The sequence below is a fragment of the Bradyrhizobium sp. Ken51 genome (assembly GCF_055807435.1).
In genome coordinates, this window is sequence record NZ_JBVVPB010000043.1 from 1 (window position 1) to 46,190 (window position 46,190).

General features: G+C 63.2%; 33 protein-coding genes and 7 pseudogenes. 33 read left to right on the forward strand and 7 right to left on the reverse strand.

What is annotated here, in order from left to right; all coding sequences use genetic code 11:
- Positions 1-205: 205 nt before the first annotated feature.
- Positions 206-464 (reverse strand): annotated as a pseudogene (locus AC0L27_RS36905) (IS110 family transposase); the annotation flags it as partial.
- 897 nt (positions 465-1,361) lie between these two features.
- Here AC0L27_RS36905 and AC0L27_RS36910 point away from each other — a divergent pair.
- The 24 genes and pseudogenes from AC0L27_RS36910 to AC0L27_RS37025 all read left to right on the forward strand — a co-directional run.
- Complete coding sequence (locus tag AC0L27_RS36910; RefSeq protein ID WP_473322642.1) at positions 1,362-2,027, forward strand: response regulator transcription factor; 666 nt, start codon at positions 1,362-1,364, stop codon at positions 2,025-2,027.
- Between the two features lie 182 nt (positions 2,028-2,209).
- The gene (locus AC0L27_RS36915; protein ID WP_473322644.1) at positions 2,210-4,726 is read left to right on the forward strand and encodes an ATP-binding protein; all 2,517 of its coding nucleotides are present in this window, start codon (positions 2,210-2,212) and stop codon (positions 4,724-4,726) included.
- Complete coding sequence (locus AC0L27_RS36920; RefSeq protein ID WP_473322646.1) at positions 4,723-5,301, forward strand: Pvc16 family protein; 579 nt, start codon at positions 4,723-4,725, stop codon at positions 5,299-5,301. Before AC0L27_RS36915 ends, AC0L27_RS36920 begins: the two co-directional genes overlap by 4 nt.
- Positions 5,298-5,996 (forward strand): hypothetical protein, encoded by a 699-nt coding sequence (locus tag AC0L27_RS36925; protein ID WP_473322648.1) that lies wholly within the window; start codon positions 5,298-5,300, stop codon positions 5,994-5,996. The genes AC0L27_RS36920 and AC0L27_RS36925 overlap by 4 nt, the downstream gene beginning before the upstream one ends.
- Positions 5,997-6,023: 27 nt before the next feature.
- Positions 6,024-7,430, forward strand: a complete 1,407-nt coding sequence (locus AC0L27_RS36930; RefSeq protein ID WP_473322649.1) for a hypothetical protein — start codon at positions 6,024-6,026, stop codon at positions 7,428-7,430.
- A 21-nt stretch (positions 7,431-7,451) separates the two neighbouring features.
- Positions 7,452-9,002: a phage tail sheath family protein gene (locus tag AC0L27_RS36935; RefSeq protein WP_473322650.1), complete on the forward strand. Its 1,551-nt coding sequence runs from the start codon at positions 7,452-7,454 to the stop codon at positions 9,000-9,002.
- A gap of 11 nt (positions 9,003-9,013) precedes the next feature.
- Complete coding sequence (locus AC0L27_RS36940; protein WP_473322654.1) at positions 9,014-9,457, forward strand: phage tail protein; 444 nt, start codon at positions 9,014-9,016, stop codon at positions 9,455-9,457.
- Between the two features lie 28 nt (positions 9,458-9,485).
- Positions 9,486-9,878 carry a hypothetical protein gene (locus tag AC0L27_RS36945; RefSeq protein WP_473322658.1) on the forward strand — a complete coding sequence of 131 codons (393 nt, stop codon included), beginning with the start codon at positions 9,486-9,488 and terminating at the stop codon, positions 9,876-9,878.
- Positions 9,875-10,054, forward strand: coding sequence for a DUF6760 family protein (locus AC0L27_RS36950; protein WP_473322660.1), 180 nt, complete (start codon positions 9,875-9,877; stop codon positions 10,052-10,054). Before AC0L27_RS36945 ends, AC0L27_RS36950 begins: the two co-directional genes overlap by 4 nt.
- 12 nt (positions 10,055-10,066) lie before the next feature.
- Positions 10,067-10,492: a phage tail protein gene (locus tag AC0L27_RS36955; RefSeq protein ID WP_473322662.1), complete on the forward strand. Its 426-nt coding sequence runs from the start codon at positions 10,067-10,069 to the stop codon at positions 10,490-10,492.
- Between the two features lie 1,215 nt (positions 10,493-11,707).
- Positions 11,708-12,406: a CIS tube protein gene (locus AC0L27_RS36960; RefSeq protein ID WP_473322664.1), complete on the forward strand. Its 699-nt coding sequence runs from the start codon at positions 11,708-11,710 to the stop codon at positions 12,404-12,406.
- Complete coding sequence (locus AC0L27_RS36965) at positions 12,384-13,523, forward strand: phage late control D family protein (RefSeq protein ID WP_473322668.1); 1,140 nt, start codon at positions 12,384-12,386, stop codon at positions 13,521-13,523. The genes AC0L27_RS36960 and AC0L27_RS36965 overlap by 23 nt, the downstream gene beginning before the upstream one ends.
- Positions 13,520-14,155 (forward strand): phage baseplate assembly protein V, encoded by a 636-nt coding sequence (locus AC0L27_RS36970; RefSeq protein WP_473322669.1) that lies wholly within the window; start codon positions 13,520-13,522, stop codon positions 14,153-14,155. The genes AC0L27_RS36965 and AC0L27_RS36970 overlap by 4 nt, the downstream gene beginning before the upstream one ends.
- Before the next feature lie 9 nt (positions 14,156-14,164).
- Positions 14,165-14,461, forward strand: a complete 297-nt coding sequence (locus tag AC0L27_RS36975; RefSeq protein WP_473322671.1) for a PAAR domain-containing protein — start codon at positions 14,165-14,167, stop codon at positions 14,459-14,461.
- Positions 14,458-14,886 carry a GPW/gp25 family protein gene (locus AC0L27_RS36980; RefSeq protein WP_473322672.1) on the forward strand — a complete coding sequence of 143 codons (429 nt, stop codon included), beginning with the start codon at positions 14,458-14,460 and terminating at the stop codon, positions 14,884-14,886. Before AC0L27_RS36975 ends, AC0L27_RS36980 begins: the two co-directional genes overlap by 4 nt.
- Positions 14,883-19,982 carry a baseplate J/gp47 family protein gene (locus AC0L27_RS36985; RefSeq protein WP_473322674.1) on the forward strand — a complete coding sequence of 1,700 codons (5,100 nt, stop codon included), beginning with the start codon at positions 14,883-14,885 and terminating at the stop codon, positions 19,980-19,982. The genes AC0L27_RS36980 and AC0L27_RS36985 overlap by 4 nt, the downstream gene beginning before the upstream one ends.
- Positions 19,979-21,928 carry a putative baseplate assembly protein gene (locus AC0L27_RS36990; protein WP_473322677.1) on the forward strand — a complete coding sequence of 650 codons (1,950 nt, stop codon included), beginning with the start codon at positions 19,979-19,981 and terminating at the stop codon, positions 21,926-21,928. The genes AC0L27_RS36985 and AC0L27_RS36990 overlap by 4 nt, the downstream gene beginning before the upstream one ends.
- A complete protein-coding gene (locus tag AC0L27_RS36995; RefSeq protein ID WP_473322680.1) occupies positions 21,925-24,081 on the forward strand; it encodes a phage tail protein in 2,157 nt (718 codons plus the stop codon). The genes AC0L27_RS36990 and AC0L27_RS36995 overlap by 4 nt, the downstream gene beginning before the upstream one ends.
- A gap of 17 nt (positions 24,082-24,098) precedes the next feature.
- The gene (locus AC0L27_RS37000) at positions 24,099-25,721 is read left to right on the forward strand and encodes a hypothetical protein (protein WP_473322683.1); all 1,623 of its coding nucleotides are present in this window, start codon (positions 24,099-24,101) and stop codon (positions 25,719-25,721) included.
- Between the two features lie 3 nt (positions 25,722-25,724).
- On the forward strand, positions 25,725-26,669 hold the full coding sequence (locus AC0L27_RS37005; protein ID WP_473322686.1) for a hypothetical protein: 945 nt from the start codon (positions 25,725-25,727) through the stop codon (positions 26,667-26,669).
- 30 nt (positions 26,670-26,699) lie between these two features.
- Positions 26,700-30,842 (forward strand): eCIS core domain-containing protein, encoded by a 4,143-nt coding sequence (locus AC0L27_RS37010; RefSeq protein ID WP_473322688.1) that lies wholly within the window; start codon positions 26,700-26,702, stop codon positions 30,840-30,842.
- Between the two features lie 117 nt (positions 30,843-30,959).
- Positions 30,960-31,229: a hypothetical protein gene (locus tag AC0L27_RS37015; RefSeq protein ID WP_473322691.1), complete on the forward strand. Its 270-nt coding sequence runs from the start codon at positions 30,960-30,962 to the stop codon at positions 31,227-31,229.
- A gap of 312 nt (positions 31,230-31,541) precedes the next feature.
- Positions 31,542-33,272: an eCIS core domain-containing protein gene (locus tag AC0L27_RS37020; protein ID WP_473322694.1), complete on the forward strand. Its 1,731-nt coding sequence runs from the start codon at positions 31,542-31,544 to the stop codon at positions 33,270-33,272.
- 127 nt (positions 33,273-33,399) lie between these two features.
- Positions 33,400-33,723, forward strand: a pseudogene (locus AC0L27_RS37025) (helix-turn-helix domain-containing protein); the annotation flags it as partial.
- A 37-nt stretch (positions 33,724-33,760) separates the two neighbouring features.
- Here the strand turns inward: AC0L27_RS37025 and AC0L27_RS37030 are convergent.
- Both AC0L27_RS37030 and AC0L27_RS37035 read right to left on the reverse strand, forming a co-directional pair.
- On the reverse strand, positions 33,761-34,150 hold the full coding sequence (locus AC0L27_RS37030; RefSeq protein ID WP_473322697.1) for an ATP-binding cassette domain-containing protein: 390 nt from the start codon (positions 34,148-34,150) through the stop codon (positions 33,761-33,763).
- Positions 34,083-35,084 (reverse strand): annotated as a pseudogene (locus tag AC0L27_RS37035) (virulence-associated E family protein). Before AC0L27_RS37035 ends, AC0L27_RS37030 begins: the two are co-directional and overlap by 68 nt.
- Positions 35,085-35,268: 184 nt before the next feature.
- Between AC0L27_RS37035 and AC0L27_RS37040 the strand changes: the two are divergent.
- From AC0L27_RS37040 to AC0L27_RS37050, 3 genes are all read left to right on the forward strand, one after another.
- A complete protein-coding gene (locus AC0L27_RS37040) occupies positions 35,269-35,478 on the forward strand; it encodes a hypothetical protein (RefSeq protein WP_473322699.1) in 210 nt (69 codons plus the stop codon).
- A gap of 40 nt (positions 35,479-35,518) precedes the next feature.
- Positions 35,519-35,782, forward strand: a complete 264-nt coding sequence (locus AC0L27_RS37045) for a recombinase family protein (protein ID WP_473322701.1) — start codon at positions 35,519-35,521, stop codon at positions 35,780-35,782.
- A gap of 519 nt (positions 35,783-36,301) precedes the next feature.
- A complete protein-coding gene (locus AC0L27_RS37050; RefSeq protein ID WP_473322703.1) occupies positions 36,302-37,783 on the forward strand; it encodes a hypothetical protein in 1,482 nt (493 codons plus the stop codon).
- Between the two features lie 456 nt (positions 37,784-38,239).
- On the opposite strand, the pseudogene AC0L27_RS37055 reads toward AC0L27_RS37050, so the two are convergent.
- A pseudogene (locus tag AC0L27_RS37055) lies at positions 38,240-38,489 on the reverse strand (DUF2958 domain-containing protein).
- A 198-nt stretch (positions 38,490-38,687) separates the two neighbouring features.
- Between AC0L27_RS37055 and AC0L27_RS37060 the strand changes: the two are divergent.
- A pseudogene (locus tag AC0L27_RS37060) lies at positions 38,688-39,323 on the forward strand (IS701 family transposase); the annotation flags it as partial.
- A gap of 307 nt (positions 39,324-39,630) precedes the next feature.
- Here the strand turns inward: AC0L27_RS37060 and AC0L27_RS37065 are convergent.
- Positions 39,631-39,990, reverse strand: a pseudogene (locus AC0L27_RS37065) (transposase); the annotation flags it as partial.
- A 382-nt stretch (positions 39,991-40,372) separates the two neighbouring features.
- Between AC0L27_RS37065 and AC0L27_RS37070 the strand changes: the two are divergent.
- From AC0L27_RS37070 to AC0L27_RS37080, 3 genes are read left to right on the forward strand one after another with little or no spacing between them, the layout of a single operon-like run.
- Positions 40,373-41,602, forward strand: coding sequence for a tyrosinase family protein (locus tag AC0L27_RS37070; protein WP_473322705.1), 1,230 nt, complete (start codon positions 40,373-40,375; stop codon positions 41,600-41,602).
- Between the two features lie 17 nt (positions 41,603-41,619).
- Entirely contained in the window at positions 41,620-42,513 is an 894-nt protein-coding gene (locus AC0L27_RS37075; RefSeq protein WP_473322707.1) for a hypothetical protein, read from the forward strand.
- A gap of 11 nt (positions 42,514-42,524) precedes the next feature.
- The gene (locus tag AC0L27_RS37080; protein WP_473322709.1) at positions 42,525-43,694 is read left to right on the forward strand and encodes an SCO family protein; all 1,170 of its coding nucleotides are present in this window, start codon (positions 42,525-42,527) and stop codon (positions 43,692-43,694) included.
- A gap of 13 nt (positions 43,695-43,707) precedes the next feature.
- Here the strand turns inward: AC0L27_RS37080 and AC0L27_RS37085 are convergent.
- Positions 43,708-43,845 (reverse strand): annotated as a pseudogene (locus AC0L27_RS37085) (MBL fold metallo-hydrolase); the annotation flags it as partial.
- A 188-nt stretch (positions 43,846-44,033) separates the two neighbouring features.
- Here AC0L27_RS37085 and AC0L27_RS37090 point away from each other — a divergent pair.
- Complete coding sequence (locus AC0L27_RS37090) at positions 44,034-44,249, forward strand: hypothetical protein (RefSeq protein ID WP_473322711.1); 216 nt, start codon at positions 44,034-44,036, stop codon at positions 44,247-44,249.
- A gap of 451 nt (positions 44,250-44,700) precedes the next feature.
- On the opposite strand, the gene AC0L27_RS37095 is transcribed toward AC0L27_RS37090, so the two are convergent.
- Positions 44,701-44,925 (reverse strand): hypothetical protein, encoded by a 225-nt coding sequence (locus AC0L27_RS37095; protein WP_473322713.1) that lies wholly within the window; start codon positions 44,923-44,925, stop codon positions 44,701-44,703.
- A 191-nt stretch (positions 44,926-45,116) separates the two neighbouring features.
- On the opposite strand from AC0L27_RS37095, the gene AC0L27_RS37100 reads away from it, so the two are divergent.
- A complete protein-coding gene (locus AC0L27_RS37100) occupies positions 45,117-45,539 on the forward strand; it encodes a hypothetical protein (RefSeq protein WP_473322714.1) in 423 nt (140 codons plus the stop codon).
- Positions 45,540-46,190 lie beyond the last annotated feature (651 nt).

Genomic DNA, 46,190 nt, shown 5'->3' on the forward strand with positions numbered 1-46,190 from the left:
TCGCTCCCACCGCCCAAGAGGGCAAATCCAACCGCCGGGGCGAACTCAGAACTGGATAAAACTTGGGGGCAAGGTCAGCGATGATGAACTCGCGGCGATGTGGATGTCTTGCCCGGACCGAGGCGATCGATAGGGGCATCAAGGCCTTCTTGGCGATAGCGGCGAGCACTTCCATTGGAAGTTGGATTGTTTTCAAAGACTAGCGGCGGACATATTTGGCCGGCATCAACCTGGCATCGTGACCAAGCGACGCGAGTTTGCGGCTCAGGTGATGTGCGCCGACGCAGGCCTCCATGCCGATCCGACACGGCGGCAGATTGGCGAGCCGCGCTTCCACTTGGCCACGCGACCACTTTTGCCGCAGCACGAATGGCGCCGCGCGCATCGTGGCCCACGACGTGGAACGAGTTCTTGCCGATATCGATGCCGATCACGGCGATCGCGGTATTGGATGTCTGAGACATGGCGTGCTCCTTGTCTTTGGCGCCCCTTGCCAGGTTCGCTTGCTGGCGGGGCAGGAGCACGGCCGGACCATCCCATTAGCGGAAGTGGCGCGTCGTTGGTTTGCTGAGCAAACTTCTTCCTAGGCTGGTCTAAATGACCGGTTTGCCGACGTCTCCCCCAAATCAATCTTTTGTCGGACGCGTTTATCGCCGCCGACTTTTCCGCCAGCGTAATAGCGCCGGCAGCCACCAGGACAATGACGATGACAGTGGCAAGCGCCTCCACCGAGGCCAGGGTGTCGTACCAGTTGTTCCAAAGCTCAAGCATGCAGTGGCCTCTATCGAGCGCGCGCCCACCAGCGATAAATACACTCTGTCGAAAGGACGTGCCTTCGCGCACAAGAACACAATGCTACGTTTCGTCGCGTGCGTTTTGATCGCGCGGCAACATGACCTGTGCCGGACGCCCGCATATCGAGCGAACGTAGATTACGGTCGCCGCGCAGTGAGATCGCCCGCGGCTATGTCGAAGATGTTGGCTAACTGTGAAGTAGTTTACATCCCTGTGTTCTAGGCCCGGGCTAATGTGGCGAAGGCTTCTTACTTTGAAGGAGGCATCCAATGCTCGCGGCAATCAAATGGAACTCCCGATATAACGCTCGCAAATGGGTGGTGATGGCTGGGCGCTAATTAAGCGCTCCGCGTGGCTCGCGCTGCTCAGTTTCCACCACTCCAAGGGACACAAGCCATCACTCACACACCCCACTTGCTCCCACTTGCGGCGCGCTGGCGGTTCGCATACTCTATCTTCGGATGTACTGGCTGATCTCGACCAGGGGTAACCGCGTCACATAGACCTTCTCGCGCCGAGCGCGTCGCGATTCTGGCTTGAGCCCCCGAGCCTTTCGGATGGGAGCCATGAACGTCATTCTGTCGACGCCGATCCGGATATTGGGCGAGGGGCTAGAGGCTTGCTTGAGTCGGCACCCGGAAATCTGCTTGCTTGCGACTGTACCTAATCTGCTCGCGCTGCGCGAAGTGATCGATGGTACTTGTACTGATCTGGTTTTGATAGATGTCACGCAAGGTGTCGACCTGGAAGAGGTTCGGTCGATTGCCGAAACGTGGCCCGATCTCGCTCTGATGGCGCTCGGCCTTCGCGAGCAGCGCCAGGAGGTCATTCGCTGTGGTCGCGCCGGCTTTGTCGGCTATGTCGCGCGCGAGGCAACCATCGATGCGCTCTGCCAGGCAATGCTGGATGTTGTCACCGGGCGCTTGCAATGCAGTGCCGAGATCTCAGGAGGGTTGCTGCGCGCGCTGTTTCGCATGGAGCAGCGTTCTCAGGCGACGCCCCACGACACGGTGCTGACCAGGCGAGAAGGCGAGGTGCTGAGGCTCATTGGGAGAGGCCTCTCCAACAAAGAGATTGCTCGGGAGCTCAACCTGAGCACGGCGACAGTCAAGCATCACGTCCACGGCGTGCTAGGTAAGCTGAAAGTGACACGACGAACTCAGGCAATGCGACAAATGCGCGAAGCCCCGGCGCCCTTCTTGTCTGCTGCCGACGAAGTCGGCGGCCATTGACAGCGATCATTGGATCCAGGTCGCGGTCCATCTTTAGGATCACTAGACCTGGACCATCAGAAGGATCGGGTCGCTCCGATGATCTGAGTCCTCATTGATCCGCTGAGGAGAATTTCCAGCGCATCCGACACCTGCGATAACCCCGCTGTCGCAAGAAGTAGGGGGGCCCGTCGGTGTCGCCAGTGAAGGTCGTGGTTGCAGCCACTGCGCCGGATATCCAGGCCGAGGGGATCGCACGCGCAGTAGCGGAACGCGAGGACATGACGCTCGTCGCGGGACGTGCTTTGGCGGTGTCAGACACCGATGCGCTGCTTGAATCGCGGTCATTGACGGGCCAATGCGGCATCATTCTCGTTGGCCCCGACGCAGACACTCACGAGCCGGCGGAGCGCTACCTTGCGCGGTTCCCCGACTGCGTCGTGATGCGCGTCACCGCACCCCTCGGGGATGTCGTTCGAGTTGCGACCCATCAGCTCGGCCTTCAGGAGTTGCTCCGCGAGTTGCGGGCACTCGTCGACCAGACCGGCATCGGCCTGCGCGGACGGATCGCGCATCACCGCTCCGACTCGGTTGAAACTAGGCGGGCGGACACCACGGTGCGCCACGGCGCACTGCTGAATGCAGCCATCCAGTGGATTCACGAGACCCTACGCAATGCCGTACTAGGTCTTGCCGGGGGAAACGGTGACCTGCCAGGCCTGACTGTCACCGCTTCGACACTCGTCGAGCTGCTCGACGCAACGCGTGAGCAAGCCACCGCGAATGCACCGAATTCTCTGCAGGCTGCAGACCAAGCGCTGATCCGTGCGATCGCTGGGGTCGAACGCAGCGGCGAGCCGCTCGCATCGATGGTCCGAGACCTCAGACAGAGTGACTACGAGTTCCGGCTGCTGTTGCTAGCCCTAGCCCCCGAACTCGACCCGAGATATCAGCGTTGCATGGGGGTGCTGTTGGATGACCTCGGGCGTCGAGTGGGCACGCTTGGACTCTACGCTGCCCTACTAGGCGAACCAGTGGATGTGCGAGTTGCCCTGAGTTCAACTGGCAACCTCGTACGCTGGCGTGTCTTCGACACGCAAACCGGAGTCTTGCCTCCGGCGGACGAACCGCTGCGTCTCGATCCCGTTCTAGTGGCATGGATCCTCGGGGAGCGTGATGCGCCTGCGCGCGATGTCCGTGCGCGTCGAGTGACAAGGCAAACCGCATGGCCCGGAGCGATGCTTATCGATGTTGAGACAGAACGCGTTCGCGCCGGTAGTTTCATCGAGATGCTGCGAGCAGAGCACGACGGCCAACTGGTGCTGTTCGCGGGCAATGATGCTTCGAGTTGGCGGTCACTGCTCGAGCTCGGCGCAGCGGTTCGTAGAGCGTCGCCCATCCGAATCGAAGACGCGCGCATCGTGAACTTGGATGCTACGGAAATCGAGGAGTGCGGCATACGCCTGGGGCGGACGGCACGCCTCACCGGGGCTCCGTTGATCATCGACGCGACAAGCTCGGCAGCAACGGTCGAAGGCGACCACGCATTGCGATCGCTGTTCGCTGCTATAGCAGGCACAGGGTGTCGGGCGGCCGTGATCTGCATCGACCCGGCGCGAATTGTTCGGGTGGCGGGATCGATGCCGTTCTTGCTGATGGAAGGGCCACCGCTTTCACACGCGGCGTGGACCGACGCCTTTGTCGTAGCTGCCGAGCTCTCTGGCGCGAGACTCGGCGCCGATCAAGCTCGAGGACTCCTATCTCTGCACCCTTTGCAAATCGACGGCATCCAACAAGCCGTGATGCTGGCGCGCAGCGTGCAATCACCGGACCCAAATGCGGAGCGACGCTTCGAGACCTTCATGTCGGCGTGCAAGCAAGTTGGCGCGGAGGGCCTGTCGCACCTGGCCGAACGTCTGGAGCCGATGTTCTCACTTGACGACGTCGTGCTGCCAGCTGATCGCAAGCAGCAGCTTGGCGAGATCGTTGACAACGTCCGTCTCGCAGATCGGGTTCTGCACGAGTGGAAGTTTGGCGAGCAACTTCCCTACGGACGCGGCGTGACGGTGCTGCTGCATGGGCCGAGCGGTACCGGAAAGACCATGTCCGCACTCGCCGTGGCGAAGCAGCTGGGAGTGCAGATTCTCCGGATCGACCTCTCTCGCGTTGTCAGCAAGTACATCGGCGATACAGAGAAAAACATAGATCGTGTGTTCAACGACGCCAGCGCCTCTGGGGCAGCGCTCTTAATCGACGAAGCCGACGCATTGTTCGGCAAGAGAAGTGAAGTGAAGGACGCGCACGATCGGTACGCGAACATTGAAGTGGCGTACCTGCTTCAGCGCATGGAAAGTTACGAGGGCCTCGCGATCCTCACAACCAATCTGCGCCAGAACCTTGATGCCGCATTCCTTCGCCGTTTGCGGTTCATCATCGACTTCCCGCGTCCGGATGTCGAGGCCCGAGAAGAGATCTGGCGGCGTTGCCTACCGGAGAAATCGCACACGCTCGATTCGACGGCGTTTCGGCAGCTCGGCCGGAAGGTTGAACTAACCGGAGGCCACATTCGACAGATCGCGCTGCGGGCGGCTTTCGTGGCGGCGGCCGCCAACGAGTTAATCGGGCTTCCGCACATCACCTACGCGACGAACGCGGAGCTCGCGAAACTAGGCAGGCCGGCGGTAATGCTTGAGCTAGCGGAGGTTCGGAAGGCGGCATGAACGCTGACGCTCTCCTCAGGGTCACCAAGGCACTGCGCGAACGCCTGGAGCAGGCGGCAGGCGCGGGAAAGGTATTCGTCGGACCCCTCGACGACACGGATGCGGCGGGCGCTTCGCTCATTCTCTTTCTCTATCGAATCATGCCGAACGCGAGCCTGCGCAATCGAGAGCACCTTGTGCCATCCGACGTTCCGCCTCCGCCGGTCATCGTCTTCGGCAATTCGCTGCCTCTCGATCTGTACTACCTCGTCACTGTCGGGACTACTCCCGACGACAACGAAGAGGCGCTGCTTGAAATCCTCGGAACTGCAATGCAAGCGCTGCAACTCGATCCCGAGCTCACCGGCCCGGCCGTGGGATACGAAACCGTGCATGTGTCGCTCGACCCACTGTCGACGGAAGAGACGAGCCGGATCTGGACACTGTTCCCGACCGCGAACTATCGCACGTCGATTGCCTACGTCGCGAGCCCGGTGTGGATCGACCCTCGGTTGCCTGCGGCCGTCGGCCCACCCGTCGTGATCGACACGTTGAAGGTTGGCGTCCGCATCGACCATCCTGCGGAGACGCCATGACACGCCGATTTCTCGTTAGCGAGCCGCCCGAGATCGCGTACACGCGCGAGGGAATGCTGGCCGTCGAAGTGCTCGATGCCGTGACGCTCAAGCGTATCACGCAAGGCCTCGACGTCGTAGCGAAGGGAATTGCCGAGAAGCCCGTCGTGAATCACGGTGGGCTCTTCGTCTGGGTCAAGCAGGATGCGACGAAGTTCGCCGGGCTCACCATCGATCCGTTCTCGGCTCCGTTCGAACGGGTCGAGCTGACGGCCGCGCAGGTCAATCGGCCGATCCACAGCGTGCAGCTCAATCCGCTGCCGAGCTACCCCTTCGCGCCGGGCATCACCGCGGTTCGCGGCAGGCTGGTAGAAAGCGACAGCATGCCGCCTCAAATGCCGCGGGTTGCGATTCCGGGCGCGACGATGCGGTTGGAGTGGCTCGACGACGACGGCACGACGTGGCACCCGTGGCAGGCGCCGCGAGTCACGTCGCGGACCGGAGATTTCACGGCGATGGTGCGATTCGCGCGCGGGAGAGTCCACGAGGGCTCGCCACCTCCACCGCCCAAACCCGACGAGCCCCGCATCGACGCCGCGGGAAACCTCAGCGTCCGCGTCACTGCCCGGCGCGCCAACGGCACGCAGAAACAAAAGATCCATCCCCTCCCGCAGGGTCGCGTCACGGACAAGACCTTTGCCTGGGACGCCCTGTAACGAATCGGCCATCAGGAGAACGACGCCATGACCGACTACACGCAACCCCAGCCGGAAACTCCCACGCAAGACAATCCGTGCCGGGACCTGCCGAAGCCTCCCGAGAAGCCGCCGTGTATTCCCACCCGCGACCCGTGCACGCCGCATTGCAAGTGTCCGCCCGACCCGAGCGGCCCGCCCGCGAGCTGTTTCGACGATGTCATCCGCGATCAGAACAGCATCGTCAAGAAAGCCGAGCGGGCGAAGGTGCTGGTGGAAGAGCTCACTGCGATCCAGGCGAAGGTGACGAGCGCGCAGGCTGACTACACGCAGGACCGCTACGACGATCTGAAGGATCTCTGGGAGAAGCAGGACGAATCCCTCGCGGAGCTGATCCGGAAAGTCGTCTGCGCCGTGTGCTGCTGGGAGTGCCTGCTCGAGTGCCGTCTGTGCAATCAGCTCACGAAGATCCGCACGCTCGAGGAGCGCCTCAAGGGGCCGGGCGATCTCGTCGAGGGACTGGGGCTGCCGGAGAACGTCAGCTCGCTGTACGACCTGAAGTTCTGGCACGAGCGCAGTGTGGCCGCTCTGCAGGCCCGCGTCGATCGCATCAAGGGCGTCCTCGCGGCATGGGAGAAGCCGTCGGACACGCTTGGCGACGTGCTCGAGAAGAACGGCAAGCTGATCGACGACACGCAGAAGATCATCGCGACCGATCCGCTGAAGGCGGTGTTCGATCTCTTCATGGCGCTCCTGCCGCGGCACTGGGCCATCCGGCCGCGCGATGTGGATTCGAAGATCGACCCGAAATACATAAAGATCTGCGAATGCCGCGAGGAGCGTCCGCCGGAGAAGCCGCAGGAGGAGAAGCCCACGACCCAGGCGTACGGGAAGGACGACCGCACGCCGCGGAAGGGCGACGAGAAAGCCTACGGCAAGGACGAAGGGTCGAACTCCGACTCCAATTCCGACTCGACCGATGACTCGAAGACGAAGCCGGAAGAGAAAAAATGCAAGTGCGATGAGGGCACGCCCGATGACTGCTGCGGCCCCGACGCCGGCATCCTCAACATGCGCCAGCGCCTCATCGGCCCGCTACCGTATCTCGTCGACCCGAAGAAGTTTCCCGAGATCGTCTGCTGCCTGACGAAATACCGCCTGACGCCGGCCAGCGACCTGCTTGCGGGTGCTGAGGCGGAGCTCGCCGCGGTAACTACCGAGATCGATCAAGCGAAGAAGACCCTTGACGAGAGCACGACGGGCGCCATCGAAGCCGCGTTCCGCGCGGGGCTGCCCACTCCCTTCGACTGCAAGCCGTACAAGGAGAAGTGCGAGGAGAAGCCGACTGAGGCGACGCCTCCTCCGGAGGGCGAGGTCTATTTGCCTGGCACGAGGCAGCCCGACCCGAAACAGCCCGACCCCAAGCAGTACGACGCGAAGGCACAGGCCTGCTGATCCGAATCTGGAGATATCGCCATGCCCGAATATCTGCACCCCGGCGTCTACATCGAAGAGATCGAGCGGGGACCCAAGCCCATCGAAGGCGTGCCGACCAGCACGGCGGCGTTCATCGGCGAGCCCGAACGCGGACCGACGAAGCCGCGCCTCGTCACGAGCTACAAGGATTATCAGCGCTGGTTCGGCGGCGTGTTCGGCGACACCAAGTTCATGCCTTACGCCGTGACGGGATTCTTCGAGAACGGCGGCAAGCGCCTGTACGTGTGCCGCGTCACGGACGATGCGGCGACGCCTGCCGAAGCGGTGATCGGCAACTTTACCGTCCGCGCCGTGGGTCCCGGTTCGTGGGGCAAGCGGGTGTTCTTCCGGATTATGGATGGCTCCACGAAGAAAGCGGGTGCCAATGGCCAGCCGGTCGCCGTGGGGTTTCGCCTGCTGCTCGCCTACTTCTCCGCGCAACCCACGCCGAAAGACCTCGAGTGGTTCAACACACCGAACAGCTCGCCGCCGCCGCCGTACTTCGAGATCTTCGACGACCTGGAAACGGACGCGACCTCGCCGAACTATTGGGACAAGCGGCTGCGTGACAACTCGGCACTGGCCGAATTGATACTCAAGGACACCGCCCCGGCGACCGACCGCCCGGCGAACGGAGCCGCGACCCAGCTTGCCGCCAACGGCATCGATGGTGCGGCCAATCTGGATGTGGCCGACTTCGAAGGCAAGGACATTCCGCCGCGCGCCAAGCCGCAGGGTCTCGCCGCACTCGAGCTCGATCCTTACCGCGACGTGGCGCTGGTCTACGCGCCCGGTGCTTCCGTCGAGGTGAACAAGAAAGTCATCGAGCACTGCGAGCGGCTGCGGTTTCGCTTCGCGGTCGTGGACCCGGACAGGAACGTGAATATCACGGACTTCTTGCCGCGCGGGTCGATCACCGACACGAAGTACGCCGCGCTCTACTACCCGTGGATCCACATTTCAGATCCGAAGACGGGCGCGCGCAAGATCGTGCCGCCCGGCGGGCACGTGCTCGGCGTGTACGCACGCTCCGACTCGGAGCGCGGCGTGTTCAAGGCCCCCGCTAACGAAATTCTGCGTGGCGTCCTGGAGCTCACCGCGGACATCGACGACAACAAGCAAGACACGCTGAATCCCCGCGGGGTGAACGCCATCCGCCAGTTCCCCGAGCGCGGCATCCGCGTCTGGGGTGCGCGCACGCTGACGTCGGACGCGCTGTGGAAGTACGTGAGCGTGCGGCGCCTCTTCATCTTCCTCGAGCGCTCGATCTACGAGGGCACGCAGTGGGTGGTGTTCGAGCCGAACGACGATCGACTGTGGGCGCGCGTCATCGACACGATCCGACTGTTCCTGCGCACGCAGTGGCGTCTCGGCGCTCTGTTCGGACGCACTGAGGAAGAGGCGTTCTTCATCACCTGCGACCGCACGACGATGACCCAGGACGATATCCTGAACGGCCGCCTCATCTGCGAGATCGGCATCGCGCCGGTGCGCCCCGCGGAGTTCGTCATCTTCCGCATCTTCCAGCACACGGCTGAAGCTCAGAACTAGGAGAGAGGGCCATGGCACGCATCGATCCCCTACGCAATTTCCGCTATCGGCTCGAGATCGACTCCATTACGCAAGCCGCCTTCAGCGAAGTGATGATTGGCGAGACGACCATCGATGCCGTCGACTACCGCGACGGCAACGATCCGCCGCATGTGAGGAAACTCTCAGGCCTTACCAAGTACGGCAACATCACGTTGAAGTGGGGCCTCTACGTCGGCGCGAACGCGCTCGACCTCTACAAGTGGCACAAGGATGTGTCCACGGGCCAGGTGAAGTCGAAGCGCAAGAAGGTCGTCATCGTCGTGCAGGAGGAGGCCGGCGTCGATGCCGCGCGCTTCGTCGTGAGCGAGGCGTGGCCCATCAAGTACGACCCCAGCGATCTTAATGCCAAGGGCAACGAAGTGTTCATCGAGCTGCTCGAGCTCGTGAACGAAGGCATTGAGCGAGTGAGCTAGGCGACTAACGACGCAGGCGGGCGCATTCATGAACAGCAAGTCACCACTGGGATTTCGCACCGAAGTCGAGTTCGAGCTGCCAAAAGGCTATGTCGATGACTCGGGCGCATTGCATCGGCGCGGCGTCATGCGCCTCGCCACGGCGGCCGATGAAATTCTGCCGCTGCGTGATCCGCGCGTTCAGCAGAACGAGGCGTATCTCGCGGTCATCGTTCTGGCACGCGTCATCGTGCGGCTCGGGCAGCTGCCCGAAGTTCACACCGGCGTCATCGAAGGGCTGTTTGCATCCGACCTCGCGTATCTGCAGCGGCTTTATGAAGAGCTGAATTCGGCCGAGGAGGTCGACACGCTTCCGGCGGCGGCCGGCAAGAGCGCCGCCGGCAACTCGCTGCGCAGGGCGGCCGCGCTGGGGGAATCATGAGGGCCTATCCCGTGAAGTCGCTGTACGAGGAGATGGCCTTCATCGCATACCATTTTCACTGGTCACACGGCGACCTCATGCAGCTCGAGCACCGCGGGCGGCGGCGCTGGTGCCGGGAGATCTCGGCGATCAATCGCGCGCTCGATGGCGCTCCGCCCAATCCGTTCGAGCTCTGAGGAGGAGCGACGATGGCACGCCAAGACCCGCTGCGCGGCTTCCGGTATCTGGTCGAGATCGACGGGATCGTGAGCGGCGCGTTCCTGCGCGTGAAGGGGTTGTCTCGCGAAGTGCGGCACGAATCGTATCGCGAGGGCGGGGTGAACGAGTACGAGCACAAGCTGCTCACGCAGGTGACGTATCCCGTCGTGATCTTCGAGCGCGGCCTTGTGCTCGAAGATTTGTGGAAGTGGGCGCTGGCGGCTGCGGACGGTGATGTGACGCGACGGACGATTCGAGTGCGCCTGCAGGACGAAGGCGACAACCGGGCATGGGGGTGGCAGATCGAGCACGCGTTGCCGGTGAAGTGGTCGTCGTCGGACCTCGACGCGAACTCGTCGCAGGTCGTGATGGAGACCCTGGAAGTCGCGCATCACGGATTGAGGAAGGCGTCGTGAGGCTCGCAACACACAAGGTTCGCTCGCGCTGCAGCGTCATCCTGGCCGCTCGTGCGGCGGCGGGTGAGATGTGTCGTCGTTGTCTGAAGCCAATCCTAATCCGCACGGCGTCGGGCTCTTGCCGCTCGCGACTCGGTGCTCGGGCGTTGGCGTGGGCGCCGGCGTTGTTGCGCTGGGCGCGTGTGACTCGTGGGGCCGGCCCTATGGTTGTGTCGCGCGCGCCTGCGCCTGCCGGGTCATGGACTTCCTACTTTCACCTGCATCTCAATTTCAGCGCGGCGCTTCGCGAAACGGCTTCCGGACACGGGCGTGAGTCTGCGAGCGGAACGCACATGCCTCACCCGTGGCCATTACTTTCCGACCGAAGCGGGTTCCCGGCGATGCGCCACGCACGCGCTGATGGAGCGCGCGCTGGTCGAGCTCAGGTCTCGACCACGGCGATCCGCGCGCTGCTCAGCAAGTGGGATGGCGCGCTCCCCAATTCTTCTCGCGTGCCCTACGGCGGCCGAAACCGGAGCGAGTCAGTGCAGCCACGCGATCTGGCGCGCTGGCTGTCTTCCCGGGCCCGAGGTGCTCTAGCGCTCGGCGAATTGCCGCGAGAGACGCGCGGGCGAGAAACCTTCAGGCTCGCTTCGCAAGTCGGTCGCTTCTCGCACGCATTGCCCATCTCGCAGCCGATCGTTGAGGATCGTATTCGGCGCGAGGTCCGCGTCGCGCTATCGAGTCGCCGGAGCGTTCGCACACGGACTGATCTTTCTTCGCGCTCGGCGGTCTCGACCACGCACTCGTTGCTGCGGGTAGGTCTCGCCGTCCCGCGAACGCGCATGCACGAAGCGCTACGCGAGATATCGCGCATACCCAGCCCCGTCCAGCGCATCTGGCGTGCGCGGGACGCAGAGATTGCACCCTCGCACGCTTCGATGCGCCTGCAGGCTCTGGCGATGAAGCGACCCGTTGATCTCGTGTGGCGCACCAACACGAATACCACGATGACGGCGGATGCCTCTCCGCGAAGTGCGACGACGTCTGCATCCTCAGTGCGATCTGCAGGTGCCGCCGTGCCCTCGTCCCCGGCCAGCAGACCCGATACGAAAGTCGTGTGTGCAACGGCACTCGACCCCGCACTGGCGGACCGCTTTGCCGACGACGTGATCCGCCGCATCGATCGCCGCGCACGCATCGAGCGCGAACGCCGAGGGCTGTAGAGGAAACCCAATGACTCAGCCACCGCTCAAGAAGGCAAACATCACCGTTCTGGCCGGCGAGAACCAGAACAAGGTGATCACCGTGCTGTTCAACCCCACGGAATACAGCTTCGACCGCTCAAACTCGTACAAGGCGATCCCCGTGCCCGGCCTGGGTTCGCCGCTGCTCCAGTTCGTGAATGGCGAATCCGACCAGCTGAGCATGGATCTCTTCCTCGACGACTACACCGACCCGCGCGGCCCGACGTCGTTGCAGCAGAAGGAGACCGACCCGCTTGGCAAGCGCCTGAGCGACCTCACCGACCTGCTCGAGATCGACAGCAAGCTGCACGCGCCGCCGCCGGTGCGCTTCAACTGGGGCCCGATGGAGTTCACTGCGGTCATCGAGAAGATCGGCCGCAAGGTCACGATGTTTCACCCCGACGGCTCGCCGGCGCGCGTGACGCTATCGGTGTCGTTCAAGGAGTACCGCACGCTGCGGCAGCTGATCGAAGACCCGCGCCGCCAATCCGCCGACAAGACCAAGCGTCGCGTCGTCGTCGGCCGCGAGAGTCTCTGGCTGATCGCCTCGCGCGAGTACAACGACGCGAACGAATGGGTGCGTGTCGCCGAGAAGAACGATCTCGACGACCCGCGCGAGATCTCCGCCGGCGACTGGCTCGAGCTGCCACCGATCGAGGACCCGAATGGAACTGGTCGACCTTTCTAGGGACTACGGCAACTTCTATGCGCCGGCGTTCAGAGTGCGCCTCTCCGGCGCTGACGTGGTGCGCGACAAGCTGGTGGCCGTGAGCCAGGTCGAAGCCGACCTCGCGCTGAATGCTCCCTCGCGTTTCTCGTTCACGCTCGCCAGCTGCTACGACCTCGGATCAGGCCGCTTCAAGACCGGCCATGGAGAGGACCTGCTTGAGCTCCTCGCCTTCGGCGCCGAAGTCGAGGTGTACATGGGCTATGGGGATGCCTCCACGACGCCCCTCGCGATTCTCGGACTCGTCACCGAGATCTCGACGAGCTTTCCGGAAACCGGCTCGCCCGAGCTCATCGTCTCCGGTTACGACCACGGCTTTCCGCTACGGCAGGGCCAGAACTCGGACAGCTGGAAAGACCGCTCCGCGAGCGAAGTCGTGCAGCTCATCGCGAGCTTCCACAACCTGAACGCCGTCATCGACGATTCGGAGAAGCAGCCGCAGATCGAGCAGAACCAGCAGTCCGACTGGGATTTCATGGTCAAGCTCGCCGGGCGCAACAGCGATGACGCCAAGAGCCTGCGCTTCGAGGTTTACGTCGAGCCCGACGGCGCCGTGAGACGGCCCGTGCTGCATTTCGGCAAGCCGCGCGTGCGCTCGGCACCCGTCACGCGCCTCAAGTGGGGCGCGGGGCTCCTGAGCTTTCGCCCCGAGGCCAACCTCGCCGGCCAGGTCGCGAAGGTCGAAGTCTACGGATGGGACGTGAAGCGCAAGGAGCCGATCGTCGGTCGCGCGACTGCGGACGAAGTGGTGAGCCCGCAGGCGAAGAGCATTGCGCAGAACGTCACCTCGCTGGTGCGTGCGCCCGGAAAGGAGCCGACGCTGCGCCTGCGACAGCCGGTGTTCACGCAGTCCGAAGCCGACAAGCGTGCGAAGGCCGCGCTCAGCGACATGACGAAGAAATTCTTGACCGGCGACGGCGAATGCATCGGCCTGCCGGAGCTGCGGCCCGATCGAACGGTGTTTCTCGACAATCTCGGCAAGGCCTTCTCGAGGCCCTACTACATCGAGCAGGCGACACACCGCATCGACAGCGGCGGCTATCGCACGAAGTTCAAAGTGAGGGACGCAAACTCATGAATACCGCGCTCGACCATGGCAGCGAAGCGACGCATGAAACCGGCGGGCACGCGAAGGGTGTGGCCGTGGCGCTCGTGACTCAGAACCACGATGAGGACGGGCTCGCCCGCGTCAAGGTGAGTTACCCGTGGCATCACAACCCGCGCGAGAGTTATTGGGCGCGCCTCGCCGTGCCGATGGCGGGCAACGATCGCGGCACGACCTTCATCCCGGAAGTGGGCGATGAAGTGCTGGTCGGGTTCGAGCGCGAAGACCTGCGCTTCCCGTACGTGCTCGGCGCCCTATGGAACGGGAAGGACAAGCCGCCGTTCGCCAACGACGACGGTAACAACGACCAACGTGTCGTGCGCTCGCGCAAGCATCACTATCTGCTGTTCGATGACGGCGCGCAGGGCGTGGTCGAGCTCGCGCACGAGAACGGAGCTATCGTCCGATTCACCGACAACGAGATCGAGCTCAAGGACAGCCAGGGGAACCAGCTCAAGATCGAGAAGAGCGGCGTCATCACGCTACAGGCGAATACGCAGCTCAACATCAAGGCCGCCACCATTTCGATCGAAGCAACCGGCACTCTCGAGCTCAAAGCCAACGCGACGCTGACCGTGCGCGGCGCGCTCGTGAACATCAACTAGAGGCAACGCATGGGTCAACCTGCCGCACGACTCGGAGATCTGACCAGTCACGGTACGCCGCTCGGGCCGGGACCGGGCTGCCCGACGGTGCTGATCGCAGGACAGCCGGCGTGGCGTGCGGGCTCGGACACACACGCGTGTCCGCTCGTCGACGGGGTGAAGCCCCATGTCGGCGGTGTTGTCGCCGTGGGCAGCGTCACCGTCATGATCGGTGGGCTGCCGGCCGTCCGGCGGGGTGACATGGTCGTCGAAGCCGGCGCGCCGAATTCGATCGCGCTCGGCGCCTTCACGGTGATGATCGGATGAGCATCGACCTCCCAGCGGACGATCGCAAGGCTATCCTCGGCCGCGGCTGGGCGATGCCGGTGATGCTCGACCCACGCACGGGCCTCGTTGCGAGCGCCGCGTACGAGCAGGACATCCGGCAGTCCATCCTGATCATTCTCGAGACGGCGCCGGGTGAGCGTGTGATGCGGCCGAACTTCGGCTGCGGAATTCATGAGCTCGTCTTCGCCGCGGTGGACAGCACCACGCTGCAGCGGGTGCGTTCGACGGTGGAGGAGGCCTTGCGCCGCTGCGAAGCGCGCATCGACGTGCTAGCGGTGAACGTCCGCGAAGCAGCGACGACGCAGGGCGAGCTGCTTGTCGAGATCGAGTACCGAGTGAGGAAGACGAATCAGCTCGGCAATCTCGTCTTTCCATTCTATTTCCGCGAGGGGGGGCGCCCATGAAGCCCTCGCGTCCTCCGACCTTCGAGACACGTCGGGCAAGCGAGCTCGAAGCCGAGCTGTTCGCACGCGCGCGAGCGTGGATTCCCTCCTGGAGCATCGACAACGACGAGCGGGATTTCGGGCGCGCGCTGCTCAAGATCGCAGCACGCTTCGGCTCCGAAGTCACCGAACGACTCGATCGCGCGGGCGAGAAATTGCGGCTCGGTTTTCTGGACTGGCTCGCGGTCCCCAGCGAGGCGGCGCGACCCGCACGGCTGCCGGTGGTGTTCAAACTCACGGACAAGGCGCGCGAACCGAAGCCCGCCACGGCGCTGACCCGCCTGCAAGCGCCGGCCTCCGGTGCATCGGTTGTGCTCGAAACCGAGACGGATGTGCTGGTGCTTCCCCGGCAGCTGCAGGTGCTCGTCGGCGTCGATACCGCAGCTGACGCGTTCTTTCTGCCGCCTCCGGGGCTCACGAGTCTTGCGCCGCTCGAACCGCTGCCGACGCAATGGCTGCTCAAGGGTTTCGCATCCGCCGGCGCAACGAAGCTGCAGCTCGATCCGGAACAGGGGCTCGTCGACGACGTGCTCATCGAGGTCGGTGGCCTGCAATACCGGATCACGCAAGTGAAGGGGAACATCGTCACCGTTGATCCGCCGCTGACCGACGACCAGATCGAGCAGTCGGTCGTGAAGAAGGTGGCGGCGTTCATGCCGTTCGATGGCGCCGCTCGCAATCGCCAGATGCATGCGCTCTACATCGGGCACCAGGATCTGTTCAACATCGAGGCGGCAGTCACCATCGAAATCGTCGGAGCCAAACCGCTGGCCGACCGCAAGTGGGACTATTGGAGCAAGGGCGATCCGCTGTACGAGGACGGTTGGCAGCCTCTGCAGCTCGCGAGCCCTGAGGAACAGGCGAAAGCCGACGGACTCGTCCTCGCCAAGCGGAAGGGCCCCATGGAGATGCGCCCGCTGGTAAAGGGCGATAGCGAGAGTCGGTGGATTCGCGCCTCCGCTGCGACCATCAAGCCCGGCGATCCGCCGCAGCTCGTCGACGCGTTCGAGATTCGCATCAATTGTCGACACGGCGCGGCAGCTCCGCCGAGTGCCGATCCTTCGTCCGCCCCATTGGCGGAGGCCATGGCGAACACGACGCCGCTCGTGCTCGACAGCGTGTTCTTCCCGTTCGGGAAGGAGCCGCGTCAGTTCGATACCTTCTATCTCGGCAGCAAGGAAGCGTTCTCGAAGAAAGGCGCCGAGGTCGTGCTGGACTTCGAGCTGGCGGATACCACATTCACGGCGCTCTCGCTGGTGCGGGGCGGCTCCGTGGATCCAGTGCTCGCAGGTGTCGCGCAGGACGGCGCGCTGCATCTCCTGCAAGTGGACGCGAGCACGGGGATCATCAGCAAGTTTCGCGAACGCGAGCCGTTGCGCCCGCCTCCTGGCGACGGCGACACCGCAGCCACGCTCGGCGTTCAGCTCGATCGCCGCCCGCGCGGACGCGCACCCGTTTGGCAGGACGCACAGGGCTTCCTGGTTGCAGCGGCGGCAGCGGATGCCGTCTGGGTCTGGCGAGAGAATTCGACCAAGCAAAACGACAGCCGATGGTTGCCGTTCGGCTCCGTGCCATCTTCAGCCGCCGACCCGACGGCAACGATCGACGATCTCGTCTATCTCACCGATACGTCGATGCTGTTCGCCCTGCGCGGAGGTCAATTATCCGTGCGAAAATGGCCCGATGGGCCGCAATGGACTTCGCTCGAGACGAAGGATGGCGCTCAAGCGGTCGTGCTGAAGGCCATCGTGCCGGTGCTCGCCGTATCCGGAGACTCGCTTTCGACCTCCGCTGCCGCCGGCATGGTCGGTGTTGCCGATGACAAGAGTCTCTACGAGGTCAAACCGACTGGAATCTGCTCGAAGCTTTCGCCGGCCGACGTGAGCGCCGAAGTGCGGCCGCTTGCGGTCCAGAGGGCAGCAGATCTCATCGTCGTGCTTGCTCATTCCGCGTCGACCGACCTCAGCGTATTCCATTCAGTCCATGGCGAGAAGGCGATACCACTGCCGGAACCGCAAGCCGCGACCAAGGGGTTCGACGCGGTGGTGAAGAACGGCGTGTTGAACTACCTCGCATCGGTGCAGGTGCCTTCCGGAAGTTACCTCGCTTCATGGACGCCGCACGGTGCGCCGGGGGATCACATCAATCTGCTGCGTGCGCCGATACCTGCAGACTTGGGGCAGCCCGACGGCGCGCCCACCGCGATCGGCGGCCACGTAGTGGTCCCGGGCCGCGGCGGTGATTTGCTCGTTGCGGATCTGGATCTGACACAGAGACTGGAGCTCCAGGCAGACGTGGGCGAGGGCGTTTTTACGGCGGATCCGGCTCCACAGTTTGCGCCGAACGATCTCGTGGCGCGCGAGATCGGGGCGTCCGCGTTCGATGCGCAGCTCATCACCCGGACAGGCGTGACTCCGGAGAAACAGGCCTTCTACCTTCTCTCCGCGCCTTTTGCCACGGCGGCGAGCGGGCCACTCCACGGCTTTCATTTGATCGACGCGCCCCGGTGCGGCGATCTCAAGAAGGTCGGGACGCTGCAACTCGAAACGGACGACCGGACGACTCTCGTAAACGGACTGGTCAGGGTTGGCACAGCCCTTTACCGCGTGACGGGTATCAGCGCCAGCAACCTCGCGACACTGACTCCAAATCCTCCAGCGAACGCGTCATCGCAGCCGTACTGGAGCTCTGCGCCGATCACGGGTCGGGTTGCACCGTTCATTCGCCCGACGAACAACAACTGGGACGCGGCGTTGCTCGATCGCGCCGTGCTGCTGTTCAAGAATTCTTCGCCGACGCAGCGAGGGAAGGCTTTCAGTATCGGTGCGGGCAATAGCCCGTTACTCATCGAGCTGAGCACACCCTGGACCACGGCGCCCGCGGTCGTCATTGCTGCTCCTTTCGTATTGGACGCTGCCGTAGGCGCCTGGAGTCGCTCGCTCGGCGACACCTCCACGAATCCGGAACTGTCGTGGGAGTATTGGAATGGCGCCGGTTGGTGGAAACTCGTCGTAACGCGCGACGACACGCTGCGCCTCAAGAAGAGCGGGCAGCTGCACTTCACGGTGCCGCCAGACCTGTCACCGACGGATTGGTCGGGACGAACGAACTACTGGATTCGTGCACGCCTCATCGGCGGCGACTATGGTCGCGAGCGCGTTTCGGTCGCGAACTCGCCGCGGGACGCCAAAGGCTTCACGCACCAGACGGTCGAGCGCTCGACGGAGAATATCCATCCGCCGTCGGTGGTGAGGCTCAGCATCTCGTATGAGATCTGCGAGAGCGTGCTGCCCGACTTCGTGATGACACGCGACAGCGGCTCGTTGCGCGATCAGAGCGATGCGAATCGCACGAGCGGCGCGACGGTGGAGACTTTCGTGCCGCTCGCCATGCAGCTCGCGCGGCTCTCCGGGCCGTCAGCTGCTGACGCAGCGGCGGCTGACAGTTGCAAGCCCGACTGCCACTGCCCGCCAACAACCACGGCGGGCGCAATTTCGGCAGCGCCGGTCTCCAGCGCCCTCGCGCCCGCAACGCGGTCAGCTTCGACGACAGCGACGGCGGGAGGTCGTGCTCTGTATCTCGGGTTCGATGCTCCGCTGCTTGGCGAGCCGGTCAACGTGCTGCTGCTGGTCGAAGAACGTCTGCGCGATGACTTCGCGCCGATGACTGTCGAGGTGCTGATCGCCAACCGGTTTGTGCCGGTCACCGTCGACGACGCGACTCGGGCGCTCGGCGAGAGCGGCGTGCTGTCGATGACCTTCGCTATCCAGGCGACACCGCGCGACCTGCTCGGACAAACGCTCGCTTGGCTGCGTCTGACACCGAAGGCCACGGTGTCTTCCACCAACTGGAAGCCGAAAGTTTTCGGGGCCTATCTCAACGGCGTGTGGGCGAGCGCTGCCGAGACGCTCACACGCGAGCTCATCGGCTCATCGCAAGGTGAGCCAAACCTCACCCTCTTTCTCGCGCGTCCTCCCGTTCTTCGGAACACACTGGAGCTCCGTGTTCGGGAGCTGCTCGGCGAGGAAGAGCGCAACGCACTGAACGATGAGCGCGCAGGTCAGGTGCTGAGTGCGGTCGAGAATCTGCCCGGCGACTGGGTGCTATGGAAGCGCGTCATTGACCCAGCCGATGAAGACCCGACAGCGCGCGTATACGCGCTTGATGAAGCCACTGGAGAGATCCGTTTCGGCGATGGTCGGCACGGCCGCATTCCGCCCGTGGGTCGTGAAGCGATCGTCGCCTTCATGTATCGCCGCACCAATCCGGGCGTTCCGGACACCGCCGCATCGGAGAACGCCGCCTCACCGCGTGTCATCGCCGTACCGGGTAATACCATCGGGGCGCGCTCTCCGCTCAATCTCGTTTCCCCCATCGAGGGCGTCGAGGCAGTGTTCGCCGCCGACCAGGGCGCGGGCGGCGCGCCTCCGGAAGAGGTCGACCGCGTACTGCGCTATGGCGTTGCCGGCCTGCGCCACCGTGAGCGGGCCCTCACCGCCCGCGACATCGAAGATCTCGTGCTAGAGAGCTCTCCCGACATCGCGCAGGCACGCTGTTTCGTTCGCAATGGCTTCGTACAGCTCATCGTGGTGATGCGCGGCGTGAATCCCCTAGCCAGCGCGGCCCAGATGCGCGAGCTGCACCGGATGCTGGTGGCCGAAGCACCGCCCGCACTCAGTGCGCGGCACGCTCTTCGCATCGGTGGACCTGCGCTCCGGCGCCTGCGCGTCGACCTCAAGCTTCGCGTCGCGGGTCTGGAAGTCGCTGGTGCCGTCGCGCGCGAGGCTCGCAAGCAGATCAGCGCGCTTTTCGACACCGCGACCGGTGCCGCCGACAAAGAGGGTTGGGCGCTCGGCGAGAACCCAAGCGGGGCGGATGTCGCCGCCGCGCTTGCAAACGTGGCGCATCTGGAAAGCATCGCCACCGTCGACCTGCGCGAGATCGTGCCAGACGGCAGCGATCGGCCCTGGCCGCAGACGCTGAAGCGCAACGAGCTCGCGAGGCTCGAGAAGGACGGCGTGCGCACCGAGTTCGAGACGATCGAGGTGCTGTCATGAAGCGCCTCGCTCCCGATCTCTTCGATCGACGCTTTGCCGGCCTGGTCGAGATGGGCCGCGCGCGGCTGCCCGGCCTCGCGCCGGACTGGACCGACTACAACGCGCACGACCCCGGCATCACGCTCATGGAGCTGCTGGCGTGGGTCACCGAGGCACAGCTCTACTCACTCGGGCGCATGCGTCGCGACGAGCGCGCCGCCTATGCCGCGCTGTTCGGCCTTGCGCCAGGCGGAACACGGCCCGCTAGCGGCCTGATCTGGCCTGATCGGCTCGATTCCCGATCGCCGGCAGCGATGTACACGCAGAGCAGAGTGATTGCCGCCGACGCCGTGGTGGACCGCGTCGACGCCGACGAACCCACCTTCCGGCCCGACGGCAAGCTGTTGTGGGTGGCTGCGCGCATACGCCGGCTCGAGGCGCGGCTCGCCGATGGCCGGAAGATCGACTACACCGTCATCAACGAGCGCGGTGGGCCGGCATTCCAGCCGTTTGGTGCGGTCGCCGGCAAGAACGACGTGCTCCTGATGGACCTCGAATGCCGCGGCGATGACGGACTCTTCCCGCCGAAGCGCGCGGACGCAGAGGGCGCCCTCTGGCCCATTGGCGTGCGCGCCGACAAGCCACTCACCCGCGCGCTCGCGGAGCCGACCTCGCGATTCGAGCGGCTCAGCGCCACACGGCGCGTGGCATCGCTCAGGGCCACACTAGTCATTGGTACAGAGCGCGTGCCAGTGCCCATCGCCTCCGATTCGAGCGACGGACTGCTGCGAACCGGGACGCTGCTGCTCGACCTCTCCGCGGTGAAGGATTCACCGAAGCAGTTTGCGCTCGAACTGCGCGCGGCACGGGGCTTCGAGCGACCACCGCGACTCTTGCGCATCGAGCCGAATGTGGTGCCGATCGTGCAGGGGTACTCGGTGGCCAATGAGTCGCACACGTCCACCGGAGTTCCGAACTGGAGTTTTCAACTCGACATTCCGGGCCTACGGTTCGCTCCGTTCGAATCACCGGTGAAGATCGAGCTGCGTGACGCTGGCACCGGTCGGCGCACCGAGTGGCAGAGCGCGCGCCTTTCGGAGAGCGGGCCGGACGATGCGGTCTTCGAGTTTGACGTGGTTACCGAGCGTGTCACCTTCGGCAACCGCGTGAACGGGCGCATTCCGCCGCAGGGCGTGGAGGTGCTCGCGACCTACGCGGTGTCGGCCGGCGAAGAGGGCAGCGTCGCAGCCAATCGCAGGTGGGGAGTGCTCGGCTTCGCCGAGGCGTTTGGGGTGAACGTCGACGCTGTGACCGGTGGAGCGGCTGCTACCGACGGTATGGATGAGCGCCGCGAGGCCCGCCGACGCTCGCGGGAGGATCACGCGCTCGTGAGTGGCTCGGACATCGAGCAAGCTGCACTCGCACTGCCGTTGCTCGAGGTCGCGCGTGCCTGGGTGTTGCCGCCTGACGAGCAAGCGCCGCGAACGGGCGCCGTCACGCTGGTGGCCATGCGCGCTCGCCTTTCAGAGGAGGAAGCGGGCAGCACACCCGAGACGCCGCGTTGGCTCGAAGCGATTCGGCGCAGGCTGGTAGCGAAGATGCCGCTGGCAACGCGGCTCGGGGTGGTTGGACCTCGATATGTCGAGTTCTCGATCCGCGCGAAGATCGAAGTGGCGCCCGGACGCAATCCGGCAGACATCAAGGCCGTGATCGAACGCGGGCTCAGATCGTTACTCGCACTCGTTGGAACGTCCGCCCGTCGTCCCGGGGTGCCGGTCACGCCGCGCGATCTCATCGCGTCGATTCGGGCGGTGGAGGGAGTGCGCCGCGTGGCTGCACTGCGCCTCGTGCTCGAATCTGGCAAGGAGTCCGACGAGATCAAGGTGCCGCGAAATGGATTGCCGAGAGTCGATCTCGTGGGCAGCCAGTTCGAGATGACGCGCGCCGGAGCCGGAGGTATGCCATGAGCGGACCGGTGCGACGGGGCTATCGCTTCAGCACGCCCGCGCAATGGGGCACGTGTCTGTTCGACCGGGTCGATCGCGAGTTCTTTGCCGCCGATGGCGGCGTGCAGCCAATCGCCCCTTACGAGCCGAGCGGACACCTCTATGAAAGCCAGGGCGCGCATGCACCGGCAGTCACGCGCGCTGGCGAGATTCTCTGGCACGACGATGCGGGCTGCCTACATCGGCTCACGGATTGCAGCGATGTTCCTGAGGTTCACGCGGCTCCGTACGCGCTCGCCCGAGCCTCCCGAATCGTGCCGACATCGAACGGGTTGTGGGTCGTCGGGGAGGTGGGAACCACGCTGGAGCGATACGAGGAAGAGACGCTCTCACGCTTGGCCGTCGTGAGCATTGCCCAGGCTCGCGTGATCGATCTCGCGAGCGATAGATACGACCAGTTGTTCGCACTCGTGGAGCGTGACGGCGCAGTGCAGGCACTGTGTATCGACTGCGTCGGCCGCGTCGTCGGAATGGTGACCTTCGAAGGCCTCTCCGAGGCGAAGGCCTTCGTCTACTTACGGCGCTCAGAGCGCTTCGCCGTGCTAACCGACGCATGTCCGCGGCTCGATTGGTTCCCTGCTGAAGGGGGGAAGGCGCTGACGAATCTCGTCGTCGGGGCGCTGCATCCGTGCTTTGGCGCCTCAGCGCTCGGCTGCGATGCGCGCGGCCGCGTGTTCCTGGCCGGCGCTGACGACGCCACGCTGGGCGGCAAGCCGTTCGTGCTCATCTTCGATGCCGATGGGGCGGCGCTCGGCGAGATTCCCCTCGACGAGCGTGATGCGCCTGCGACTGGTGTGGCGGGAGTGCGCAACAGCCTGCTCGTAACCGGGCCGCGCGGTCTGCTCCGGCACTCGATTGCGACGCTCGTTCCGGATGGCACCGCCGAGGTCCGGTGCTCCCTGATCACGCCGCTGCTGCACTCGCCCGATCACGAAGACGCGCGCCGATGGCTGCGCATCGAAGCCACGGCGAAGCTCCCCGACGGTGCGTCGCTGGAGATCTCTTACGCTGTGACGGCCGATGCGGCGGTTCGCGATCGCCTCATCGCGATGGCCGAAGACCAAACGACAATGGCCGGCTACCGTGTGACGAAGCTGCTGCGCGAGCCTGGTATCTGGCACGCCCCGATCGTATTTCACGGTAGCAAGGCCTCGGGGGACGCTCGACCCGCAACATCGGCTGCACTGTTCTCCGCACCGCTGTTCGACGTGCACGAGCCGTACGTTTGGGTCTGCGTCACGCTCATCGCGACTGCCGGCGGATCGCTGCCGTCACTCAGCGAGCTCGCTGTGCTCTATCCGGGGAACAGCCTCATGGAGAGTCTGCCGGCGATCTATCGCCGTGCGGAGGCACAGCCGGGCAGTTTCCTGCGCTCGCTCGTCGGCGTGCTCGAGTCCACCACGCAAGGGCTCGATGCGCGGATCGCCTCGCTCGCGAGTCACGTGCATCCCGCCAGCGCGAAGGGGCCGTGGCTCGATTTCATCGGGCGCTGGCTCGGATTGCCGTGGGACGATGCCCTCACAGAAGAACAGAAGCGGCGCATCGTCACCCGTGCATCGGACATCGCACGAGATCGTGGTACGCGAGCAGGGCTCGAAACGCTACTTGCGTGCCTGCTGCCTGATAAGCCGCCGGGATTCAGGATCATCGACTCGACCGCGGACGTCGGGTTTGCGACCGTGGGCGGAGGGGCGTGCCTCGGCAGCGCGCTGCCCGCAATACTCGGCGGGAGCACGCAATGGAGCCCTGAGTTGGACGCTACCGCAGTGCTGGGCCACATTCGGCTGCCGTGCCCCGGACAAGCCGACGACGGTGTGCGGCAGATCGCCGGCTTCGTACGCGTCGACATCGCTGCGGCGGGCGAAGAGCGGCGCGCATGGCAGCCCTGGCTGCCGGCGCTGCTCAACGACATGGTTCCGCTCACCGCGCGCCTGCAGGTGCGCTGGGTGAGCCCACAGGCGCTGCGCGGAACGCCAGTGCTTGGCTCGCTCGTACTAACGGCCGCGCCGACAACTCATTTGGGTAGCGACGCCGTCACGGGCGTTGCGCGATTGCCGGAGCGTGGCAGCCGCATCACCGCTACGGGAGCGGATATCGGTACGCGTTTGCAATGACGACAGGAGATTCATCCATGTACAAGACAGACACGTCACGGAAATCGTCGTTTCGCGGCGCGAGCCACGAGTGCTGCACTGATGGGCCGTGCGACTCGGGGCTGCGCAACCAGTATTTCGAAGGTAAGCGCCTGACCGCGGACTCGTTTCGCGTCGAGCAGAGCTACTTGCTCGAGCGGCGCCGGCTGCTGAATCGAGCGATTCACGGCTGGGGCGTTGTGTATGGTTACGCCATGAAGCCAATGAGGGCGGAGAACTGTCGCACCGAGGACGAGTCGGGTTGGCTCGAGATCGGGCCTGGACTCGCGCTCGACGAATGCGGCCGTGAGCTGCTGCTCGCCCGACCTACCTCACTCAGCAAGAAGAACGTCATTCTTCTCGACGGGGAAGGCGCGCGCATGGAGCGGCCGCCTGAGGGGAGTTACGAGCCTTGCGGCAAGCAGCAGCATGGGGAAGAGCGCCCTCGAGCGTGCTGGCGGCTGAGCGCGCACTACGCCGAGCAGTCTGTAGGGCCGATCAAGATCAACGATCCGTGCAGTTGCGTACACAACGAGTGGGATCACGTCTGCGAAACCGTGCGCTTCTCGTTGCAGCTTGTGGACTGGGCGAAGTGCTGCAACCCCTTCGACTGCGAGCTGACCTGTGGCTGCGGGACTGGTCCCTGCTGCGGTGAGCATTCAAAGGAGCCGTCGAAAGACGACGCGAGGCAGAGCAGCGCGCGTTACGAGCCCAAACAGCCTGATGCGCAGAAGAACCCCGTGCATCGCGGCGGCTGCCAGTGTCTGTGCGATTACCTGACAGGTCTGTCAGACACGGAGTGCGGCGGCCTCCGCGAGATCGAGGACCCCTGCGCGCACATTCGCGCGGATCTGTGCCACGGCGTTCCGCTCGCCTGTGTGAGTCTGCGCGAAGGGGATTGTGAGGGCGAGTGGCTGTTCGACCGCTGGATCGAAGCGTGCGGCCCGCGGCGCCTGGTGAAGAGCAACGACGTGCTGTTCGATCTCATCCGCGGATGCGATCTCACGCGCATCAGCGCTATCGGCTGGGCCGGCTGGCACCGTTCGCCGAAGTTGGTCGACTGGGACGATTTCGAGGCCTCATTCGGCGCTCTGAGCGAAAGTGAACTCAATCGCTTGCGCAAGAGCAGGGATCGGGGCGAGAAGTTTACCGTCGTCACTTTGAAATACTGGGTGGAATTCTCGCGGCCGGTGCGGGAGGACACAGTGCGTGCAGACTGTTTCTCCATGACGGTGCTAGGGGAAGAGGACGAGGGCGGTTGGGCCGGAGCGCACCGCGTACCAATACTGAAGGCAGAGACCTGGGCTCCCTCTGGCACTCCGCCGGGGCTCGTGACTCGTGCCACCTTCGTCGTTGATGGACGCTGGCTGTACGATGCGGTCAATGGATCCAAGACGATCTTCGATGAGGATCCGACCACCGTCGAGATCGAGATTCGCGGCGACCTCATCGTGGACTGCAACGGCCAAACGATCGACGCCAACGCCATCGGACTGTCACCTGCCCCGACGGGCAACGGCACGCCGGGCGGCACCTTTTTTTCGACCTTTCTCGTGCAGGCACGCGATTCCCAGTCCCCGCCGGCCGGCTATGACACTTCGCATCGTTCCCAAGGAGTTTGAGCCATGACCACCAACAACCAGCCACTCGCCCGGGCGAAGGGCACCTCCACGCTCGCACGCGCGAAGTTCGGGCCGGGCATGCTGTTGCAGCACGAAGACCTGGAGCAACTGAACGTCTACACGCGCGAGCTCAATCGCTTGATGTTCCGCTCGCTATTCGGCTGCGGCGTCGTGTGCGGCCTCGTCGTCGGCACGGACGTGAAGTGCGGCAAGGTGAACGTGACGGTGGGTAGCGGGCTGGCTCTCGATTGCCAGAGCGATCCCATCTACGTGCCGAAGCCGCAGAGCATCCTGCTCGAAGAGGACTGCGACCCCAACATCGACAGCCCGCTCTGGGTCGTGCTGTGCGGAACCGAGAAGTGCTGCGCGCCGCGCACCTCGATGTGCTCGTCGGATGACGATGATGCGGCCTCCGTCTGCACGCGGGAGCGCGATGGGTTCGAGATTCGCATCATGCGCTCGCGCCCACAGTGTACTTGCAGTTGCCCCGACTCCGGTTCGGATGCCGCGGCGTACGAGGTGCAGCGTCGCGAGCACAAGAGCGAATGCTGGTGTGTGGATCCGAATGATCCGTGCTACCGCGACCACTACGCCGGCAAGTGCGGCTGCGACTGCGAGGATTGCGAGGCCTGCGATTGCGTGCTGCTCGCTCGCCTCGATCGCGACGACAGCAAGCAGGACTATTACCCCGTGTGGAAGCCGGATCATCGCGTGCGTCGCTTCATCCGCCCGATGCTGATGCGCGATCCGCAAGTGCAGATCGACGAGAAGAAGCGGAAGCGTCCCGACGCGAAGGGGTACGAGCAGGAGCAGGAGGAGAAGCGACAGTTAGAAGAGGGACAGCAGGACCAGAGGCAGCACGAGCCGGCGCAGGCGGCGCGGGAGGCCGCCCCCTCAAGCACGAAGCCTTCGCGCAGGTCTTCGACCAAGCGCAACTCGCTCGTGTAGTCGTCCGCTGTGGGAGATCGGCCTCCACCGGTGCGGGCACCCGCCATCGCGGAACGGCGGCCGGCTGCGGTTGCGGGCGCCGAGCCGGTTGCCGTCGCTGCGCGCACGCCCGCGTCAGCCACGCGCTCCTTGCAGAAGCGGTTCGGGAATCGCGGCACGCAGGCGCTGGCGGCTCGAGTCGTCGCGCGTGCGACTGCGCACGGCGGCCCGTCGCAGGGCATTGGCGGCTCGGGCCAGCTCACCCTAAGCCAACCCCTCGATGCTCACGAGCGCGAAGCCGACCGGATGGCGAATATGGTCATGCGCACGGCGTCAACGCCATCGAACGGTGCTCGTCTCACTAGCGCTTCGGCCGGCTTGGTGGAGCAACGACGCTGCGCTGACTGCGAGGGGGAATCCAAGCAGCTCGAGGTTCAAAGAAAGGAAACCGCCGCCGACACGCCGCAACTCACGCCTGCGGTTTCAGCCAGCATCAACGCGCTGCAGGGTGGTGGCAGGCCGCTGCTTGCGTCCACGCGCGAATTCTTCGAGCCACGCTTTGGGGCCGATTTCAGTCAGGTGCGGTTGCATACCAACGCGCAGGCTGCTGACACAGCAAGGTCGATCAACGCAAAGGCCTTTACCGTCGGGCGGGACATCGCTTTCAGCGCAGGTCAGTACGCGCCTGAATCGCGTGAAGGGCAGCTTTTGTTGGCGCATGAGTTAACACATGTGGTGCAGCAGGAAGGCGCGCAGTTGCTGCAGGCACAAACGCAGGCGAAGGAAGGGGCGGCCACCGGTGGGGCCTCGTCGGAGCGGGGAAAAGGGTCTTTGAATTTCCTATCCACGCTGGACTCGCCCGCAGCGGTGCTCGAGATGCAGACCCTCGTCGGCAACCGGGTCGTGGCCCGGCTGATTGAGAACCGCATGCCGCAGCCTGGGGGCGGTCTTGCGGGAGGCGGTGCGCCCGCGGCCGGCTCGCCCGGCCGGAGGGAGGCACCTCCGCCCTCGCGCTCCCCCTCACCTGCGGGTGCGCGTGGCGGGACGGCCGCCGAGCCGCGGCCTACTCCGGGAGCGGCCGGAGGAACGACCGCTTCAGTGGCAGGCGGGGCGGCTTCTGGCGCCGGCTCGGTACCCGCCGTTACGGCGGTCGACGCCGTCTCGGGTGCTGGCGGCACCACCCCGGCCGCGGGCGCCGCCGCGAGCGAGGCTGGAGCCGCGCCGGCGACCCCGCTGCCCGCCCCCATCGCGGCCCTGCAGAACCTGACTGCATCGACGGCGCCGGGGATGACGAGCGTGGCTGGGGTCGCCGTCAGCACGCTCGGAAACCAGCTCTCGGTCAAGGCCTACGACAAGGCTCCGAAGGGCCCGATGCCCACGGGCCTGCCGACCGGCCCCGAACCGGTGCTCCCGCAGGGGCCGACCATCCCCGAAGCGCGCGACGTCACGCCCGCCGGCGATCCCGAGTCGCCCGGGGCGATCGAGGCGGCCGCTCAGGGAGGCGCGACTCAGCTCGAGGGCGGACGGCGCGCCGCCGAGCAGGCCGCCGCCGGCGACATGGGCGTCGGCGCGCTCGCCCCGACGGAGCAGCCGGACGAAATCCCGGAGCTCGGCCTGAAGTTCGTCCTCCCCACCGGAGGTCCGCAGCCGATCGACGCCATGGCGGACCCCGAGGTCGCGGACCTGCTAGAGCGCGTCCACGGCAAGGAGGGGCGCGAGACGGCAGCGCGAGAGCTCAGCCCCGCCCAGTCGATGCTGGCCGACGGCGAGCAGACGATCGACAGTCAGCAAACCGAGGCGGCGGAGCTCCTTCGCACCGAGAACGAGCGGGGCACGCTCGAGCAGGTGGCCGTTCGCGAGGAGGCGCGGATGGCCGTCGAGCAGGACAAGGCCAAACTGCGCGAGGAGAACACCAAGGCGATCGAAGAGTACGAGCGCGAGGTGTCCTCCGAGAAGACGACGGCGGAGGCGGAGGTGCGCAAGGCCAAGGAGGATGCCCGCAAGGCCGAGGAGCAGGCCCGCAATCAGCCCGAGGAGGACGACGAAGCCTGGTACGAGTGGGCGTGGAGCAAGGTCAAGAGCGGCGCCAAGGTCGTGGCAGGTGCGGTCAAGGACGCGGTGGTCGCGGCGTACCGGTTCGTCAAGGACTGCGTGAAGCGCTTCTTCTCCAAGGTCCGCGAGCTCGTGAACCGCGGCATCTCGAAGATCCGCGAGATCGGCGGTCGGATCTACCGCGCAATCCGCGCCAAGGTCAAAAGCGCGCTCAACAAGATTAAGGACATAGCCCGCCGCATCGGATCCTTCGTCAAGGACCTCGTCAAGCGGGTGGGCTCCTTCATCAGCGACATCGTGGGCCGCATCGTCGGCTTCTTCAAGGACATGATCGGCCGGATCGCCGACTTCTGGCGCAAGGTCTGGGCGTTCGCCGTCAAGGTCAAGGAGCTCATCAAGCTCATCGCGAACGGCGTCATCCAGGTCTTCGTTGACCTGATCGAGAACACGAGGGCGGTCATCGCCAAGGTGAAGGGCTCGATCCAGGAGTTCATCAACAACACGCCCGCGAAGATCCAGGAGGTCTACGACAAGCACATCGCCCCGCTGCTCAATGACAAGCGCGGGCCGGGCGGCCATGAGCCAGAGGAAAGGAGCGCATCGGCCGACTCCGGACTAGGGGGCGTCGTCGCCAGAGCCTTCATTCAGCGGCAGGAGGCCGAGCAGGAAGAGGAAGTCAAGGAGACGCACTCCGAGGGCGTCTGGCGCCACCTCAAGGTCCGCGGCAACTACTTCGTCGACAACTGGTGGGGCGTGGTGCAGGACGCCCTCTTCGAGATCCTGGTGCCGGGCGTCGCGATCTATCGCCACGCCCCTGCCATGTGGAAAAAAGTGGTGGAAGCCTGGGACGCCTTTCGAGCCGGCAAGCCGTCCCAGGGTTGGGACGCCGTGCTGGACGCGGCACGCGAGCTGTGGGCCATGGTGGGCGTCTTCATCGCACAGGTGTCGATCGCGGCGTTCATCATCGGGTCGGTCCTGGGCACTCCGATCGTCGGCGTCGCGGCGCTCACTGCGATCGGCTTGGGCGTCATCGCCATCGACATCGCGCTGCAGGCTGCGACGATCGCGAAGGCGGTCTCCAACTTCGACGACGCCGACGAGGACGAGAAGCGGCTCGAAGCCGACTACGGCCGCGTCGCGGACTCCTCTATCGCGATCGCGATCATGATCGTCCTCGTCGCGCTCGGGGCGGTCGCCAAGGTCACAGCGACCGCGCTCCTCCGCCGCTTCCCGGCCCTCGGGCGGATCGCCGAAGGACTCAAGGCCAAGGTGAGGGGAAAGCTGGGCATCAAACCCAAGCGGCCGCCCGAGATACCGAGCAAGCTCAAGAAGGTCGAGGTGACTCCACCGCCGTCGAGCCATCCGACCCGCGCCCTGCTGCCCAATGACGACGCCCGGATCGCATTCGACAAGTGGATGGAGGGCAAGCCCCCGCAGGCCATCAAGGCACGGGTCGAGGGCAAGACGGTCCCCGAGGTGATGGACCTGATCAAGAAGGAGCTCAAGTGGGTCGCCGAGCAAAAGGCGATTAGGGCCCACAACGCGTTGTGGGAGGGCGAGATGCTCGATCCGAAGATGAAGAACGGGCCTGTGCCGGACCCGCGCGGGGACGTGCGCACCCGCTGGAACGACAAGCCGCCCGCGGAGGTCGACGAAGGCTTGCGCCTCAGCAAGAACACGGGCGAGCGCGTCGAGCTGTTCGGCGACGACTACCCCGGCATCGACGGCACGCTCGGGCAGCCTCCGCGACCGCTCCAGCTCAAGGCGGTCCCTGCCACCGTGGGCATCGAGAACATCCCGCGGGTCGCCGGCGATGCTCTGGACAAGGCTCTCGGACACGGCTTCTCGCGGGTCGAGGTCAGCATCGAGGCGCCGGGCCGGACCGTCGCCGAGGTCAAGGCGGCGTTCAAGGCCAACCCGCCCGGCACCCTGACCGCGCAGGGCAAGGTCCACCCGTTCGTCGACCCCGCGCATACCTTCAACAAGGGCGTCAGCCGCGTGCGCGTCTGGTGCACAGACGGGGTGTTCGAGCCAACAAGCTTCACCCCCGTGCCGCCGCCCGTGCACCCGAACCTCGATCCCGACAAGGCGAAGGACGCTGACAAGGACAGGGTCCCCGCCGGCGCAGCGTCCGGCGGCTGATACTGTCGATGGCAAATTGCTGATTTAGACATGCATGCGCAAGCGTCGCTCTCAGTAACTTGATGGGCCAATTTGGATTCATGGATCATTGTCTTGTACTTGGGAATACATCCCGCGATGAACTTGGATAACGCCCACGAGCGCGCGTTGCGCTGGACGGTGGTCTTCCGGATCTCGTTGCGTGCCCGCTGTCCTGCGGTTGGATCCAGTATCGCGATAGCAGCTCGGGATATGGGCATCGAGCGGGACCGTTCTCGAAGCCATGGCAGCGACCAGTATCTCGACAACGCGGGGCGCAATCAAGCCTTCGGGCATCTTTACGATGGGCAGGACGCTCCCAACGTGACCGCACACGACCGCGGAAACTATCGTTTCAGGTTAAGGTGATCGTTGTGTGCAACGGCAACAAGCAGATGCGCGTCGCCCATTCTCAGGGTGCACTGGTTGTAATGACGCGCGTATCGAGGTATGGAGTGCGGATTTCGCAGAACGACGGACGTCAGGATGGAAACGCCCTAGAACTGAGGACGGATACCGAGTGTACATACCATGATCCGCGAGTCCAAAGAACATAACGCGGCTGATACTAGGCGCCGCTCTCCGAGTCCCTCTTTGATCACCCGCAAGTCGAGGGAGCCCGAGTCCGACAGGGCCGGAACGCTGAGGCAGCGTGTCGGGAACCAAAGCATTGAACGCCTGATGCGCGAGATGTCGTCCGGCGACTCCAGTGGTTTGGCACCGCTTCGTGCTCCTTCGATCCAGACGAAGCTCGCGATCAGCAAGCCCGGCGACGCGCATGAGCGGGAAGCCGATCGAGTGGCAGATGCCGTGATGCGGATGCCCGCGAATGACGTAGCAATCGTCGCCTCGAACGCATCGCCGGCCAAGGTGCAACGAATGTGCACCGACTGCGAGGAGGAGCAGAAGCACCAGGCGATTCCGCAGGTGCAGAGGAAGGAGCAGGCCGCCGATTCGCCGTCCCTGGCATCACCCGTGGCGACGAACATTCAGGCCCTGCGCGGCGGCGGCAGCGCGCTCCCTGCGGCGACCCGCGCGTTTTTCGAGCCCCGGTTCCGCGTGGACTTCGGCAACGTGCGCGTGCACACCGGCGCGCGAGCAGAGGAAGCGGCCGAGTCGATCAGCGCGAAGGCGTTCACGGTAGGGAACGACATTGCATTTGGCAGCGGCCAGTATTCGCAGGCGTCACACGAAGGGCGAAAGCTGTTGGCCCATGAGTTGACACACACGGTGCAGCAAGGAGAGTCGGAGTCTTCGGGCGCCAACGTGCAGCGTGATTTGCTTGACGACCTTACCGAGGGATTGACCGGTGCCGGGGAGTCCTTTGTAGCAGATGCAGAATCAGCCGTCTCTGCGGTCTCAAGCGAAGTTGGTTCCGTTGTCGAGAGTACTGTGGACGCGGTGACATCCGCAGTCTCAACCGGCGAACAGACAGTTGGCGGGATAGTCGAGTCGGCGCAACAGCAGCTTGGTCCAGTTTTGGATGCGGTTCCGCCGGTTCATCAACCAAGCGAGACCCAGGAGTTTCAAGTTGATTGGAATAGTTCACCGGCGTTGATCCTGAAGGCCTGGGCACTTCACCTGGATCCGCAGATCTTTCGCGATGCGCGTGGGAAGTCACCCGCAGTCCTCTTCAGTCAGATTGATTTTCCGCCGCACATATTGGAAGCGGCTGCGGAGTTGGCAAGACAATCACGATCGGCTACTCCCAGTCCTGTGTCCACGCCGAGTCCAGTCTCCGGGCCGGTATCGGGTCCGGTGTCCACAGGTCCGGTCTCGGGTGTTCGACCAGTTGCCGGAGCGGGCGGCGGTATCGGACTCGGCGGCGCAGCAGTATTTGTCATTGCCTTCATCATCGGTTTCTTGCTTCCATTCCTGATTGGATACGTGATCGAGCATTCCGAAGAGACCAGTCAGGAACCCGATCCGGATGTGATATTGCCTCCTGGCGGCGTGGGATCGACAACCGATCCCAGTGGCGACGCTGGAGTTCCCACTCCATCTTCCAGACCCACGCCAAAACCGGATCCGGATCCAAAAAGAGACTCTCGCGAGGAAAAGTGTCGAGAGCTGTTTAGAGGGAGTCTGAATAATCCAGCTCAGGCAGATCCGCTCGAGTGCGATGGGATCAGCCTGGAACAGGTACTCGAACAGAATCTGCGCAAGCCGAAATTCATGCTCGACAATCCGGGCAGGTTCAAATTCGGCAAACCCAAGGCATCACAGAAAGTTGAAGAGGCCGAGGCATGCGGGGGAGGTCCAGGGCAAACCATTCATGTACCCATCATTGATAAAAACACCAATTCCCCTGTTGAAGATATAGAGGTCAGCATTTTTGAATGCGCTTGTTGTGATGAAGAGGGAAATTTGAGCGTCGTATTTGAAAACCCGCACATCTCTTCGGGGAAGTAGTGAATTGCATCAGCTAAAATTTAATCTGACAGCGGTGTCTTGGTTCCCCACGGCGAATCGCAAGCCGAGGCGGGGCGCGGAGCGGTCGGGTGGCGAAGCGCCCCGCCTCGGCGCATTGGAGGACACCATGACGACTGAACAGAAGATCATCCGCGCCAAAGTTGGGCTGTTGGAACTTGCCAAACAGCTCGGCAATGTGAGTCAAGCCTGCAAGATGATGGGCTATAGCCGCGACAGCTTCTATCGCTTCAAGGAGCTTTACGACAAAGGCGGGGACCTTGCTCTGCAGGAGATCAGCCGCAAGAAGCCGGTGCTCAAGAACCGGGTGCCGCAGGAGATCGAGGACGCCATTGTTGCGCTCGCCGTCGAGCGACCGGCCTTCGGGCAGGTGCGCATCGCCAACGAGTTGGGCAAACGCGGGCTCACCGTGTCGCCGGCTGGCGCACGGGCCGCGCGGCTCGGGCTTCCTGCTTTGGGGGCTGGACACGCTATCCGCCGCGGCAGAACAGTTCAAGCTCGGCGATGCGGTGCACGCGCGCGTCGATCTCGGCGCGTTTCATGCGCGCGACGCGTAGCGGCGAGGCGATGTTCTCGAACACCGTGAAGTTCGGATAGTTGATGAACTGCTGATAGACCATCGAGACATTGCGCAGCTGCACCGCAACGCCGGTCACGTTCTTTCCGTCGAACCAGATCTCGCCGGCGGTCGGGCGCTCCAGCCCTGCCATCAGCTGCATCAGCGTCGTCTTGCCGGAGAGCGTCGTGCCGAGCAGGATGTTGAAGCCCTCCTCGGCGAGCCGCAGGCTCGTTTCATGGATGTGCGTCTGCGTACCGATCCGCCTGACGCTGTTCTGCGGTGCCGATCCGCGGCGTCTCAAGGAACAGTGCCTCGCGCGCAACCTCGCTAATCGTGACCTTGAACTTGATGGCGACGAATTCCCGGATATTGTCCTCCCATGCGTCCGCCTCGTGGCGGGCCTCCTGCTCGCGCAGCATGTGCTCGCGCTCGAATTCCCGGTCCGGCCACCACGGCTCCCCGGCCTGATAAAGATGCACCGCTTCAGCGAAAAGCTGGTCGCGGTCCGCCTTCAGCCCATCGACGTCGATCTCGCCAACCCTAACCGGTCAGAACCTGCGGCCGCCGGTCTCATCGCGCAGATAGGTATCGCGATTGGTGCTGCCGATAAATACGCATTGACGTGGCTCAATTGCTTCCATGCGGCCGTAGCTCGGTCGGTAGCGTTCGACCGTGCGGGTGATGAAAGCCTTGAGCAGTGTCGTCTCGGCGCGGCCCATCGCGTGCATTTCGGAAACTTCAATCAGCCATTTGCCTCGCAGGTGCTGTGACACGTCCTTGCCGACGGTCACATCGGGCAGGTTGTCCGAAAACCACCTGTCGCCGAGAATTGCGCACACGGTCGACTTGAGCGCACCCTGTGGCCCTTCCGATATGAGCATGTGGTCGCTCTTGCATCCGGGGGCTAGCACCCGTGCCACCATGCTGATCAGAAACATCCGGCCAATGGTCCGCGTGTATGGATTCGACTCGACGCCGAGCCTTGTCGTCAACCAGTGATCGAGCCGCCCGACTCCGTCCCAGCGCAGCGAAGCAAGATAGGCGCGCACGGGATGAAACGCGTTTTCGGACGCCCGCACAGAGATCGCGTCGTGGACAGTGTTCTTGGCAATGCGTTTCAGTCCGGCATGCTGCAACCATGTCTGCACGACAACGACATCATTGTCATCCACCGGCCTGACTTCGAAGTGCGGGTCTCCGCTAATCTCGTGCAGCAGCAGCGGTGCACGCAGCATTTCATTGAAGGGGAAGATCGATGATGATCTCGGTCGTTCAGCCGCCGGCGGCGTACAACGCGCCGGTTTCGAGCGAATGGTAGCGGAGGTTTGCCTTGGTAAGGTTGGTGCGGTTTGCGCCCGCGAGGTCTCGCGCTTCGCCCGCAACAGCCGGGATTAGCAGCAACTGATCGAGATGTGCCGCGTGGTCGATACCGTTCTGGTCGATCAGGAGACCATCTATGCGCCGAGGCACGGCAACGAGCGCCTGCTGCTCGGGCTCAAGGGCAGCCTCAACGAGTACGAGCTGGATCTGTTGCGCCAGCGCTCGCTCTCGGCCCGCTACGAGAAGGCGCGCCGGGGCGAGTTGGTTGTGGCAGCGCCCGTCGGCTTCATGGGCCGGCGACTGTTATGAGAAAGACCCAGATCGGCGTGTCTAGGAAGCGATTAAGCTGGTGTTCAACAAGGTCGAGGAACTGGGCAGCGCGCGACAGGCGCTCTGCTGGCTCCACGAGTACAAACTCGATCTGCCGGTGAAGCAGACCAACGGCGACACGGCCTGGCGGCGACCGAGCTACTCTGCCATCCACCGGATCATTGAGAACCCGGTCTACGGCGGCGCCTATGCCTATGTAAGACAGCCCAGAGTACTTAAAATACAAAGATGCCAAGTGAATCTGTACCATGCCAGGAAGGTGTTCCGAAAAGGGTTGACGTGAACGATCAAGCATCGCGACCGCTTCCCGAAAACTATTGAAGCCTCGACGTGCCAGGGCGGCTTTCAAGGTTTGTATTCCGACTCAGGATGCGGCAATTACGCAGCACGAGCAGGCGATAAAGTCGCTCGACGCAGTCGCCGACGTTGGCATCAAGTTAGCTACGACACTTGTTGGTTTGGGCGCAGCGATTCTTCCAGGCTTTAGGTCGGGGTTTATCGCCTAGGGCGCGTCGGCAAGCTGTCTAAGTCACCTGCACTCTCTCGACGTTTCAGGACCTTTGTGATTTGGCCCACACAAAGTTCAGACTAATTACTCTACGCTACTCGGTTTTCGGGGTACGACGTGGACGATGGGTTCTGTAGGAAAAGGAAGGACCGTATGTGTCAGCGGACATCGCTCAAGCCATCGTGGCGGCCTACGGTCCAGACCGAAATCCTTATATCGCGCTCTATTCCGTCTACATCGGTCAGGATGGTTTCGTGTATGTAAAGTTTGCGCCGCCACCTGAGGGGATAAGCCATGGCGCCGCCTGCCGGTGATGCGCGCCTGGGAGAACAGGCCGACAAGCTCTACGGGCTGTACGAACGCAAGGCCAGGGCCTTTCGCACAGCGCTGATCAGCGTCATGAGCCTCATCACCATCGTCCTGGCCCTGGTTTTCTATCCGTACGTGACATTCCGCGGCGAGCGCTACGCGCTCGAGGCGGAGAAGGAGAAGATCGGCACGGCGCTCGCGAGGGCCGAATGGGTTCTGGCGGAAGCCGCCAAGGAGAAGGAGGAATACCACCAAACGATGCAAAGCGTTGGCCGTCGCCTTAGCGATCTCCGCCCGGCCGCCCTGCAGACGGCCGCGGCGGAGCACGCGCGCATCCTGGGGGACATCAAAACAGCGCTCGCTGGAGACCCGGCGTTCGATGACTGGCTTTCCCTGGCCACGGCCGGCAAGGAACCGCCCTTGGACCTCCGGCAGCGCCATCCGGAACTGCGGCAGGGCGGGAGCAAGCCCTGCTTCTGGCTGATGGGCGATGTGTGGCTGCGCTGTGCGCTCAAGGAAGCGCTGTCCGAGGTCGACAGCGCGGGGGTCAACCAGTACCAGCTCAGCCACGTCACCGAACTGCGCCGGCACCTGTTCCGCGATTTGGCGGACGCACTTGGCAAACTGAGGAACTCGTTCGCGGCTTATCTGCTTAGCGGCGAGACGACCTGGCGGCTCGACGCGGCGGCCATCGCCGCCGGCATGTCGGAACGGCTTCCGGTACATTTGCGCGCGAATTCCGGCGACTGGACGAGGCAGCTGGATATCCCGGGCACGCTGAAGGAGCAGACCGCGCGCTATGTGGGCCTCTATCTGCAGCTCCTAGAAGCGAACGATCGCTATGTCATCGAGACCAACCACAGGCTGCAAAATGACGTGCTGAATCTCGGCAGGGAAAAGGCGCGTATCAAGGGCGAGCTCCACGTCATCGTCACCAAGCTGGAGGTGCTAAAGGGGCTTCAGGACGTCGAGACACCGTTCGGCACCCTGCCGGTCGGCATCAACGAACTGGTGCTGCTGTTCCCGATTCTGGTCGCCGCCAGCTTCATGTTCACGGCGTCGCTCTTCGTCGAGAGCCTGGAGCTGCGCGGGGAATACCACCTATTGACCCGCCTCACCGACCCCGACGGCGAGGCGCTGCCGGACCGGCGTGTAGCCTTGATCGCGCCGCTGTGGATCGATCCCTTGAAGCCCGTGGCCCACCGCGTCTATCGCGGCGTCATCCTGGGCCTGCCAGTCCTGGCCTTTATGGGCGCCATCTGGCTGCTGGCCCGGAACGGCCTGCTGACGGGTCCGTTCATCAAGGAAGCGCGGCTCAACGAGGTCATCTATTTCGGCCTCTATATCGCCAGCGCGGTGGCGATCCTGGAAGGGAGCCGCCGCACTGCCCGAGCGCTCAGGCGGCATGTCGTAAATGGGTGGATGGAAGTGGAGCCAAAAAGTCAGTCCGACCACAACGAACCTTAAGCGGGCTGACGCCGAATGTCCTTCACCACTCGTGCAGCCGGCGCTTTATCCGGTCCGGATTTCTGCTTCATCTTCGCTCCTTGCGGCTACGATGAACCAGAAATCCTCCCTCCGTGAAGTCCCTCAGCTTGTCTCATGGGTGCTGACGGGGAACAACTGTCATGTCTTTGTTGCGGCACGCGCCCGCCCTCAGAAGTTTCGCTGTGACGTCCTGTATCGATTTCTTCCCTACCTTGGGCTCGGGCGCCACGAATGGAAAGACGTGGAATACCGGTGCAGCCGAGCGGCGTAAGCCCTGGTTCATGATTGGTTATCAGCAGAAACTTGAGAGACTTACCAGGATATCAAGCCGCTTTGACGGCTTCCTCAGATCATACGCAAGCCTTGCTTTGGTCGTTCTGCGGCGGCTTGTCCTCGGCAAAGTAGAAATCGGCGGTTCGTTGACCACCGACAGAGTTATGCGTTGATACGGCCTGCTGCTTTGGCCTCTGCGGCATACGACGACAGCGGCTTGTCGGCGACGAAGTGCCGATCTCGCTCGACGGGCAACCCTAGCTTTCCTCTTAATTGCGTGATTTCAGCAAGGCTGACATAACCAAGTTCGCAAGCCCAGGTCACAGAGACAGAACAAGCGATCCGGATCATCGGGGTCGACTTCGCTGATGAGCCATATCGCGCCGGCGTCCGGCGTGAACAATTTGACCACGGCCGATGGTCCGTGGCCGGAAGAAGCGCGTTCACTAGAAGTTCGACGCGGTCCGCGACCGTGAGAAGGGGGTCGTTTTTCATTTAACCGCCTTCGGGTTTATTCGAGACTGCGCGCTGCCTTTTGCGGTGGTCCTGCCTGTCGATTTCGTCCCGCCGCCGATCAAATCACCTTTGTAGGGTGTAAACCGCACCGCGCTTTGCGACCAAACCAAAGCTTGCGACGAGAATGATCGCACGCGCCATGGCCGCGCCTGACCCATTCAAGTGGGTTGCAGGCGATACGGTCTACGGTGTCGGTGACATCGAACAGCAACTGCGTCGCGCAGGCAAAGGATATGTGCTCGGGGTCAGCAGCGCGCATATATTTCGATCCTGGGGCAAGCGTCGATCCGTCGCCGGCACCGCTGCCGACATCGCCCGGACGCGGCGCGCATCCGACTGGAAACGCCTGTCAGCAGGGGCCGGAACCAAAGGACCGCGGCTGCATGATTGGTGCTATCTAGAATTGGCCGATCTGGTCGGAGAATCAATCGACGAAAATCCGGGCCCTTGGACACGCGGTCTGCTGATCCGTCGTCGTATCGCCGATGGCGATCTCGCCTTCTTCACCACCTGGTGCCCGGCGGCAACATCGATCGAAACACTGGTGGAGGTCGAAGGCCATCGGTGGGCAATCGAGGACAGTTTTGAGACCGCCAAGAACGAGTTCGGGCTCGACCACAACGAGAGCAGACCCTGGCATGGCTGGCATCGCCACGTTTCCATGGTGATGCTCGCCTTCGCCACGATGGCGGTGATCCGCCATCGCGCTAATCCGCCGCCGCCAAAAAAACCAAACGCCGAGCCACGGCAGAAGCCAAACCAAAGCCACGCCGTCGTTGATCCGATGGTCAATCCAGGAAGTCCGCCGCATTGCCATCAGGCTCGCGCGAAAGCGGATCCAACCCGCACACATCATCGCATGGTCACTCTGGCGTAGAGCTCATCAGGCGGTCGCTCAGCGAGCCCACCTCAAAGCGAAACGGCAACTGTAATGCTAGATATAGATAGCTGGCCCTCAGCGTCCGTTCGGAAAATTTTTCCCGCATTTCCGTAGTTGAGTTGCACTCTCCGAAACGCAATGCCTAGACAGTCGGCCGTTAAGAAGTCCATCTGACTGCCGGGATAGCGGCGAATGCCTGCCATAGAGCGATCAGGATCAGGCGCAGCAGAGCCCTCAGCCAGGCGCGAACACGGCGAAGATTGTGGCCGACGGCGGTGAGTGTGACGTTTGCGGCGTCGCCCTCGCGGCCCTTGAGATGGCAGCGGCCGAGGTGGCCGTCGGTCTTCATGTGTCCGATCACGGGCTCGATCGCCGAGCGATGCCGCAGTTCGCGCTTGATGATGCCGAAGACGCCGCGCTTCTGACCAGAGATGAAGACGAGACGCGGATTGGCTGCGTCGTGGCCGCGATAGCCCTTGTCGACATAGGCGCGCTCGATCGCGCAGCCGGTGAGCCGTCGAAGAACAACAGCGCGCGCACGGTGTTGCCGGATTGGTCGAGCGGCAGAAGCGCCTCGGGCTTCACCTGTCACCGCTTTTCGCTTGAGCCGCATCGCCACCGATCATCGTGTCTGCGACAAAAAGGGCACCTTGAATAGACACCGTAAGGCTGTAAGGTGCCTTAATGTGGGCAAAAGACCAGCGACTGGACCGTGGCGATTGCCGAACACATACGGCAATCGAGAACCAGCAGTGATAACCGTTACGCCAGCGACGGAATAAGAAAAACGAGAGTATCCATGCGGGCTCGAACCATCTGCGGATCAGTTCGCTCCGGCCGACCCGGCACTAGACCATTGGAGAATGCCGTCAAGATCGCCCAGCATTCGGAGGCTTGACATGAACGTTGAACTGCAAATCAACAACAGCGCAAGCCCCGCAGCGCGATTTGTCTCATGGGTCCCGTCTCCATGCAGGGTTCGTGTGACTAACCCGTCCGGCGTCGCTACGACCTCCGTCAACCTGACGATCACGGGGGTTTCGGTAGCAAGTGCCGGCGCGGTCGTGTTCAGGAGCGGCACGACGGGAGTATTTTCCAACAGCCTGACGCTGTCAGTCCCAATCAACGGCACCTCCGTGCCTTTTTTTATCGCCGGCAGGTTCGGGCGGCCCAGCGTCAACAACGGCGACGTGACAATCCAAGCCCGCAACGGAGTCACACTGGTCGGCTCGGTTCAGGTGACGGTGCGCATCCGGAAGAATGCCAACGCACTGACGGCGGGAGAACGCAACCGTTTCGTGTCGGCGTTCGCGCAACTCAATAACCAGGGCTTGGGGCGCTTCGCGGACTTCCGCGACATGCACACCGGCGCAGGTGATCTAGAAGCCCACGGTGGCCCTGCTTTTCTCCCTTGGCACCGTGCTTACCTGCTTGATCTCGAACGTGAGCTTCAGGCCATTGACCCAAGCGTGTCACTCCCATACTGGCGCTTCGACCAGTCCGCGCCAAACCTCTTCACACTCGACTTCATCGGCGTCTCCGATTCGCTCGGCACAGTCCATTTCAGCAACACCAACCCGTTCCAGTTCTGGAAAACCGATGGCGTGCAAGGCGTCAACCGCCGACCCCTGAATGGCTGGAATCCGAATACCCAGCCTGGCCCCAGCGTCCGTACCGAGGCGCAGACGCTGGCTCTTGGCGCTCAATTCCCGGCATTCCGAACCATGCAAGGCAACCCGCACGGAACGGCACACACCCGGTGGGGAGGCTCCATCTCCAGTATTGGCACCGCCGCCAAAGATCCGCTGTTCTTCCTGCTTCACTGCAATGTCGACCGGCTTTGGGCGAAGTGGCAGCGCCAGAACGGCCGCTTCAATCCGGCGCAGGCAGCCTCGTACGACAGCAATCCCGGGAATCGAATCGGCCACAAACTTCCCGATACGATGTGGCCGTGGAATGGGATCACCGGCGGCCAGCGTCCTCCAACCGCCCCGGGCGGCACGCTGGCCGCGTCGCCCTGTGTCAGCGCGCCGGGACTACAGCCGCAAGTGCAAGGCACCCTGGACTACCAGGGCTCGCTCAACACCACCTCGCGGATGGGGTTTGACTACGACGATGTGCAGTTCTAGCGCGAGGAGGTGGAACCATGGCTACGAAACGCAAAGCTGCGAAGCGGCCGAAGTCGGCGAAGAAGCGCAGTGCTTCGCCGAGGGTGTCGGCACGCCGCGCGGTGTCCATCGCGACGAATGAGCGAAGAACCGACAAGCAACGAGTTGCGGTCCTCGCGGATTCACCTCTGGCCGCGTGTGAAAACGACCAAGACCTTGAGGCGGTGCTAAACGTCCTGCGCAACAAGGACGAGTCCATGATGATGCGACTTGGGGCGCTCGAATCGCTTCAGGCAGCGAGCTTCAGCGTCGACGCATTTGGGCCGTACCGCGGGGACTACCTTGCCACGTTGCGTAAGATCGCGGACGACCCGGACCCGGAGCTTCGTCAGCGTGTGCTCGGGATATTGATGCGCGAGAAGGACGGCTTTGCACAGAAGAAACTCCTCGAAGGGTTGAAGAACCTCGACAAGGCGCTGGTCCCACCCGAGAAAGCGCTGCAGCTGCTCAGCTATGACGTGCACGCCGAAGTCTATTCGGCAGCGCGCGCTATCGTTAAAAAGCCGCCAAATGACGAGGCCAGGCGAGAGGCCCTGCGATTGCTCGCCGCAGACGCCAGCTCCGCACCGATGTTTGAGAAGCTTCTTCGTGACAAGAATGAATTGCGCGAGATTCGGCAAATATCGGCCTCTGCGCTGCATGCACTCAAGCCCGAAAAACTGCAGGAGCATGCGCGCAAGATCCTGCTCGACAATTCGGACTACGACGACATCAAGGCCACAAGTTTGACCGCGCTCGAACAGTTTGGCGGGGACCAAGCCCTCGGGGACGACAAAGCGCTGCTGAAGAGCGTCGATCGCCTGAGTGCCGGCGAGGGGCCAACGAAATACAAGCAGAGCGCTCGGCGGTTCCTCAGCAAGCACCGTCCGTGAGGTAGCGATCGATGCAGGAGGCCACAACGGCGAGCGCGCAGTCGGAGTCGCAGTTTGCGGCCTTGGTCGACGCGATCGCCGCTGATCCGGGTCGACAAGCGCAGCTGACCAATCTGTTGCGCGAGGACCATCCGCTCTACGACCAGCGCGGTGCGGCGACCGTCGTCCGCATGCGCGGCTGGGTCCTGCTTGCCATCGCACGCGTCGGCCTATCGGAGGCCGCGCTCATTTTCGTGCTTGAAGAACTTGACACTGGAATTGATGGCTATCTCGTCGCGGCAGCCGCTCGCGCACTAAGGTCTTATCCGCAGCCGAACGCTGTTCTCGCTCCATTCGTGATGCGCGCACTCACAAACATCCGGTATCGCGATGAGCCTGTGTCATTCGATACTTATGGTGACTACGCGACGTCGTCAACCGACACGACTCCCGTCCGTGAATTGCTCGCAACATTGGCTTGGCTCGGCCCACACGCACGAAGCGTTCTGCCGGAACTCGAGTCGCTCCGTACACAACGCAGTGAGCTCTCCAGGAGACTGCTGGTTAATCTCGACCGGGCTTTGCGGGCGATCCGCAGTGCTGATCAAACCGATGAGGTTAGTACACACTCATGCTGTGCGCTGCCTAGCGGCCCGACAAACACGTGTTTCCGGAGCTTGAATTCCCGTCCGGGCTGTGAGTCGATCGAGTCAATCATCTTCGAGGATCATCAAGCCGAATTGATCACATTCAAGGAATTCTTCCGTGGGCAGCCGTCCATCGTCGTTTTTTTTTATACGCGCTGCGACAATCCGTTTAAGTGCTCGCTCACGGTCACGAAGCTCGCACGGATACAGAGGTTGCTAGAGGTACAGGGACTTGCCAACCGAATACGCACTGCGGCGATTACCTATGATCCGGCCTTCGATCTCGCCCAACGTCTTCGCGTTTATGGGCAGGACCGTGGGGTGCGTCTGGACACCGACCATCGAATGCTAAGAGCGGCTGACGATATGGATGCACTTCGCAGGCACTTCGAGCTCGGCGTCAACTTCATTGAGTCCCTGGTAAATCGGCACCGCATCGAGGCTTACATCCTTGATGCGGAGGGCCGGATCGCCGCATCCTTCGAACGCATTCACTGGGATGAGGAGCAGGTTGTGGCTCGCGCAATCGAGGTACTAAAGAACAACAAGTATTAGAGCCATTCGAGCCCGCGTCCGGTACCCACGCCACGATGTCTCCCGAGGTGTGACCGGCACCGAGCTGCATGAGTTTGACTTCGCGCTTGCCAAGGTAGAGCGTCGTCTCCTTGGCGAATGCGAGTGTAGGCCAAGTCAGGCCCGGGATGCTCAGCCTGCATGATGGGTGTCCATCAGCAGAATCAAATAACGGATTCAACCGCAACAGTTTCTCTCGGACCCACGCGATGACAACGCTTTAATGTAGTCTAATTGACGAGCGGCAGAGACATTGCCCGCCGGAACGCAATTCTCTCGCCGGATTTGATCAGGCTCATAAAAACCGGGATGAGCGTTCAGATGGACACCAGCTTTCTTCAAGATGAGCTACGGCAAATTGAGAACGAGGTGGTTGCAAGTGAACGGCGACTGGCCGAATCGGGGGCGTTGATCGCCGAAAAGAAACGCCAGGGACTGGACACCGAAAATGAGGAAACTGAGTTGCACGGCATGCGCGAAAGCCAGAGACTTCGGCAGCAGGACCGACAGCGCATTCTCTCGCTGATGCAGCACTAGCGGCCAGATGCTAAGGGGCGCAGGAGTCGCGCGCAAAATTTGCAAATCGAAGGAGCCTGACGAAGCTGAGCCGGTTTCCTTCAGATCGTCGCTGCGGCATTGACGGTTAGCGCTCGCTCCAGTCAGTGCCATTGAGGGAAAGCAGCCACACGCGCTGGTTTTCCCGGATGACCAGCACGCTAGCCGTGTGCTTCACTTCATCAATCCAGTCCGGCCCGAATGGAGCTGCCTGCCGGCAGTCGCCAGACAAAGCTCGTTACGCGGCAGAATGGCGAATCGAACGGGAGAGATTCACATAGGCGAGTGCGGGAAGGGAACCCAAAAAGCGGCGACGCTTTGGTGTGCCCCTAAGGTCGGCGCGAACCGGCGGCCTCACAGCGTCATGCTCTCCTCCAGAAGAGACCTCCAAGATGCTTGGGCCCGCTAGGTGCCGAGGGGGCTCGCATTTGGATCACTCCGCCGCTTTCAGACCCGGTTCGGTCAGTTCATAACGCCAGCCGTGCTTCACGAGCCAGCCCCCTTCGACCATCTTGCGCGCCAAACCCATCGAGCACGCAGGTTGATTGCCTCCCGGGTGATAAAGCCCGTCCTCGCGCTCGACCAAAAAGCCATGCACGCGGGCCAGCCGAAGGGCCTTGCGCATCCTAGGAAATAGAATGATGGACTCCTCGCTCATAATTCTGCCAAGCGACGGAACGAGCTAAGGTTCCTGAGAGAGACTACCCATCCAGGATCGCTCGTGCCGCGCCTAACGGAGTTCCGCTAGAATCTGTGAACCGTCTTGTTGGACGTGCACATTCAAATTCATTGCATTTGTGCCACGCACCGCTGACAAAATGGCTGGGCATAACCGGATGGGTGGCGGTCGTGAATTTCCAGCTATCCATTTTGAAGGTACTTGCTAGCTACCCCAATGGGCTGGCGACGCTTACGGATATCAAACGCGACCTCGCATTTTTGGCAACGAGCGGCGCGGATTGGGCAAGCTACAGCAAGCGGCTGGGTGCTACGCTCCCGTCGTTGGACATCTTCTCCTTGGGCTTTGTGCAAAGATACTCGTTCGGTTGGCGATTGACGGCAAAGGGCGCGGCCGCACTCGAACTTATGAAACAGAAGGTGAGAACTCCCGTCGCTGATGTAGAAGCAGAAGCGGCAACGTCGGAGACCTTGCTGGAAAAGTGTAGGCCTCCGGTAGGGTCCGCTGAAAAGGCTGATCAGCCGAGTAGCTCACCAATTGATCGGCGCGCGCTGTTCACCGTCATCGACGGCGGTCGAAACCAGGCTGCTTAATATTCACAAACGGGATGCCGCGTGCGGCGCGACGGCGACTGGTCTCAGAGGGCGCCCCGCATCTGCGCGCGAGGAAGTTGCTAGCTGACGTGCGGAATGACAGAAATCGCCGGCCTTTGTAAACATGCCTCCGACAAGAGTGGCGTCGTTCACCGGGTTTGCGAGCGGGGACGCTTTTATAGGGAGGTTGCCGATCAGGAGCGCGACCCGGCGTTCGGGGTGAACAAAGCTGCGGGCTAAGCACAGCAACAAGAACAATGCCAACCAGCGCAGCAGGCCGATCGTCGCCTCATGCTAAAGCATCATCACTGCCCAGGGAGCAGCCACGGTCACGGTCTTCCATGATCTTCGCCCGCTACCGTCTTGGACCACGATTGCGGTATAGTAGCCGTGTAGCGGTTGGTCGCCGGCGCCTAAGGCAGGCCCTGCTGGGTACGAGTTAAGCCTCGCCCTATGTCGCGGCCGCACGGCGCTTTTTCGTCCGGGGTCACTTACCGCCAAACACGTTTTTGCCCGAAGGGGTACTTTACCCTACCGCCAGCCCTGTTGAGAGCCTATTTCGCCCTACCGGGGCGCAGCAACGGTCACGGTCTCTTCCATGATCTTCGCCACGCTACCGTCTCGGACCACGATTGCGGTATAGTAGCCGTG

Excerpts from the sequence above, each read along its gene's own strand:
- AC0L27_RS37095 (WP_473322713.1), bottom strand. The coding sequence starts at position 44,925 with ATGAGCGAGGAGTCCATCATTCTATTTCCTAGGATGCGCAAGGCCCTT.
- AC0L27_RS36955 (WP_473322662.1), top strand. The coding sequence starts at position 10,067 with ATGGCACGCCAAGACCCGCTGCGCGGCTTCCGGTATCTGGTCGAGATC.
- AC0L27_RS36980 (WP_473322672.1), top strand. The coding sequence starts at position 14,458 with ATGAGCATCGACCTCCCAGCGGACGATCGCAAGGCTATCCTCGGCCGC.
- AC0L27_RS36965 (WP_473322668.1), top strand. The coding sequence starts at position 12,384 with ATGGAACTGGTCGACCTTTCTAGGGACTACGGCAACTTCTATGCGCCG.
- AC0L27_RS36920 (WP_473322646.1), top strand. The coding sequence starts at position 4,723 with ATGAACGCTGACGCTCTCCTCAGGGTCACCAAGGCACTGCGCGAACGC.
- AC0L27_RS37080 (WP_473322709.1), top strand. The coding sequence starts at position 42,525 with ATGCAGGAGGCCACAACGGCGAGCGCGCAGTCGGAGTCGCAGTTTGCG.
- AC0L27_RS36935 (WP_473322650.1), top strand. The coding sequence starts at position 7,452 with ATGCCCGAATATCTGCACCCCGGCGTCTACATCGAAGAGATCGAGCGG.
- AC0L27_RS36970 (WP_473322669.1), top strand. The coding sequence starts at position 13,520 with ATGAATACCGCGCTCGACCATGGCAGCGAAGCGACGCATGAAACCGGC.
- AC0L27_RS37000 (WP_473322683.1), top strand. The coding sequence starts at position 24,099 with ATGTACAAGACAGACACGTCACGGAAATCGTCGTTTCGCGGCGCGAGC.
- AC0L27_RS36930 (WP_473322649.1), top strand. The coding sequence starts at position 6,024 with ATGACCGACTACACGCAACCCCAGCCGGAAACTCCCACGCAAGACAAT.
- AC0L27_RS36975 (WP_473322671.1), top strand. The coding sequence starts at position 14,165 with ATGGGTCAACCTGCCGCACGACTCGGAGATCTGACCAGTCACGGTACG.
- AC0L27_RS37070 (WP_473322705.1), top strand. The coding sequence starts at position 40,373 with ATGAACGTTGAACTGCAAATCAACAACAGCGCAAGCCCCGCAGCGCGA.
- AC0L27_RS36995 (WP_473322680.1), top strand. The coding sequence starts at position 21,925 with ATGAGCGGACCGGTGCGACGGGGCTATCGCTTCAGCACGCCCGCGCAA.
- AC0L27_RS37050 (WP_473322703.1), top strand. The coding sequence starts at position 36,302 with ATGGCGCCGCCTGCCGGTGATGCGCGCCTGGGAGAACAGGCCGACAAG.
- AC0L27_RS36940 (WP_473322654.1), top strand. The coding sequence starts at position 9,014 with ATGGCACGCATCGATCCCCTACGCAATTTCCGCTATCGGCTCGAGATC.
- AC0L27_RS37090 (WP_473322711.1), top strand. The coding sequence starts at position 44,034 with ATGGACACCAGCTTTCTTCAAGATGAGCTACGGCAAATTGAGAACGAG.
- AC0L27_RS37020 (WP_473322694.1), top strand. The coding sequence starts at position 31,542 with ATGCGCGAGATGTCGTCCGGCGACTCCAGTGGTTTGGCACCGCTTCGT.
- AC0L27_RS36990 (WP_473322677.1), top strand. The coding sequence starts at position 19,979 with ATGAAGCGCCTCGCTCCCGATCTCTTCGATCGACGCTTTGCCGGCCTG.
- AC0L27_RS36945 (WP_473322658.1), top strand. The coding sequence starts at position 9,486 with ATGAACAGCAAGTCACCACTGGGATTTCGCACCGAAGTCGAGTTCGAG.
- AC0L27_RS36950 (WP_473322660.1), top strand. The coding sequence starts at position 9,875 with ATGAGGGCCTATCCCGTGAAGTCGCTGTACGAGGAGATGGCCTTCATC.
- AC0L27_RS37075 (WP_473322707.1), top strand. The coding sequence starts at position 41,620 with ATGGCTACGAAACGCAAAGCTGCGAAGCGGCCGAAGTCGGCGAAGAAG.
- AC0L27_RS36925 (WP_473322648.1), top strand. The coding sequence starts at position 5,298 with ATGACACGCCGATTTCTCGTTAGCGAGCCGCCCGAGATCGCGTACACG.
- AC0L27_RS37005 (WP_473322686.1), top strand. The coding sequence starts at position 25,725 with ATGACCACCAACAACCAGCCACTCGCCCGGGCGAAGGGCACCTCCACG.
- AC0L27_RS36960 (WP_473322664.1), top strand. The coding sequence starts at position 11,708 with ATGACTCAGCCACCGCTCAAGAAGGCAAACATCACCGTTCTGGCCGGC.
- AC0L27_RS36910 (WP_473322642.1), top strand. The coding sequence starts at position 1,362 with ATGAACGTCATTCTGTCGACGCCGATCCGGATATTGGGCGAGGGGCTA.
- AC0L27_RS37015 (WP_473322691.1), top strand. The coding sequence starts at position 30,960 with ATGAACTTGGATAACGCCCACGAGCGCGCGTTGCGCTGGACGGTGGTC.
- AC0L27_RS36985 (WP_473322674.1), top strand. The coding sequence starts at position 14,883 with ATGAAGCCCTCGCGTCCTCCGACCTTCGAGACACGTCGGGCAAGCGAG.